Source organism: Streptomyces albicerus (genome assembly GCF_008905045.1).
Classification (GTDB): domain Bacteria; phylum Actinomycetota; class Actinomycetes; order Streptomycetales; family Streptomycetaceae; genus Streptomyces; species Streptomyces albicerus.
The window spans coordinates 1-57,671 of record NZ_VWMY01000038.1 but is presented as its reverse complement, the minus strand read 5'-3'; the positions used below and the strand labels follow the sequence as shown (position 1 = coordinate 57,671).

Below are 57,671 nucleotides of genomic sequence, written 5' to 3'. Positions count from 1 at the left end.
ACCTGGGACAACTTCACCGGCAAGCCCGTGGACGGATATCTGACAAATCGAATCGTCGGCACGAGGGCTTTGTGCACGGCTCTGGAAAGGGCGCAAGAAAAGGCCCAATCCCTCGGCTTCGGCCTGCTTCTCTGGGACGGTTATCGCCCTCAACGTGCCGTGGACTGCTTTCTGCGCTGGTCACAACAGCCGGAAGATGGCCGGACGAAGTCACGGCACTATCCGAATATCGACAGAGCCGCGATGTTCGACATGGGATACGTGGCCGCCAAGTCGGGCCACAGCCGGGGTAGCACCGTTGACTTGACGCTGTATCACCTGACTACCGGTGAACTTGCTCCCACGGGCGGCGGCCATGACCTGATGGATTCAATCTCACATCATGGAGCAAAAGGGATCACGCAAACCGAAGCGACAAACCGGCAACATCTGTGCTCCATCATGGAGGCCTGCGGTTTTGCCCCATACGATTGCGAGTGGTGGCATTACACACTGAAAGATGAACCTTATCCAGACACCTATTTTGATTTTCCCATCACATAGTTGAGCCGGGCGGCCGCAACGCCGAACTGTTGGGAATCCTGGGGAGTTTGACGGCATGCGCCGAGGACCGGAACCTCACCGGCTCCGACGACCACCAGGTCGTCGACGAACAGCGACGGCCGTCGCCTCAGCCCCGTGCAGGGCCTCGGCGACGGCCGGCTCAGCGGTCCTCGTACACGTCAGCTCCGCGCCCCGGGCGCGACGGCCTGCTGGTCCGTACGCGACGTGTCGTGGGCGGCGCGGGGTGCGCCGGGCATACGGCCCTTGCGCTGGACCGGGACGAGCAGCGCGGCCAGGGCCGCGGCGAGGCAGAGCAGGGCGAGCAGGGTGAATCCGTGGGTGTAGCCGGAGGCGTAGGGCAGGCCCGAGGGCTGTAGATGGCCGGTCACCAGGACGCTGGTCACCGCGGCCCCGATGGATCCGCCGATGGTGCGGATGTTGGCGTTCATGCCCGTCGCGGCGCCGGTCTGCTCGGCCGGGACGCTGCCCACGATCAGGTTGGCCATCGAGGCGAAGGCAAGACCGATACCGAGGCCGAAGACCCCTGCCACGAAGGCGATCTGCCACTGCTGGTCGTGCCAGACGGCGAGGAAGCCGCAGGCGATCGCACCCAGCGCGGCGCCGGTCGTGAGCAGTTTCTTGGCGCCCAGTACGGGCTCGAGACGGCCGCTCAGGATGCCCGAGAAGAACATCGCGATCAGCATCGGCAGCATGAGCAGCCCGGAGGCGGTGACGCTGGCGCCGAATCCGTAACCGGCCGAGCCGGGCGTCTGGACGAAGCCGGGCAGGAAGGACCAGATCGAGTACATGCCGGCGCCGAACAGCAGCGCGGCGGTGTTGGTGGTCCACACGGCGGGCAGTCGCATGACGCGCAGGTCGATCAGCGGGGAGCGGGACCGCGCCTCGGCGAGCAGCCACAGCGCGAAGAGCACCACGGCGGCGACGAACAGTCCGATCACCCGGGTCGAGCCCCAGCCCCAGTTGGTCGCCTGGCTGAGCGGTAGCAGCAGGGCCACCAGCCAGGCCGACAGCAGGATGGCGCCGAGCCAGTTGACGCGTCCCGCGGCCCTGCTGGGCGACTCGGGGACGTAGCGGAGGGCGATCAGCGTGGTGATCGCGACGATGCCGACGGGAAGCCAGAACAGCCAGCGGTAGCCGAGCGCGGTCACGACGGGACCGGCCGCGACCATGCCGACACCGCCACCGGCGGCGATCACCGCGGACAGGTTGCTGATGCTGGGGCTGACCCGGCCCGGGGCGAACTCGTCCCGGATGATGCCGAAGGACAGCGGGAACAGCGCGCCGCCGATGCCCTGGACGACCCGGGCGACGATCAGTACGCCGATGGTCGGCGCGAGCGCGGCGAGCAGACACCCGAGCAGCACCGCCACCAGGACGGCGACGAGGGTGCGTTTCTTGCCGATCAGGTCGCCGACCCGGCCGAGGATCGGCGTGAAGACCGAGGCGGACAGCAGGTACGCCGTCATCACCCAGGTCGCGGTGGACTGCGAGGTGTGCAGTGCGTGCTGAACGGTCGGCAGGGCCGGCGCGATCAACGACTGCAGCATGGAGAACACGCCCGCACCGGTCGCGAGGACCGCGAAGGTGAGGCGGGTGGACTTGCGGGGCATCAAGAGCCTCTCGGAACTGGTTGCGGCCGAAGGCCTCGGGCCGCGGTCGTACGGGCCCGGCGCATGCCGTAGGCAGCACAGGGCACACCGACGATCGCGAGCTGGGGGAGGTCGCGAAAGGTGTCAGGGGGACGGGCGGTGCCGGGCGGTGCGCTCGGCGCGGGGCCCGCACAGACGCGAGGGTGGCGTCGCGTCGCCATGCGTGCGGCCGCACGCATCCACGGCGAACGCACCCCGCACTGCTAAAGTGGAGGTACGCCTCCACTGTAGCGGAGGAATACCTCCGCTTCAACCTCGTCCCGCCCGGGAGGCAGCAGTGACCGCCCAGTCGTTCCCCGTCAGCGAGATCGTCGCGTCCCGGCGACCGCACCGGAAGGACGCGGCGCGCAACTACGACGCCCTGCTCGCGGCCGCCCGCGAGGCCTTCGCTGAGCACGGCGCGGAGGCCTCCCTGGAGGACGTCGCCCGTCGCGCGGGCGTCGGCATCGGCACCCTGTACCGGAACTTCCCCACCCGCAGGCACCTCTTCGAGAGCGTCTACGCGGACGAGGTCAACGCCCTGTGCCAGGTCGCCCAGGAGGTCGCCGAACTGGAACCGTGGGAGGCACTGACGGCCTGGCTGGACCGGTTCGCCGGCTACATGGTGACCAAGCGGGCCGTGCGCGAGGCGCTCAACGACGAGTCGGAGATCTTCGCCGCCTGCCGTGAATCGATGTACGCGGCCGGCGGCCCGCTGTTCGAACGGGCCCAGCAGGCCGGCGAGGCGCGCAAGGACATGGACTTCGTCGATCTGCTGCGCATGGTCGCGGGCATCACCGCGACGACCTTCGACGACGACGCCCAGCGCGACCGGGTCCTGTCCGTCGCCCTGGACGGCGTGCGCGCCACCCGCTGACCTGCCCGAAGGGAAAGGGACCGGCGTCCCGCCTGAAGAGATCCCGGCGGCTGGAGAGGTCCCGCCCACAGAGGCAGGCGTCGCGACGCCATCGCCATCGCCGCCGTCAACTCCCTACTCCTTCGCGCCGATCGCCTCGACCGGCCGGATCCTCAGCAGCACCCGCGTCGGCACCATCGTGCCCGCGGCCGCCAGCGTCGCCGTCGCGCCCGCGATCGCCAGATAGCCGAGTCCGGGCACGGCCGGCACCGGCGAGCCGCTCAGCGCCAGGGACACGAGGACCAGCGGGAACACGGACAGCAGCGTCCCGATGCCCACCCCGGCAGCGATGACGATGACGCTCTCCCGGCGCATCATGCCCACGACCTGGCCGCGGGCCGTACCGGACAGCCGCAGCAGCGCGAACTCCCGCCGCCGCGCTCCCGTACTCATCGCCAGCGTGTTGACGACGGTGATCGCCGTGTACGCGATGATCAGGCCGACCACGAGGTAGTTGACCCAGGCGTTGGCCCGCTGTTCCGTCAGCTGGTCGTCGACGGCGAGCCCGTCCCGGAGCACGGTGCCCGGATAGTCCGCCGCCAGGCCGGAGAGGGCCTCGGCGACACCGGATGCCGAGGGGTCGGAGCGTACGAGCACGGACTCGTCGGCCTTGCGCGTGGTGTGGGCCAGCAGCAGATCGTGGTCCAGGGTCACGTCGGCGAACCCGAAGCCGCGTTCGTAGACGGCGACGACCTCCCCGCGGAAGGGGGTGCCGTCGCCCAGGTACAGCCGGGCCGTGTCACCGACGCCGAGGCCGAGCCAGGACGCCGTGGTGGTGCTGATCGCCACGGTGGCGCCCGACAGCGCGGTCAGGTCGCCCTCACGCGGCCGCAGATCGAGGGCGCTGCCGAGGGCCCGCGGATCCACGCCCTGCGCGCTGAGGGACACGGACTCCTGCGCGCCTAGCAGCTTGCCCACCCCGATGACCTTGGACTTGACCAGTCCGGTGGCGGACCGCACCTGCTTCATGTCCCGTACCTTCTCGGCCAGTTCGGGTGACACCCCGCCCTGCGCCGTGAGGACGTGGTCGGCGACGAGGCCGGACCGCAGTTGGTCGGCCGACTCCCTGAGCCCGGTGGTCTGGGTGAAGACGACGGTCGACGCGAAGGACACGGCGAGCACGAGCGGCGTGATCGCGCCGGCCAGCCTGCCCACGTTGGCCCGCGTGTTGGCCGCCGCCAAGTAGCCCGTGACACCGGTCCTGTTGAGCAGCGGACCGAGGAGGCGTACGGCGGCACGTGAGACCAGCGGGCCGAGCACCGCGACGGCGATCACGAGAATGAGTACGAGGGAGTTGGCGAGCCCGACGAGGGTGAAGAAGTCGGCGTCCTGCGCGAGGCCGGTGGAGAAGATACCCGCCGACAGGACAAGCAGCACACCGCCGGTGATCCTGCGTCCGCGGCCGAGACCCGGGGACTCCAGCGCGGCCTCGCCGAGGGCCTCCGTCGGCCGGATCCTGTTCGCGCGGAAGGAGGCGGACAGGACGGCGACCAAGGCGGTCAGGACGGTCACGAGCACCGCCGCGAGGAACGGCAGCGGGCTGACGGCGAGCCCGAAGTCGGACGGCACGATGCCGTGTCCGGCGAACCGGTCGCGCAGCCAGTACACCAGGACCAGGCCGACCGGACAGCCCAGCACCCCGGCGGCCAGGCCCGTGACGGCGGCCTCCGCGGCCACCATGCGCCGGATCTGACCGGGTGTGGTGCCGATCGCGCGCAGCAGGGCGATCTCCCGGCGGCGGTGCCGGATGGACAGCGACGTCGTGGCGAACAGCACGAAGACGGCGATGAGCAGGACGTTGCCGCCGACCGCGGCCGCCAGCACCACGAGATTCGACCCGCTGACGGTGACGTCGAGGAACTCCGCTCGTCCGCGCCCCTCCCCCGTGTGCACGGCGAGCCGGTCGTCGTCGAGCGCGGCCTTGACGCCGTCTGCGATTCGCTGGAGTGAGGTGCCTGGGTCGGCGAGGACACCGAAGGCGTATACGGAGGGCGCCAGTTGGCGCATGGAGGTGTCGGACAGGAACGCCACCGACTGGCGGGGCGTGCGGCCGTCCTTCAGTGCGACGAGTCCGGCGACCTCGAAGGTGCGCGGAGTGGACGCGGTCATCAGACGGACCTGGTCCCCGGGGCGGAGACCCGCCTGCCCGGCGATCCCGGTGTCCAGGACGATCTCCTCCGCCGCGCGCGGTGCGTGGCCGGTGGTCAGGCGGAAGTCGCCGAGACGGAGGCTCGACCAGTTGTGCGCCTCCGGTGCCGCGCCGTGCCGGCCGGCCATCGGCTGCCCGTCCCCGGTCGTGAGCCGTACCGACGCGCCCATGTCCGGGATCACCGACTTCACGCCGTCGACGCCGGAGAGCCGGTCGGCCACCGATGCCCGCAGCGGTACGCGTTCGGGCAGCGGCTGCGACTGCTTGAGGGTCGAGCCGTCCAGGTCCTTCAGGGTCAGTTCCACCTCCTGCCGGCCCGCGACGAGGACGTCGGCCGCCGCGTACCGCTCGGGCGAGGACCCGGCCCGTATGCCCGACTCCAGAAGGACGCCGCAGGCACTGAAGACCGCGGCACCCAGCAGCAACGCGACGAACGTACCGACGAAACCGCCCTTGCGGGCCTTGAGTGTCAGCAGGGCGAGGCTCAGCATCAGGCGGCCCTCCGCAGGCCGGAGAGCACGCCCGCGACACCGTCCGCGCTCGGTGCGCCCATCTCGTCGACGATCCGGCCGGCGCTGAGGAACACCGCGCGGTCGGTGTGTGCGGCGGCCATCGGGTCGTGCGTGACCATGACCACCGTCTGGTGGAGGTCGGTGACCGCCTGCCGAAGCAGTCCGAGGATGTCCCGGGCGGTCTCCGGGTCGAGTGCTCCGGTCGGCTCGTCGGCGAAGATCACCTCGGGGCGGGTGACCAGGGCCCTCGCGATGGCCACCCGCTGCTGCTGGCCCCCGGAGAGCTGTGCGGGAAAGCGCGTGAGGCGGTCGCCCAGGCCGACGGCGGTCACGATGTGGTCGGACCAGCTCGCGTCGACCTCCCTGCCCGCCAGCCGCAGGGGCAGCGTGATGTTCTGCTCCACGGTGAGGGACGGGAGGAGGTTGAACGCCTGGAAGACGAAGCCGATACGGGTACGCCGCAGCTCCGTCAGCCGTCGCTCCTTGAGCGCCGACAGGTCCTGCGTGCCGAGACGGACCTGCCCCGAGGTGGGCCTGTCGAGGCCGGCCGCACAGTGCAGGAACGTGCTCTTGCCCGAGCCCGAAGGACCCATCACGGCCGTGAACGTGCCGGGTTCGATGCCCGCGTTGACCGTGTCAAGGGCCAGGACGGCTGTAGGTCCCTCCCCGAACTGCTTGGTCACGTCCGTCAGTTGCACCGCGTACCGGCGGGCGGCGGCGGACACGTCCGGTTGTTGGCCCCAGGACCGCACCATTGACTGCTCAACTCCTCAACTCCGTGGTGCCTCAAGTGCATCGGTGACAAGGGGCCGTGGCCTCGGCCACGCAGTCGAACCCTCGTGTCCCCCGGCCGGGCGAGATGCGGGGCGGTCTCCGTCGTACGAAGGAGGAGGCGGCGCGCGCGAGCCGCCGCGCCCGGCGGGCTCCTCCTCCCTGCGGAGGATGACTTCGGGGAGGAGCGGAGCGCCGGCTTTCAACCTCAAGTGAGATCAGGGCGCTTGGCGTTCCGTCTACCGTGGAGCCCATGGACCTCATGGACTCGTTCGCGGGGCGCCGCATGCCCCCGGCCGTCACCGACACGGGTCTGGCCCTGCTGATCACCGCCGGGTCGCTGTCCTTGCCCATGGGGATGCCGGCCGACGGACCCGAACTGCGGTCTCCGGGCGCCTGGTTCGTCGTACTCGTCCTGCTGTCCGCGCTGCCGCTGGCCGTCCATCGCCGGTTTCCGCTGTCCGTCCTGCTGGTGACGGCGGCGGCCGTGAGCGTGCTCCAGGGGCTCCACTACATCCCGCAGCTCTCGGGCCCCGACGGCACGTCCATCGGGCCCGCCTACCTGGGCGTGGCCACGGCCGTGTTCCTCACCGCTCTGCGCGGCGCTCCCAGGACGGCCACCCTGGTGGTGGCCGCGCTCATCCCGGCCGCGGCCGTCACCGAAGCGGTACTCGCCCCGGCCGGCCACCGCATCGCCGCGCTGCTGACCGAGACGGTACTGCTGGTCGCGGCGTGGGCGCTCGGCAGGCTCACCCGGGCGCGCGCCGCCATCCAGAACCAGGCGCTGGAACGGGCCGCGGCGCTCGAACGCGAGCAGGTCGCCAACGCGCGCACGGCCGTCATGGAGGAGCGGGCCCGGATCGCCCGCGAACTGCACGACATCGTCGCGCACAACGTCAGTCTCATGGTCGTCCAGACCATCGCCGCAGACCGGGTCCAGGAGCGCGACAGCGACAAGGCCCACGAACTGCACGGCACCATCGAGGAGACCGGCCGGGCCACCGTCACCGAGCTGCGCCGGCTTCTCGACGTCCTGCGTACGGACGAGGAGGCGGACAACGATCCGAGCAAGGAGCCGCCGCAGCCCACCATCGACGCGATACCGGCGCTGGTGGACTCGGTGCGCGCGGCGGGGCTCCAGGTCGACTTCAAGACCACCGGGTCCCCCGCCGAGTTGCCTGCGGGCTCACAGCTCACCGTCTACCGGGTCGTACAGGAGGCCCTCACGAACACGCTCAAGCACGCCGGCCGCACCCGCACCGACCTGACCGTCGCCTGGGAGCCGGAGCGCCACCGGCTCACCGTGAGGCTGTGCGACGACGGCCCACGGGCGGCCGACGGAACGGCACCGCGACCGCCCGCCCTGTCCAAGGGCTCGGGCCACGGCCTGGTCGGCATGCGGGAGCGCATCGGTGCCGTGGGCGGCTCCTTGCACACCGGCACGCGTCCCGGCGGTGGCTACTGCGTCCACGCCGTCATCCCCCTCACCGCGTCCGCCGATCCGCGGCACGACCGGCACGACGGTCCCCGGCACGACGAACCGCGACACGACGAACCCCGGCACGAAGGGCCCTCCCCGTATGCAAGCCATCCGCGTCCTGCTGGTCGATGACCAGCCCATGATCCGGACGGGATTCCGGCTCATCCTCGAAGCCGAACCGGACATCACGGTCGTCGGCGAGGCATCGGACGGCGTCACCGCCGTCGAGAGCGCCCGGGCACTGCGGCCCGACATCGTCCTGATGGACATCCGCATGCCGAACATGGACGGCGTCGAAGCCACCCGCCGGATCGCGGAGACGGGCTCACCGAGCCGGATCGTCATCCTGACCACGTTCGACCTGGACGCGCACGTGGTGGACGCCCTGCGCGCCGGAGCCAGCGGCTTCCTCGTCAAGGACGGTCCCGCCGACTCCCTCGTGGACGCGATCCGTACGGTGGCCGCCGGTGACGCCGTGCTCTCGCCCCGCGTCACCCACCGCCTGCTGGACCGCTTCGCCCACCTTGCCGCACCCGATACGCCGGACGTGCCCTCCCGCCTCGACGCCCTCACCGGCCGCGAACTCGACGTCCTGCGCGCCCTCACCCGCGGCCTGTCCAACGCGGAGATCGCGCTGGAACTGGGCGTGGGCGAGACCACGGTCAAGACGCACATCGCGCACATCCTCGAGAAGTACGGGCTCCGCGACCGGGTGCAGGCCGTGATCCTGGCGTACGACAGCGGCCTGGTGGTGCCGCGCGGCATCCGCTGAACGAACGGCACGAGCGGCATCCAGTGAACGGCACGAACGGTGTCAGAGGAGAGGCACGAACGGTGTCAGGAGAGAGGCACGAACGGTGGAGTGATCAGTACTCCAGCTCGGGGCGCAGGCGCAGCGGCCCGGCGACGTCGTGGAGGTGCCTCAGCACCTGGGCGTAGGAGTCGAGGAGGCCGGTCTCGTGGTAGGCGATGCCGTGCCGGGCGCAGAACGAGCGCACGATTTCCTGGGCGTGGCGCAGGCTGGGCCGCGGCATGGAGGGGAACAGGTGGTGCTCGATCTGGTAGTTGAGCCCGCCGAGCGCGAAGTCGGTGATCCGGTGGCCGCGGATGTTGCGTGAGGTCAGTACCTGGCGGCGCAGGAAGTCGACCTTGTCGTCCTTGGCGAACATGGCCATGCCCTTGTGGTTCGGAGCGAACGAGCACCCCATGTACAGCCCGAACAGCCCTTGGTGCACGAGGAGGAAGACCACGGCCTGGAGGGGAGTCAGGACCAGGAACAGTGCGGCGAGGTAGCCGACGATATGCGCCGTCAGCAGTCCCGCCTCGCCCAGCTTGGTCGCCCGCGAGGTCGCGGTGCCGGTGCGCTCGAGCATCGCCTTCACGCCGGCGACGTGCAGGGCGAGTCCTTCAAGCAACAGCATCGGGAAGAACAGCCAGGCCTGGTGGCGGGCCAGCCAGGCGTACGCCCCGCTGCGGACGCGGGCGTGGTCCTCGGTGAAGGCGATCGCGCCGTCGGCGATGTCGGGGTCGCGGTCGACGTAGTTGGGGTGGGCGTGGTGCCGGTTGTGCTTGGAGATCCACCAGCCGTAGCTGAGGCCGATCAGCAGGTCGGCGTGCACGCGGCCGAGCAGGTTGTTCACGCGCTTGGAGCCGGAGATCTGGTGGTGTCCCGCGTCGTGCCCGATGAACCCGGTCTGGGTGAACATCACCGCGAGGAAGGCGGCGGTCACCAGCTGCCACCACGACTGCCCGATCATGGCGAACGCGGTCCAGCCGGCGGCCAGCAGGAGCAGGTTCGCCCCGACCTTGACGGAGTAGTAGCCCGGTCGCCGCTTCAGCAGCCCGCGCTGTTTCACCTCGCGGGACAGCGCGGCGTAATCGCTGCCCCGGGTACCGGGCGGGGGTTTCGTCGTCTCGGCGTTGTACGCCGGACCGGTGCCCCGGTTGATGATTTCAGTGGTCACGATTTTCCTTTCGGGATGCGCGGGCCGAAGCCGTCGGCGCGGGGGCAGGGCGCCGGATGCTGGAAGCCCGTACGGAAGCAGCGCGAGGCAGACCCGCGGCGCGGGCCTGCCTCGCAAATGGGGTATCGAACGGGGGTCCTCAGAGTGCGCGGACCTGGTCGGCCTGCATGCCCTTGGGACCCTGGCTGGCGGTGAACTCCACCCGCTGGTTCTCCTCAAGGGAGCGGAAGCCGCCCGTGTCGATCGCCGAGTGATGGACGAAGATGTCGGCGCCGCCCCCATCAGGGGCGATGAAGCCGAAACCCTTCTCCGCGTTGAACCACTTCACGGTTCCTTGAGTCATGTGATGTCTCCTTCGAGATGGCGAGTCGTGCGGGAAACGCGCACTCGCGCGATCCCGGGCTGCTGGTCGCCAGGCGTCGAAGAAAACCCCCGCAACGACGAAAGGCCCACTGTCAGAACTCCGCGGGCGCTCACACGTTCGCAAACTTCAACTACAACCACTCCCTACAACGTCCGGAGCGACAGAAACGTTCCCGGCGGGGCGGTGGCGACGTCGGCGACCTGCTGGGCCCGAGAGTTCGGCAGGGTGGCCGTCCGGGCGGGGAAGGGCCCGGTGACGCCCTGACGGGTCGGCTCCAGGGCCCGGAGGGAGTACGGTTGCGGTACCGAGCGCCTTTCGTATGCCGTCATCCGTTTCGGCGTCGCCCTCGGGGAACGGCAAAGGCCGGAGCACAGCGGGTTCGGCCGGAAAAGAGCCGCACCATGACTCCTGGCTCGTACTGTCGCGCTGTCTTCTGTCGCCCCTTCCGTACCCCGTTCCGCGCTCCCCGGTAGCGGATTTCCTGGCTCCCGGGGTGCCCTGGAGGTATTCCGGCACCTCGCGTACGCCCTGAACCGACCAGGAGGATGCAGGACGCATGTATTCACAGAACTCGATCTCCAGCCACCGTCGTGGCCGCCCCGAACCGACCGCCCAGATGCTCTCCGGGCTGGCCTGCCTGATCTGCGGCACCGACTACCGGAACGCGCCGGACCCGGAGGCGGTGGTGGTCTCCCACCGCGACGACAAGCAGCTGCTCGCCTGCCACGGGACGTGCGCACGCATCGCGAGCGGGTCGGTCAACGGTCTGGACGAGACGCCCCTCCCCCTGGCCGAGCGCGTGCGCAGGCACCAGGCCGACGGCTCGTGACGCCCCGACCGCTCCTGACGGCGACGAGAAGCACGACAAGCACCACAAGAAGCAAACGATGAGGAAGCGCATGAGCCTGTTGAGTCTCGGAGTACTCGCCTCCTCCCGCAAGGAGAACGAGTTCCGACTGCCGTTGCACCCCGCCCACCTCGACCGGATCGCCCCGGACATACGCAGGAGAATCTTCCTCGAACAGGGCTACGGCGAACGGTTCGGCGTCGCCGACGACTCGCTGCGACCGCTCGTGGCGGGCCTGCGCTCCCGCGAGCAGCTCCTCGCCGAGTGCGACGTGCTGCTGCTGCCCAAGCCCATGCACGAGGACGTGGCCGCGCTGCGCGAGGGCCAGGTGCTGTGGGGATGGCCGCACTGCGTGCAGGACGAGAAGATGACCCAGCTCGCCATCGACCGGCGGCTGACCCTCGTCGCCTGGGAAGCCATGAACCACTGGACGTCCACGGGCGCCTTCAGTGTCCATGTGTTCCACAAGAACAACGAGCTCGCCGGCTACTGCTCGGTGCTGCACGCCCTGCAGCTCGGCGGGCTGACCGGCAGCTACGGGCGCCGTATGCGCGCGGTGGTCATCAGCTTCGGCGCCACGGCGCGCGGGGCGGTCACGGGCCTGGGTGCCATGGGCGTCTCCGACGTCACGGTGCTCACCCAGCGCGCCGCGGCGGCGGTGGCATCGCCGATGCCGTCGGTCGTGATGGGCCACTTCGAGGAGCAGGAGGACGATCCGTCGCGCCTGCGGGCAGTCACCGCGGCCGGTTCCGTGCCGATGGCGGAGTACCTGGCCGGGTTCGACATCATCGTCAACTGCGTCCTGCAGGACACCGACGCGCCGCTGACGTTCGTCACCGACAAGGAGCTCGCCCTGTTCCGACCGGGGACCTTCTTCATCGACGTCTCCTGCGACGAGGGCATGGGCTTCGAATGGGCCCGTCCGAGCACCTTCGGCGAGCCTATGTCCACGGTCGGGCCGGGCTGTCACTACTACGCGGTGGATCACAGCCCGTCCCACCTGTGGAACTCGGCCACGTGGGAGATCAGCGAGGCGCTCCTCCCCTACCTGCGCAAGGTGATGAGCGGCCCCGCGGCATGGGACTCCGACGCCACGATCAGCAAAGCCATCGAGATCCGCGACGGCGTCATCCAGAACCCGAAGATCCTTTCCTTCCAGCACCGGCCGGCCGCCTATCCCCACGCCCTCGAGATCCCGGCCCCCGCCCCGGCCTCGGCCCCGGCGCTGCACTCCTCCGCACAGCGGGCCTGACGAACCGCGGACCGCGCCGTGGTCACTTCTCCTGCGGAAGGTGGTCACTTCTCCTGAGGGAGAGTGACCGGGCGGTCGTCCCTCAGTTCCGCGAAGAGTTTCCGGGCCCGGCGGTCGTCCCACTTCACGGCGCTGCCTTTGGACGTGGCGAAACCGGGGTCGGAGACCGGGACGTTGATCTGTCTGCCGCCGCCCGACGTGACGCTCTGCATCGCCTGGAACAGCGACATGAGGTCCTGTAAGCCGGTGTCCTTGTCCACGACGAGCGTGTCGAGGCCCGCGCTGAGGGTCGGAAAGGACTTGGCGGGGTTGAGGAGCGTGCCCGGCGTGGCCGCCTTCTTGGCGAGTGCGGACAGGAACTTCTGCTGGTTGCGGGTGCGTCCCAGGTCGCCCTGGGCCTCCTGCTTGCGCTGGCGGACGAATGCCAGCGCCTTGGTGCCGTCGAGGGTCTGGCAGCCCTTCGGCAGGTCCGCGCCCGACTTCTCGTCCTTGACGGCCCGCTCCAGGCACATGTCCACGCCACCGACCGCGTCCACCACCCCCACGAAGCCCGCGAAACCGATCTCCGCGTAGTGGTCGATGCGCAACCCGGTGTTGCGCTCCACGGCCCGTACGAGCAGATCGGGGCCGCCGAACGAGAACGCGGCGTTCAGCTTGTCCGGCTCGGCGGCGAAGCTCCGGCCGGTCTCGGGACGGACGTACGGCGGGATGGTCACCCACGAGTCGCGCGGCAGGCTCATCATCGTGGTGCCGTTCGCGCCGGTGTGCAGCAGGATCATCGAGTCGGTGCGGCGGCCCTCGGCCGAGCCGGTGCGCAGGTCCTTCCTGGCCTGCTCGGACAGGCCGGCGCGGCTGTCGGAGCCGACGATCAGGTAGTTGGTTCCCTTTCCGGCCGGTGGGCGGTCGGGCAGCGCGCCGAGGTCGATCTCCTGGTCGAGCCTGGTGTCGGCCCACACGTACGTGCCGATGGAGCCGATGACCAGCGCGGAGACCAGGAGGATCGCCAGCCGTGTGACCTTGCGGCGTCGGGTGGGGCGCGGCTTGGGGTGCCTGCCGCCGCCCGTGTCTCCAGGGGGCCGGCGTCCGTGCCCCGTGCGCCCCGGAGTGGCGGGCGAGGGCATGCCCGGCAGTGGTGCCGTACGCGTCGTGGGCGGGGCCGCGCTCCCGCGCGCCGCCCGCCCCGGGACGACACGCGGCGGCTCCGCCACACCACCGCTCGGGTCGTAGTAGCCCGCCGGTCGGTCGGTCCCGTCACTCATCGGCCTGTCCAGTCCCTCAACGCATAGGTGTCATCTCATCTGGGATCACCTCGTCGGCAGGCTCTTATACGGGGCCGGGCCGCCGATCTGTTCAGCGGCCGTGCCGGATCGCTTCATGCGGTGCCATTTCAGCCGACTGCCCAGCAGGGCGGCGACCACGGACTGGATGACGACCAGGTACATCAACTGCCGGTACACGAACAGCTGGAACGGCATCGACCACAGGGCTCCCACGCGCTCACCGTCGAGCTTCAACGCGTAACCGGCGCACACCAGTTGGACGCCCAGGAAGCCGAACCACACCAGGGCCGAACTCAGTGGATCGAGGAACAGCACTCCGTACAGGGCGAAGACGTCGATGACTGGCGCGAGCAGCGGCAGGGCGACCTGGAAGAGCGCGAGGTAGGTGAGTCCGCGCCGGCCGAAGCGTCCGGCCACGCCTCCTTCCACGACGGCACGGCGGTGCTTCCACATGGCCTGGATCGTGCCGTAGCACCAGCGGTAGCGCTGCCGCCACAACTGCCGTAGTGACGTGGGTACTTCGGTCCAGGCGACGGCGCACTCCTCGTAGAGCACCCGCCAGCCCGACCTCCACAGCGCCATGGTGAGGTCGGTGTCCTCGGCGAGGGTGTCGTCGCTGACCCCGCCGACGCCCATCAGCGCGTCCCGGCGGAACGCCCCGATGGCCCCGGGGACGGTGGTCATGCACTCCAGGACCTCGAACATCCGCCGGTCGAGGTTGAAGCCGAAGCAGTACTCCAGGTGCTGCCACTTGGCCAGCAGGCCCCGCCGGTTGCCGACTTTGGTGTTGCCGCTGACCGCGCCGACGGCCGGGTGCGCGAGCGGCTGGACGAGGTGGTGGATGGCGTCGGGTTCGAAGACGGTGTCGGCGTCGACCATCACCAGGATGTCGTGACTCGCGTACTCCAGACCGGTGTTGAGGGCGGCGGCCTTGCCTCCGTTGGGCTTGCGGATCACCAGTACGCGCGGATCGCCGATGCCCTCGGCGAGGTCCGCCGTCCGGTCCGCCGAACCGTCGTCGACCACGACGATCTGCAGCTGGGGGTAGTCGGAGGCGAGCAGCGAGCGGACGGTGGACTCGATCCCGGCCTCTTCGTTGTAGGCGGGCACGAGCACCGTCACCGGTTCCGTCACCTCCCGCAGCCAGGGCGCGCCGGGCCGGGAGCGCTCGAGCCGCCGGACATGGGCCCGCGCGAAGACGGCGAGCAGCACCAGGCGCAGCACCCCGAGGGCGCCCGCGATGCCGAGCGTCCACGTCATGGCGTTCGAGAAGGCACGGCCGACAGTGGTGGCCCAGACCAGGGCGGTACCGCGCCATCTCTCGACGGCCGACACCGGCTCGTACGGGGTGAGTCGCAGCCCGGCCGAGACGGTGGTGAAGCGGTCGACGCTGCGGTTCTTGAGCAGCTTCGCCGTCTCCCGGTAGGCGGTCGGCGTCTGGCTGAGCTGCCGGACCAGGCCCTGTGCCGGTTTCCGGGTCGCCTTGTCGGCGGCGACCAGCACGTAGCCCTCGTCGGTGGCGCGCCGCGCCGCCTTCCACTCGCGGCCGCACAGGGTGTCCGGCGAGGTGGTGCGCGGCATCCGCAGCAGATTGGTGCGCAGGCCCGCTGTACTCGCCAACGCGCTCTGAGTCAGGTCGAGTTCGGCGGAGAAGCGGACGGACGACGCCTCGCCGAGGGCGGCGCCGGTGTAGGTGTTCGAGCCGATCTCGTGGCCCTCGGCGCGGATCCGCCGCACCAGGTCCGGATGGCGGGCCGCCTGGGAGCCGAAGAGGAAGAAGGTGGCGCGCGCCCGATGCTGTCGCAGGAGGTCGAGCAGGCGCGGGGTCCACACGGGGTCGGGGCCGCCGTCGAAGGTGAGCGCGACGGTGCGGGCGGGCATCGAGCCGGTCTGGATCCCGTTGCGGTTGATCCCCACCACGGGGCCGCCGGCCGCGACGGCATCGGGTGCGGGTGAGGTGCACGCGGACCGTGTCTTCGCGGCGTCGACCTCGTGGTTGGTCCAGCCCTCGAAGAGCAGGGCCCCGAACATCGCGGGGAGGACGAGTATCAGTAACAGCCAGTGTCCGCGCGGGTCGCGGGACTGCTTGTGCCGGGCCTTCACGGGATGTCGTCCCCCTTCCCGCCGGATGTGCCGCGCGGCTCGGAAGTCCCATGTGTCACGAGGGAGTTGAGGCGCGTCCGGACGCCCCGGGGGATCCCGCTCAGGGGCGTTCTTCTCCAGCCATGTGCGTGGGTGCGCGATGCGCGAGGGGATGTCTTCTTCCGCTGATTGACGGGGCTGGAGTTACGCATGGGGCGCGAGTCTAGCCACAGGTTTTCGATTGCATGGCCATAACACCGAGCCTCACAGAAAACGCGGCGGACCTTGTCACGGAGCTGAGTACGCGGTGCGTGGTTTTCGCCAACGGACCAGCGCGGCAAGCGTTTTCGGGAGTCGCTGAGAGGCCGGTTCCTCTCCTCTAGGGTGTGGCGCACGGGTCGAACAGACGTTGGTGGGGGAGCTGGGACTGGTGCCGTTAAGTGATTCGGACGCGGCGACGATGGGTGGCCGGATGAGACTGGTCGAACGCGCGGAAGCCGGCGACATCGCGGGAGTGGTCCGGGAACTGGGTGCGCTGACTCCGGATCGGCGCGCGGCGAGCACCGCGGCTCTGGCGGCCCGCCGCGAAGCCATGAAGCCCGACTGGCACAGGCGTACCGAGGAGGAGCGAGTCGCCCAGCTCGCCGCCGAACTGGGGTGCCGGGTCACTCCCGAGGACGCCGCGGACTGGCTCCTGCGGCACGAGAACGGGGGGCGGCACAACGATCTGCCCCTGGGCGGCGCCTGGTTGGTGGACGTCCTGAATCTGCACCCCGTCGTCTGGCGGGCCGAACTGGTCGCGCGGCTCGACGAACGGACGACGTCCGGGGCCAACTCCAGATACAGCGTTCTCGAACACCTCGTCCGCGACACGGGCTGTCCGCTGCCGACCTCCGACGCGTTCATCCGCGACTGGCTCAACAGCCGCGGCACCTACGCTCAGCGGTCCGAACACCTCCTGGGCGGGGCGCCGGGCGCCAACCTCCTGGAGCGGTTGCGCGCCGACGACTTCACACCGAAACTCCTGCCGTCGGCCGTGACGCGACCGGGGATGCACCTCGGCATGGGCGGGTTCCGCTTCACGCGGTCCAAGACGAGCTGGTCGTACATGATGGAGAACTTCCGAGTGGGAGTGCTCATCAGCCTCGCCTCCGAAGGCGTGATCGACCGTGACACACTGGTCCGTCGCATCTTCGCGGATCTGGTCAGCGATCCGCCGTTGGGGACGGACGCCGCGGACGTACTGGAGGCGCTCGCCCTCACTCCGGCCGAACACGCCTCCATGGCCCCCGATCGCGTCGTACTCGTCGACTCCCTGCTCGGGCGCCTGCTCCAGGACGGCACACGCAGCGAGACCGCGCCGCCGCTCGCGTTCCTGCGTGCCCTGGCGCCGACACCGGCCGAGAACGCGGCCGTCGTCAGGGGGTACGTGGCGCTGCTCGACGGATCGTTGCCGGTGGCCTCCTACGCCCAGGAGGTCCTGACCGGGGTGGACGAAGCGGGACTGCTCGAGCCCGACGTACTCACCGAGGTGTGCGAACGGGTCCTGCTCCGCCCGGAGAAGAAACTGGTCCGTGCCCAGCTCACCTGGCTCGACCGCGCGGTCCGGCGAGAGCCGACGCGCACGGGCCGGATCCTGGTCGACATGGCGATGGCCTTCAACCACCCGGACCTGGCGTTGCAGGAGCGCGCTCTCGATGTGGTCGCCCGTCATCTCGAGGCGGCGGGGGACGCGGTCCTGCCGGAGCTGCGGACGGCCGCCGAACGGCTCAGCCCGGGACTTGCTGCGCGAGCCACCGAGTTGCTCGGCACACCACAGGTCGCTGTCACATCGCAGGACCATGTCACCCCACAGGTCGCTGTCACCGAGCCGTACGCCGACGACGTACTGCCCGTCGTGCCCGAACCCCGCCCGGTGCCGGGCCCCATCGCGACGGCCATTGAGGTCGCGCACGAGGTCGCGGCGGTCGTCGCGAACGACCAGGACGTGGTGGCGTTCGAGCGTGCCCTGGACGGGCTGGTCCGGCACGCCCACCTCGACCGGACAGCTCTGGCCCTGGAGTTGAAGCCGGTCATGCGCAGGGAACCGCGCGAGAGGATCGACTGCACACAGGCCGACCTGTACGACGTGGCGACGGTGGTCCGGGGCGACGAGCCGAGGGAACGGGCCGTCCACCTCGGCCGGTACTACCCCTTCTCGCTGGCCGGGGCGATGCTCGCGGCGCGCCTGGCCGAGGCCATGGACGTCATCGAGTCCGGCGCGCAGCCGTTCCTGCTGGCCGTGCCGACCCTGGCCACCGGGGCGCTGGACGCCGCCGTGCTTGTGGAACGGATCTCGGCGCTCGACGAACTCGGCGTCACCCCCGCGCCGGTCGACCTGGCTCAGGCCCTGCTGCGCGTCACCCCGACACAGGACGAGCAGGTGCTGCGGGCGGCCGAAGCACTCGGTTCCGACGCCGGACGACGGTTGGCGCGCTGGCTGCGCGAGGGCGGCCTGCCGCGCCAGGAATCGGAGCCGAAGGGGTGGCCCGAGCATGAACGGGCCACCCCTTGGGTGTCGTTGTGGATACCCGCACGCCCCGGAGTGGTCCTCGATCCCCCGCTCCCGCCGGCCGCCGCGGCCCTGGTCGGGCCGTACGAGGGTGTGGGCCTGTACGAGCCGTTGGCACCCTTCTGGGTGGCGCAGCTGCCGCACCACCGCGAGGAGGTGATGGCACGTGACTACTTCGGGAACCGCGCCTCCCAGCGAGGGTGGACACGTGCCCTGCCGTGCGTCGCGGAGTCCGGCGGTCCGGCGGGTTTCGCGGTGCACATGGCGCTGGCCTTCGGCGTGACGTTCGACCGGCAGGCGGAACGCGACGCGGCGGTGGACGCCCTGCTGGTGCTCGCCGCGCGGGGGCAGCTGGACAGCGGGCTGCTCGGACGGCAGCTGGAGACGCTGCTGCGCGGCAAGTGGATCGAGGCGAACCGGGTGAGTGACTCGCTGCGCGCCGCGGCCGAGACCGGCGCGTACGGCACCGTCTGGTCCGTACTCGAAGTCGCCCTGCCCGGGCTGCTGCGCGACACGCCGATCCGGGGCGCGGCGCCGCTCCTCGCCCTCGCCACCGAGTGCGCGTCTCGCTGCGCGACCAAGGGGGAGATAGCCGAGGTCACGGCGCTGGCCGCGCGCACCGGATCGAGCCAGGCGGTGAAGAACGCCAGGTTGCTGCGTGACGTGTTGCGCTGAGGTGTGCTGCGGCTGAAGGTGTCGTGGAGCGACCCCGGTACGTCGCCCGCCGAGGACAGCCCCGCCCGTGTACGGGCGGGACCGCCGTTCGCCGTTGCGGCCAAGCGCTCCGCGGGAGGTCCGGTGTGTCGTCTGCGGGGCCGTCGTGGCTGGTCGCGCAGTTCCCCGCGCCCCTTTGGGGCGCGGCCGGACCCGCTTAGCCGGCGGGTGCCCTGTCGGGCGCCGCACTCGGTGCCGGGGCATACCCGACGGGCCGGGTGGTGAAGACACCCCGGCCCTGCGTGCGGCTGCGCAACCGGGTCGCGTAGCCGAACAGTTCGGCCAGCGGCACGGTGGCGGTGACCACCACCGCTCCCGATCGCACGGTCGAGCCGGAGACCCGGCCGCGGCGCGCCGCCAGATCGCCGAGCACTCCGCCCACGGCGTCCTCGGGCGCGGTGACCGTGACCTCGACCACCGGTTCCAGGAGGACCATCGCGCAGGCACGCAACGCCTCCCGGAGCGCGAGTCGCCCGGCCGTACGGAACGCCATCTCCGAGGAGTCCTTCGAATGGATCACCCCGTCGGTCAGGACAACACGCAGCCCCGTCACCGGGTGACCGCCGACCGGACCCTCGGCCAGAGCATCCCGGCAGCCGGCCTCCACGGCACGGACGTACTCCTGCGGAACCCGTCCGCCGACGACGACCGACCGGAACTCGAAGCCCGTGGCGCTGCCGTCACCGTCATCGACGGCAGCCTGCAGCGGCTCCACGTCGAGGACGACATGGGCGAACTGACCGGCGCCGCCGTCCTGTTTGACGTGTCGGTAGACCAGCCCGGCGACTCCGCGTACGACGGTCTCCCGGTACGCCACCTTCGGCCGGCCGACCCGGACGTCCAGCCCGTGGGCGCGCCGGATCTTCTCCACCGCCACCTCCAGATGCAGTTCGCCCATGCCCGACAGCACTGTCTGGCCGGTCTCGGGGTCGGTCCGGACGACCAGCGAGGGATCTTCCTCGACCAGGCGCGTCAGCGCCGACACCAACCGGTCCGTATCCGTGCTGGCACGCGCCTCGACCGCGACGGAGACGACCGGTTCGGCCGTGCTCGGCGGTTCGAGAACCAACGGAGCCCCGGGTGCGCACAAGGTCGCCCCTGCCCGGGCGGACTTCAGCCCGACGACCGCGACGATGTCCCCGGCCAGCGCCCGGTCCAACTGGGCGTGACGGTCGGCCTGGACGCGCAGGATCCGGCCGATGCGCTCGGTGCGCGGCGCGCCCGCGTCCCACACAGTCACGGTCTCTCCCTTCCGGATCGTTCCCGAGTACACCCGCAGGTAGGTCAGCCGCCCGGTGGCGGTCGCGTTCACCTTGAACGCCAGCGCCGCGAACGGAGCCGCCGGATCGGCGGCCCGCTCTTCTTCCGTACCGTCGTGGATGCCCCGTACCGCGGGCACGTCCAACGGCGAGGGCAGGTACGCCACGACGGCGTCCAGCAGTGGCTCGATCCCGCGGTTGCGGTAGGCCGAGCCGCACAGCACGACCACGCCGTCGCCGGTACGGGTCAGGTCGCGCAGCGCGGCTGTCAGGGTCGACGCGGAGACGGTCGACTCCGCGCAGAACTCCTCCAGCGCACCGGGGTGCAGTTCCGCCACGGCTTCCGCCAGCAACCGGCGGCGCCGCAGCGCCTCGTCGAGCAGGGCCTCGGGCACGGGCCCTTCCTGGACCGTGCCGTGCTCATCGGCCCACACCAACGACCGCATGCACACCAGATCGACCACTCCCCTGAACCCGTCCTCCGCGCCGATCGGCAACTGCACGACCAGCGGGGCCGGATGCAGTCGCTCCCGAATCGACTCGACGGCCGCATCGAGATCGGCGCCGGCACGGTCCAGCTTGTTGACGAAGGCGATCCGGGGCACCCCGTACCGATCCGCCTGCCGCCACACCGACTCGCTCTGCGGCTCGACCCCCGCGACGGCGTCGAACACCGCCACCGCCCCGTCGAGCACGCGCAGCGAACGCGCCACCTCGTCGGAGAAGTCGACATGGCCAGGGGTGTCGATCAGGTTGATCCGGTGGGAGTCCCAGGCACAACTCACCGCCGCCGCGAAGATCGTGATCCCCCGATCGCGCTCCTGCGGATCGAAGTCGGTGACAGTCGTACCGTCATGAACCTCGCCTCGCTTGTGGGTGGTCCCGGTGATGTAGAGGATCCGCTCGGTGACGGTGGTCTTCCCGGCGTCGACGTGGGCGAGGATGCCCAGATTGCGGACGGCGGAAAGCGGGTTGACGGGATTTCGGTGCAGGTCGGTACGCACGGCCCATGGCCTTTCAGGTGATCCAGAACGGGTCGGCGCGATTCCCGGGCGAACAGCACGGCACGGCGGCGCACCCGACCGGTTCATCCGGTACGGGGGCGTGCGCGGGTCAGGTGTTCGTCACGGGCATCCGGTTCCGGCCGCGCAGCCGGCACCGGACACCCGGAGACACGAGGATCACCTCGTACCGTGACGGGGGAACAACAACAGCGGTGCGGTAACGCACGGCCGGGCTCCCCTCACTCGTCACGGGGCGCGCCGCGATGTTGTGGCGGCGCGCGATGTGTGGCGAGTGTAGGGAACCGGGGGCGGACGGGGCACCGGATTTTCCGGCCCGCGCTTCGGCGGTGGTCGGCAGAAGCGCAGTCCGGAGTCACCGGACAGCACCTCGCGATCCCCATGCCGACCTTGGCGGTTTGCCATTGTGTACGGCCGTGCGACGACCTCTCCGCCGACCACGGGCGAACCGTCCTCCCAACTTCCGCCTCATGCAGCACTCTTGACGCGCCCACGCCCGCCGGTATGGTCTAGTCCAAGTAGCGCGTCCCGTCCGGACGGGCGTACCTCGTCGCGTCTGCACACGGGATTCGCGCTGCCGCCCTTCGCACTCCTGGTCCCCCACCCACGAGAAGCCGACCCGCCGTACCGGGTTCCCCACAACCCTGCACATCCGCGGGACGGCCTCCAGTGAAGGAGAGAACATGCACGCAAGGAAGAGGACAGCCGTGCTCGTCGGCGCGGCGCTCGCCCCGGTAATCGCCGTGAGCCTGCCCGCGTCCTCCGCGAGCGCACACGGCTACATCTCCAACCCGCCGAGCAGGCAGGCACAGTGTGCCGCCGGGACAGTCAGCTGTGGCGACATCACGTACGAACCGCAGAGCGTCGAGGGCCCGAAGGGGCTGACCAGCTGCAGCGGCGGCAACTCCCGCTTCGCCGAGCTCGACGACGACGGCAAGGGCTGGAAGGTCACTCCGGTGAGCAGCAGCACGGAGTTCCAGTGGAGTCTGACGGCCCGTCACTCCACCAGCACCTGGCAGTACTTCGCCGGCGGTCAGAAGATCGCCGAGTTCAACGACAACGGCGCCCAGCCCGGCGCGACGGTCACCCACCAGGTGAACTTCGGTGGCCTCAGCGGCCGACAGAAGGTGCTCGCCGTCTGGAACATCGCCGACACCTCCAACGCCTTCTACGCCTGCATCGACGTCAACGTCAGCAGCTGAAGCGGCAGTTCACGGAGCGTGGGTGAACCGCCGGTTCGCCTGTGCGGGCGATGACACCCGCGCACGCTCACGGACACCCCCCACCCCCACCCTCCACCGTTCCCCTTCGAGGGGAACCGTGCGCTCTCTCGCGCGCCCTGATCCATGGAGTGATTCCCCATGCGTCGACGTACGCTCGGGCTGCTCACCGCCACCGGTGCGGCAACCCTGCTCTCCTTCGCGACCCTCGCCCCGCAGGCCCTGGCACAGAAGACGACGGCAGCCGCCGATTTCGTCGTCAGTGAAAGCCAGTTCAACCAGATGTTCCCGAACCGGAACTCCTTCTACACGTACGGCGGTCTCACGGCCGCACTGAGCGCCTACCCCGGTTTCACCACGACCGGCAGCGACACCGTGCGCAAGCAAGAGGCCGCGGCCTTCCTGGCGAACGTCAGCCATGAGACGGGCGGCCTGGTCCACATCGTCGAGCAGAACACGGCCAACTACCCGCACTACTGCGACAGGAGCCAGCCGTACGGCTGCCCCGCGGGCCACGACAAGTACTACGGCCGTGGTCCGATCCAGCTGAGCTGGAACTTCAACTACAAGGCGGCGGGCGACGCCCTGGGCATCGATCTGCTCAACAACCCCGACCTGGTGCAGAACGACTCCGCCGTGTCCTGGAAAACCGGGCTCTGGTACTGGAACACGCAGACCGGGCCCGGGACCATGACACCGCACAACGCCATGGTCAACAGTGCCGGATTCGGCGAGACCATCCGCAGCATCAACGGCAGCCTGGAGTGCAACGGCGGAAATCCGTCGCAGGTACAGAGCCGCATCGACAAGTACCAGCAGTTCACGCAGATCCTGGGCGTGGCCCCGGGCGGCAACCTCAGCTGCTGACGCGCCCCCGCTCTCCCCGTCAGGGATCGCGCCCCGCCGTGCGGCGGGGCGCGATCCCTCAGCCCTTCACCGCGCCGGCGGTGAGCCCCTGGACGATGTGGCGGCTGGCGAAGGCGAACAGCACCATCGTGGGCAGGATGGTGAGGACCGCCGCCGCGGACATCGATCCCCAGTCGATGTTGAAGCTGGAGATGAACCCGTTCAGAGCCGTGGGGACGGTCTTGTTGCTGTCGCTGTTCATCAGCGTCACCGACAGGAACAGCTCGTTCCAGCAGTTGACGAAGTTGAAGATGAACGCGGCCACGATCCCGGGACGCATCACCGGCAGCAGCACCCGGAACAGCGCACCGAACCGGGAGAGGCCGTCGATCATGGCGGCCTCCTCCAGCGCGTCCGGGATGTTCTCGAAGAAGCCGCGGAGCATCACCGTGCAGAACGGGATGCAGACGGCGATGTAGACGAGGATGAGCCCGAGCCGGTTGTCGACCAGCTTGAGGTCGGTCATGAGCAGGTACAGCGGCCCCAGCGCGATGAAGGTCGGGATCATCTGGGTGACCAGGGCGGCCATCAGCAGCGCGGACTTGGTACGGAACTCGAAGCGGGCCAGCACGTACGCCGACAACATCGAGATCACCGTGGCCACCGCGCCCGCGACGGTCGCGACGAGGAGGCTGTTGGTGAGGTAGACGCCGAAGTCGGCCTTGCCGAACAGCCCGCTGTAGTTCTCCAGCGAGAAGTGTTCGGGCCAGTAGGCGATCGGGAAGGCGAAGATGTCGCCGGGCGCCTTCAGCGACGTAATGGTGATCCAGTAGAGCGGGAAGACGGTGAAGACCAGCCACAGCCCCAGGAAGGTGAACTTGGTGGCCCGGCCTGCCGTGGACTCCTTGCCGATCAAGGCTTCACCTCTCGCTTGTCGACCCGCTTCTCGCGCGTGGCCAGGAGGAAGAAGACCGCGAACACCAGCAGCGTGGCGACCACGATGAGGCCGAGCGCGGAGGCTCTGCCGTAGTCGCCCTGCTGGGTGATCTTGATCATCCAGGTGGTCACGATGTGCGTCTCGTTGTTGGGTCCGCCGCCGGTCATCCCGAAGATCAGGTCGGGGAAGTTGAAGATCCAGATGACCCGCAGCAGCACGGTCAGCGCGAGCGTGATCCTGATGTACGGGATCGTGATCTGGAACAGTGTGCGCGCCTTGCCGGCGCCATCGAGCGCCGCCGCCTCGTACAGCTCCTCGGGGATGGACTGCAGCGCGGCCAGGATCATGATCGTGAAGAAGGTGACCCCGTACCAGACGTTGGCGACCACGACGGCGAACATCGCCGTCTTCGGGTCGGCCAGCCAGGCGACCGGCTCGTCGATCAGCCCCGCCTTCTGCAGCAGGTCGTTGACGACACCGAACTCGCTGTTGAACAGCCAGCGGAACAGGATGCCGATGAGGAACCCGGAGATCGCCCAGGGGAAGAAGACCAGCGCCTGGTAGAGGCCCCGGAAGCGGAACTTCCGGCGCAGCCACAGGGCGAGGGCGAAACCGATCACCAACTGGGGCACGATCGACCCGAACACCCAGACAGCGGTGTTGCCGAGCACGGTGCCCCAGGCGGGGTCGGCGAAGACGTCGCGGAAGTTCTTCAGGCCCACCCAGGAGGTGTCGCTCAGGTCCGTCAGATTCCAGTGGCGGAAGGCCATCTGACTGCCGGCGATCATCGGGTAGTACGTGAAGACCGCCACGAAGATCGCGGCCGGGGCCATGAAGGCGGCGATGAGGAAGCCGCGCCGGGCGGTGAACTCCGGCCTGCGGCGGCCTCGTTCCACGCCGCGGGTGGGCGGGGCGCCCCCCTTCCGGTTCCGGGAGGAGCGCGCCGACGCCGTCTTCGTCGTTTCCGTCGTTTCGGACGCGGTGGGCATGCCTACTGCTCCTGCTGCCGCTTCTCGGTCCAGTACGTGTCCCAGCCGGCCAGCAGTTCCTTGGGCGTCGTCTTGCCGAGCACCATCTTCTGCACGTCGGCGTCGGCCTTCTGCTGCCACTCGGTCCACCAGGCGACGCCGCGCGGCTGGCTGACGTTGAGGTACTTCTCCGGGTGCTCCGTCATGGTGACGTAGCTGGACCAGGGGCCGGTCTTGTAGAACGGGTCCTCGGTCGCCGACTTGAGGATCGGCACCAGGCTGTTCTTCTTGGTGAAGGTCGTCGACGCCTCGCCCTCGGAGAGGAACTCGACCAGCTTGACGGCCTCGGCCTTGTGCTTGCTGCCGTCCGCGACGCCCCATCCGGCGGTGGCCAGCGGCTGAACGGTCTTGCCGCTGGGGCCCGCCACCAGCGGGGCGGTGTCCCACTGGTCCTTCGCGATGGCCTTGGACTCCGAGACGGTGGCGATCACTTCGGGATCCTGCAGGAGGAAGGCGGTGGAGCCGTTGGAGAAGCCCTCGACCATCTCCGGGTAGCCCCAGGACACTGACGACTTCGGGGACGCCTGCTTGAAGAGCTTGAGATAGGTCTCCATGGCGTCGAGGGCCTCGGGCGCGGAGAAGATCGTGCTGCCGTCCTTCAGCTTGAAGCCGTCGGCGGGGTCGATCTCGTCGGCGACGTACGCCTCGATGACGGCGGTGGCGTTGCCGTTGGCGTTGGCCCCGCCGCGGAAGGCGTACCCGTACCGGCGCTTGGCCGGGTCGTGGATGGCGGAGGCCTGCTTCAGCAGTTCTTCCCAGGTGGCCGGCGGCTTGCTGAAGCCTGCCTCCTTGATCAGGTCGGTGCGGTAGAAGACGCTCAGGCCGTAGAAGCCGTACGGGACGAAGTACGTCTTGCCGTCGGCGTTCTCGGATGCCTTGACGGCGTTCTCCGTCATGGCCTGCCAGCCCTTCCAGGGCTCCAGGTCCTTCTTCATGTCGTAGAGCCAGCCGTTGTTCGACCACGGGCCCACGGTGGTGTCCCGCACCTCGAGGGTGTCCACGCCGCTGTCGGACTGGAGCATCTGCTGGATCTTCTGGTCGGCCTGCTCGGTGGGCGGCGAGATCAGATTGACCTTGATCTTGGGGTTCTGCTGTTCGAAGTCCGCTATGAGGTCCTTCAGCAGGTCCGTACGGGCGGGGTTCGTCAGGCTCTCGACCATGTTGAGGGTGACGGTTCCGCCGCCCCCACCACCGCTCATGGCGGAGCAGCCGGACAGGACCAACGCGCTGGCTGCGCCGAGGGCGAGAGCTGCCGTCCTTCTTCTCATCATGCCGACCTCTTCCTTGGATACGGCCGCGCTGGCAGCGGCTTCGGGGACGGGGGTTGGAGGGGTCGCGCCGCCTACGACGCGCCGGGCTGTTCGCGGGCCGCGCGGGCCCACTCGCCGAGGACGGGGACGCAGACCTCGGCGAAGTACTCGTAGTCGGCTGCCGTGTTGTAGACGTGGGCGGACAGCCGTAGGTAGCCGACGCCGCCGAAGCTGGTGAAGGCCGTCTCCACCCCCAGTTCCCGGGCCGCTCGGTCGCGCAGCGCATCGGCCTCGACGCGGCTGCCGGCCAGCCCCGCGGGCAGCCGCACCAGCCGCATGCCGGGAACCGGCATGCCCACGTCGACGGCACCGGAGACGCCGGTCAGCTCGGCGAAGGCGGCGCCGACGACGCGCTCGCCGTAGCCGACCAGGTCGTCCATGTACCGGCGGGCGGTACCCCAGCCCCAGGTGCGTTCGATGAAGTCCAGTGCCGTGGGCGCCGCCAGATAGCCGGTGACGTCGACCGTGCCCTGTTGGTCGAAGCGGTCGGGATACGGATCGGCGCCGCCCCACGAGTCGATCAGTGGGTAGAGCTGTTCGCGCAGCGCTCCGCGAGCGACCAGCGCGGCGGTGCCGCGCGGTGCGCAGCCCCACTTGTGCAGGTTGCCGACCCAGAAGTCGCACGTCACGCCGTCGAGGGGGGCGGCGATCAGACCGGGGGCGTGCGCGCCGTCCACGAGCAGCGGGATGCCGCGCCGGCGGGCCTCCGCGCCGATGCGTTCCACCGGCATCCGGCGTGCGGTCGCCGAGGTGATGTGGTCGAGGACGACGAGGTCGGTGGCCTCGCCCAACTCGGCGGCGACGGCTTCGTACGCCTGCTCCTCGTCCGCGTCCAGCGGCACCCGGGCGGTGCGCACCCGGCCGCCCCAACGGCGGGCCAGCCGTTCCGCGCCCATGGTCACGGCCCCGTAGCCGTGATCGGTGACGACGATCTCGCCACCGCGGCGGCGGGAGAGGCCGGCGTACACGACGCTGACACCGGCACTCGCGTTGGGTACGAGGGCGAGGTCCTCGGGAGCGACCCGCAGGAAGGCGGCGAGCTCGACCCGGGTGGCGGCGATCCGCTGCGGCAACGCCGGGAACCACACCACCGGGGAGCGGTCCATCTCCGCACGCAGCTGGTTCTGCCACTCCTGCGCCACCAGGGGGACAGCCCCGAACGAGCCGTGGTTCAGGTGCTTCATCGCGGGGTCCAGCGACCAGGCCCCGGCGGCGGGCCGGCCGCCGGCCAGCAGCAGCGGGCGCGGGGCTGTGGTGACCTCGGTCTCGCTCACTTGACTCCACATCTGCCGGACGGACGCCGTGGCAGGACATCGGACACCCGCCAGGACACATATGATGAGTCGGCATCCTGACAGGCGATTTTCCGACAATCAAGGGGTCGAACAGCGATAGTCATCAGATGACTCAGGCTCGATACGTACAAGACATCTGATGACTCACGATCCGGCGACTCGGTACAGTTCCCGGAGGGTCCGGACGCCGCCGCCGACCCGTCAGGGTCACGGGAGGAGTCGGATGTCCGCAGTCGACAAGGCGTTCCACGGCCTACGGCACATGATCGCCACGGGGCGTCTCGGCGCGGGTGAGCGCATGCCGCCCGAAGGGGAGCTCTGCGAGGAACTCGGCGTCTCCCGGGGGTCGTTGCGCGAGGCCGTACGGATGCTCGCGGCCCTGGGAGTGGTCGAACCGCGGCACGGCTCCGGCACCTACGTCTCCCAGCTCAGGCCGGAGGACGTCATCGGCAGCCTCTCGCTGACCCTCGAACTCCTGCCGCTGACCGGCCTGTTGGAGGTGTACGAGATCCGGCGGGTACTGGAGGCCCACGTCGCGGCCCAGGCCGCGGCGCGCTGCACCCCGGAGTCCGTGGGGACGCTCTTCTCCCTCATCGAGGCCATGGAGGCCACCGCCGACCCCACCAAGGCCTCCGAGCTCGACCACCGCTTCCACGCCGAGATCGCCCGGATCGGCGGCAACCCCACCCTGGCCTCCCTGCTGTCCGTCTTCCGCGCCCGCTCCCGCAAGTACCAGGTCTTCACCCTCCCCGAGGGCCCGGAGCTGCGCCGCAAGAGCGACGCCGACCACCGCAACCTGGCCACCGCCATCGCCGACCGCGACCCCGTCGCAGCGGCCGGCGCCGCACAGGCCCACGTCGCACAGACGGAGCGGTGGCTGCGGGCGTTCATGCCTCCGGTCGAGGAGGTTCCTCCCGTGCGGGAGGGCTCCGCGGACTGACGGTGCGGAGGTGGGTGCCGACACCGTCATGCGGCCGCCGCTGCGGGGGAAGGCGAGAGATGTCGGTTCGGTTCCGCTGCGCTGCGGGGCTTCAGCGCTTTCGGGTGCGGGGGTGGGAGTGCGGGTGCGGGTGCGGGTGCGGGATGTGGTGCGGTTCGTGGAGGTACCAGTAGCGGCCGACGAGGGCGCCGCCGAAGACGACGAAGCCGACGCCGACGAGCCAGGACGTCACGATCAGGACGGTGCCGACCGAACCGTACGAGTCCGCGTTGCTCACGATGAGCGGGGAGAAGACCAGGGAGGAGAACAGGCGCAGGCCGCTCAGGCCCGCCATCGTGGCGATGGCGCCCGGCAGGAGGCCGCGCCAGCGGATCCGGCCGCCCAGCAGGAAACGCTGCCCCCACCAGAAGAAGAGCACCCCGAGCAGCGTGCTCAGCGCGATCCGGGTCCATGACCGCAGGGTTCCCGAGCCCAGGGCGGCCCCGCTCTGGGCTTCGGCGAAGAGGTAGGCCGTCAGAACGACAAGCCACACCACGCGTCGCCATACGGTGTGCCAGCGCCCGGCCGGCAGGTCCCACACCTTTTCGTAACCGGTCTGGACGCTGCCCGCGAACGGCACGCCGAAGAGCGCGAGCAGCACCACACTCAGGACGCTGATCGTGCTCAGGACCTTGCGGGGTGCGGCGAAGAGGTCCTGCACGGCCTCGGCGGAGCGCCCGGACAGCCCCATGCCGTCCACGACCCACAGGGCGAACCCTCGTTCCTGGATCGGAGCGGCCGCCGCGACCACGATCAGCAGAGGGGCGATCGTCACCAGTCCCAGGGCCGCGAAGCCCATGGCCCGGTGCATCAACTCCACTTCCCTGCCGCGCCGCCATACGCGCGTACCCCTGACGTGGAGGGAGCGGCCCACTTCCCTCGACTGGTGGCCGCGGGTGCGGGTTCGGGGGTGACTCGTGTCGGTGTCGGGCCGGTCGTGGGCCGGGGAACCCGGAGACTCAGGCGCCCCGGAGGAATCCCGGGCATCCAGTGAGCCGGACGACTGAGACGGACCCGATGGACCGACCGGTTCCACGGGTCCGCCGGACGGGTCATGCCCGCCGCCGCTCCGCCCCTGGCCGAGGGAGCCGCGACAAGCCTGCTGGAGTGGCGACACGACCGCGTGGCGCATGCGTGGTCACCTCGTCCTGTTCCCGTGCACCGGCGTGCTCGTCCCGCACCGGACGGGCCCGTGCATCGCGAGCGGCTGCTTCCAGCGTGCCCCGCCGGCTCCGAATGTGCGACCGACTCAGCGGCTCGACCGACTGAACGGCTCGGCCGACTCAACGGCTCGGCCGACTCAACGGCTCGGCCGGGGTCCGGCCGACGGCCCACCGGTCCGGCGGCCGCCGGATGAGCGTGAGCCTGCCGCATCGCCCGCCCGGCGGCTCCGGGCGGGCGATGCCCCGAGTTACAGGCCGTCACGAACCATGGCGGCGACGATCTGGACGTGGCGATCGGCCGCCGTGTTCGAGAACTCGTTCTCGTAGTTCAGGCCGTAGGGCCAGAAGTGGCCACCACCGGTGGACAGCGTGGCACCCGAACCGTCGAACTGTTTGACGAGCGCCGTGGCCTGCGCACCGCGCCAGGTACCGCTGCCTCCCAGGGAGGACCAGCGGGAGCTCGTGCCCACGCCGATGGTGTGGGCGATCTCGTGCAGAGCGGTCCGCTGGGTCATGTAGCTGCGGTTGCCGAAGCGGATGGTTCCGTTGATGTTGCCGTCGGCGGTGGGCACGCCCGGGTCGTAGCGGACGGTGATGTTCTTGCCCAGGTCGCTCAGGTTGTTGTAACGGGCCACCGCGGCGTTCATGGCCGACGTGATGAGGTTGTACGCCGTCTGCTGGTCCTGGGTGGGGTTGCTCGCCCGTTCGAGGGTCCAGGTGATGCTGGCCGCGGCCACCCGTTCCTGGGGTGCCGGTGCGGCCTGCGGGGCAGCCTGCGGTGCGGCCTGTGCGATGCCGGGCCCGGCCAGTACGGCGGCCGCCAGCGCGGCTATGACCGCCGCCTTCCTGCGCCAGGGCATGGTCGGTCGCTCAGTGGGCTCCAGGGCCCGTCGTTGACTCATAGAGGTGTCCTCCTGTGGGGGGTGGGGGGAGGCCGGCGGGTGCGGGGACGACGGCCTGGTCAGTCCGTCCGTCGAGGACGCGGAGCGGATCGATGCTGGTCTCGCTGTGCGTGGGAGTGGCCGCCTCGATCGACACCTCAGACATCGTTCGAGATATCGATCAGACGTCGTGGTGCTGGTGGCGTGGCGCCGGTGGAGAAATAGCTGGTGTGCACTTCCCGAATGCCCGCGACAGGGCAGGGTTCCATTTCGGCGAAATCTGCGGCTCCGGAAACCCGGTGTCCGTAAGTATCCAGCCGCGAAGTGTGGCGTCAAGAGGTACGGCGCGGGTAACGCCGAACGGCCGGGCCGGTTTATTGCCGCATCCCCTCATCTACCGCCCGCAGTCCGGCAGTTGTGGAATACGGCCGGGCCGGTCGGCCACGTGGTCGCAGGTGTTCCGGCAATGGCCGAAAATTGCATTGCCGTCGGGCCGGGAAACGGCCCCGATATACACCGGCGTCCTCGACCCACCCTGAATTTTCCCAGTTGCGGTAGTGAGCACGCCATTGAGGGCGATTCGGCTCACTATGGCCAATGGCATGCCGAAGCTGTCGCGCCGACAGGAAGGATGAGAAACGCTCAGCCATGCCGAGCTCAGCCATGCCGACCGACCCCAGTGATGAGTTTTCGCGCCCGCACCCGTCACACCTACGACGGGACACGACGAGGCGGAAGGATGACGTGATGAATGCGGACACGCGGCTGGAGGAGCTGGGCGTGAGCGGTCTTGGCGAGGTCGATGAATCGACGTTCTCGGGGCTGGCGGAGCGGCACCGGCGGGAGCTGCACGTGCACTGCTACCGGATGCTCGGGTCGTTCGAGGACGCCGAGGACACCGTGCAGGAGACGTTCCTCCGTGCCTGGCGGCGGCGGGAGACCTTCGAGGGGCGGTCGACGTTCCGGGCCTGGCTGTATCGGATCGCCACCAACGCCTGCCTGGATCTGCTCGCCAAGTGCCGCCCGGAGCCTGCGACCGGCGGCGAGGTGCTGTGGCTGCAGCCCTACCCGGACCGGCTGCTCGACGAGCTGCCCGCGGGCGACGCGGACGAGCCGGAGACCGTCGCCGTCGCGCGGGAGACGATCGAGCTGGCCTACGTGGTCGCAGTCCAGCACCTCGCGCCGCGCCCGCGGGCCGTGCTGATCCTGCGGGACGTGCTCGGCTGGCCGGCGAAGGACGTCGCGTCGCTCCTCGGGGACTCCGTCAACTCCGTGAACAGCGCGCTGCAGCGGGCCCGCGCCGGCATGCGGGAGCACCTGCCCGCCGAGCGGCAGGACTGGACCGGCGGCGAACAGGACGCCGGGATGCGCGAGCTGGTGCGCCGCTTCACCGACGCCAGCGTGGCCACGGACATCCCGGCGCTCGCCGCGATGCTGCGGGACGACGTCCGCTGCTCGATGCCGCCCACGCCGGGCCTGTACGTCGGCCGCGACGCGGTGGTGAACGACTGGGTCGAGGACGGCTTCGAGGGCATGAAGGGCCTGCGCGGCGTCCCCACCGCCGTGAACCGGCAGCCCGCCGTCGCCTTCTACCTCTGGCAGGAGCGGGAGGGCGCGTACCTGCCGCTGACGATCGACGTCCTGCGCGTCACCGGCGGGGCGATCACCGAGATCGTCACGTTCCACGACGACCAGTTCCCGCGGCTCGGGCTGCCGGAGCGCCTGCCGGCGGACGGCACGGAGTAGTCCCGGTGTGGACGCTCGTGCTGCGCGGTGGTGCGCGTGTCGTGGTGGTCGCGGCCGAGTGGTACGACGCGTTCGGCGTCGTCACCCGCGGGCGGGTGCAGCTGGAGCTGCGCGACGGCGAGCCCGGGCCGGTCCTCGGACGCGACGCCGGGTTCTGGCTCCGCGGCACCGGCGTCCGCGCCCTGCGCAACCCCGGCCGTCGTACGGCGAGGGTGCGCATCGTCACCCGGCCAGGACCGTCACATGCCGGTCAACGCCCCGTACGCCAGTTACCGAATGATGGAGGAACGACGTGAACAGCATGAATGACATCGGGGTCGTCGCAGGCCCGGCATCGGGCCGGACCAGCCGCACCCACCGACTCCGCGGGCTCGCCGGCACCGGTTTTATTGCCACGCTCGCAGCGACGGTGGCCACCACCCTCGCCGCGGCGCTTGCCCAGGCCGTTGGCGTCGCCTTCGAGGTCCCCGATGGTGGCGAGACGATCCCGTTGTCCGGGTTCGCCGTGGTGACCGGCTTCTTCTCGGTCGTGGGCATCGTCATTGCCGTCGCTCTTCTTCGTTGGAGCGCTCGCCCCGCCGAGCGATTCGTGTGGACGGCAGTGACGCTGACCGCGATCTCGTTGGTCCCGCCCCTCCTCTCCGGGGCGAACACCGCCACCATCACCGCCCTGCTCGGGCTACACCTCGTCCCTGCGACGGTGATGATCCCCACCCTGGCGCGGAGCCTCCGCACCCGGACCGGTTGACGATCCCGCAACCGGACGATGAGCGGCGCAAGGGCGTGCGCGAGCGCACCGACCGACGTGGCCCCCGGTGGGCTCTCTGGAACGCGGTGCGTTGCGCATCTCCGGACCGGCTCACTAGGAGCGGCGGGGCACGGGGATGACGTAGCGGCTGAAGAGCAGGTCGCGCAGGACGTCGTCGCCGCCTTCCACGATGGAGACGTACCGCATGTCGCGCATCAGCTTGCCGATGTGCAGTTCGTTGGTGTAGCCGAGCCCGCCGAACATCTCGGAGCCCACGCTTGCCGCGTCCCAGCCGGCCTGGCCGCAGAACATCTTGGCGGTCAGGGCCGACTTGAGGGTGCCCTGCCTGTGGAAGAGGGGCGCGGCGTTGGGTTCCGCCATGATCGCGTCGTAGTCGCGGGCGGCCCGCAGACAGTGGCTCTTCATCACGTCGATCTGCATCTCCATCTGCCCGAGCCGCTGCGCGAACACGGGGCTCTCCACGAGCACGCCGTCGCGGAACGGCTTGCTCTTGGCGTAGGTCATGCAGTGGTCGCGAATGCGGCGGGCGATGCCGATCGCGGTGGCGGCGATCAGGATGCGGCTCGCGTTGAGGCCGATCTCCAGCAGCCGCAGCCCCGAGCCGTCGAGACGGTTCGCGACGGGGACCCGGCAGCCCTTCAGGCTGACCTGGTAGGTGTACGAGGCGCGCAGGCCGATGACGTCCCAGCGCTTCACGATCTCGACGCCGGGGGTGTCGCGCGGGATCAGCACCGCGTGGTACGCCTCGGGATCCTCGGCCGAGCGGGCGACGACGACGAGGAAGTCGGCGAAGTCGGTGTTGGTGGAGAAGAACTTCTCACCGGTGACGACGAGTTCGTCCCCGTCGGCCGCCACCACCGTCTCGATCTTGGCTAGTTCGCTGCCCGCGGTCCGTTCGCTGCCCAGCGTCGCGCAGAACGAGCCGCCCTCGGCCATGGGCGCGAGGTAGCGGGACTTGAGCTCGTCGGAGCCGTACAGCTGCACGATGCTGGTGCCCAGCACCGAGATGAACAGCGTGAACGCCACGCCGGCGTCGCCGTACGCGATCTCGTTGACGATCTCGACGCTGTCCTCGAGGCTCAGGCCGCGGCCGCCGAGTTCCTCGGGCAGCCACCAGTTGGCCAGTCCGGTCTCCCGGAACCGCTCGTAGACCTCCGAGGGCTTGTCGTCGAAGGTGTCCAGCTCCGCGTGACGGTCGCCGAGGTGTTCCTTCACGAACGAGCGAACGGCCTTCAGGTCTTCCGGTTTCATCTCTCCACCATTTCCGGGTCGGGCACACGGTCGGGCGCGCCGGGGCACACGGTCGTCATTCGCGTCATTCGGAGGTCGCCCGCTGTACGAGTGCCTCGATGTCGAGGTCGTCGATCTCGTCCAGTCCGTCGGCCTCGTCGGCTCCGTCTTCCAGGAGGCGGGCGGTCTCGTCCTCGGCGTCCGGCTCGGGGAACAGCAGTTCCCGCACCCGCACCGCCAGTGCGGCGGGCGTCGGGTAGTTGTAGATCACCGTTGCCGGGACGTGCACTCCCGTGTCCTGCTTGACCTGGTTGCGGAACTCGACGCCGCTGAGCGAGTCGAAGCCGATCTCCTGGAACGTCATGTCGGCGTCGATGTCGTCGGCGGACGGGTAGCCCAGTACCACGGCGGCGGTCTCCAGCAGCAGGGCCACCAGTTCCTCGCGCTGTTCCTCCGGCGGGAGGCCGGCCAGCCTGCGCGCCATGGGGGACGGCCCGCTCTCCTCGGCGGCGGGCCGCTCGGCGGGCGCGGACGCGGGCCGGACCAGGGTGCGCAGCAGCGCGGGCACGGTGTCGTGCTGCCACAGGGCGCCCCGGTCGACCTGCACGGGCAGTTGCAGCGTCTCGTCCGAGGCCAGCGCGGCGTCGAACAGGGCGGTGCCCCGCTCTGCCGTCAGGGGCGCCATGCCGTGGCGGCGGAAGCGTGCCAGGTCGGCCTGTCCGAGGGTGCTCGCCATGCCGGTCTCCCACGGGCCCCAGGCCAGCGAGAGCGCGGGCAGTCCCGCGTCGGCGCGGTGTTCGGCCAGGGCGTCGAGGAAGGCGTTGGCCGCCGCGTAGTTGGCCTGGCCGGCGTTGCCGATCACGCCCACGACCGAGGAGTACAGCACGAAGGCCGACAGCTCCATGTCCTTGGTGAGCTCGTGCAGATGCCATGCGGCGTCGGCCTTGGGCGCGAACACGCGGTCGATCCGCTCCGGCGTCATCAACTCCACGGTGGTGTCGTCGAGTACGCCGGCCAAGTGCACGACCGCGGTGAGCGGGGCGTCCTGCGGGATCGCCGCGAGCTGCCGGGCCAGGGCGTCCCTGTCGGAGACATCGCAGGCGGCGTGGGTGACGTTCGCGCCGAGTTCGGTCAGCTCGGCGGCCGGTCCCGCGGCACCCGAGCGGCTGAGCAGCAGCAGATTGCGTACGCCGTGCTCGACGACGAGGTGCCGGGCGAGCAGGGCGCCCAGGCCGCCGGTGGCGCCGGTGAGCAGCACCGTGCCGTCGGGGTCCCAGGCCGGCCGGCCCCCGGTGGGCGAGGCCTGCACCGGGATCAGGCGCGGCACGTAGGTCCGGCCGTCGCGGATGGCGAGCTGGGGCGCGTCGGTGTGGTCCAGGGACTCCAGGGCGCGCAGCGACGGTTCGCTGCCGTCGGTGTCGACGAGCACGAACTGGCCGCCGTGCTCGGTCTGCGCGGAGCGCACCAGGCCCCACACGGGTGCGAGCGCCGGGTCGGGCGTCTCGCCGGGCAGGGCGGCCACGGCGTTCCGGGTCACGACGACCAGCGGGCGGTCGAAGTGGTCGGACAGCCGCCGCTGCACCAGGTCGAGTGCCTGGCGGGCGTTGGCCCTGGCCGCCGCCGGGGCGTCGCCGCTCGTGTCCGCGTCGATGTACACGATGTCGGCCGGAGGCGCCGGCCGCCGCGTGCCCTGCTCGGTCGGCGCCCAGCGCACGGCGAACAGCGAGTCGGCGAGGGAGTGACGGGCCAGCTGGTCCGCCGAGGCGGGCATCAGGGCCAGGGAGTCGACGGTCAGCACGGGAGCGCCGTCGGCGTCGGTGACCGTGACCGTCACCTCGGTGCCGCTGACCCGGGCGGCGCGGACCCGCAGCGGGCCGCCGACTGGCGCGTGTTGGGCGACGCCGGCCCAGGAGTAGGGCAGCACGGCCTGCGTCGGGTCGTCCGACACCATGAGCGACAGGACCGGGTGCAGCGCCGCGTCGAAGAGCGCCGGGTGGACGGCGAATCCGCTCTTGGCGTGCGGCACCTGCTCGGGCAGCCGGACCTCGCCGTAGACCTCGTCGTCGCCGAGCCGCCACAGCGCGCGCAGGCCCTGGAAGGCCGTGCCGTAGCCGTAGCCCCGCTCGGCCAGCTCCGGGTAGAAGCCGGTCAGGTCCACCGGTTCGGCGTCCTGCGGGGGCCAGGTCTCCAGGGCGGCGGCGCGGGCGGGGGCCTTCGGGAACGCGTGCCCGTCGGCTACGGGGGCCTTCGGGACCACGTGCCCGTCGGCGTGCCGGGTCCAGGGGACCGAACCGCCGGAGACCGGGCGGGAGTAGACGCCGACGGGACGCCTGCCCGACTGCTCGGCCTCACCGACGACGACCTGCACCTGTACGGCGCCGTCGGCGAAGGTCAGCGGCGCGTGCAGGGTGAGTTCCTCGACGGCGCGGCAGCCTGTGTCCTCGATCGCCCGCAGCGCCATCTCCACGACGGCCGCGCCGGGGAACACCGTGGTGCCGAAGATGGTGTGATCGGACAGCCAGCTCTCGGCGGCGGGGTCGATCCGTCCGCTGAACGCCACCTGGCCGCCCACGGCGAGTTCGGTGGCGGCGGCCAGGAACGGATGCCCGACGGCATCGAGACCGGCGCTCGCGACATCGCCCCGCGGCGTCTCCTGCCGCTCCCAGTAGCGCTGGTGGTCGAAGGCGTAGGAGGGCAGGTCGACGGGCCGGCCGGCGGCGCCGACCGCGTCCAGGTAGGCGGACCAGTCGACGGGGACGCCGAGGACGTGCAGCCGGGCCAGGGCCTCGGCCGCCGCGCGCTTCTCGGAACGGCCCTTGCGGGCCAGGGGAATCGCCGTCACGTTCTCCTCGGTGAGGGTCTCCCCCGCCATGGCGGACAGGACGCCGTCGGGGCCGGCCTCGACCAGCGCCTCGGCGCCGGCCTTCACGGCGGCGGCGACGCCGTCGGCGAAGCGCACGGCGTCCCGCACGTGCCGCACCCAGTACTCGGGCCGCTCCAGCTCGCCGGGTTCGGCGACGGAGCCGGTCACGTTGGACACGACGGCGATGCGGGCGGGCTCGTAGGCGACGGACTCGGCGACGGCCCGGAACTCGTCGAGCATCGGGTCCATGAGCGGCGAGTGGAAGGCGTGCGAGACGCGCAGCCGGGTCGTCTTGCGGCCGTCGGCGGCCAGCGCCGCCGCGACCTCGGTGACGACGTCCTCCACACCGGAGATCACCACGGAGTCGGGTCCGTTGACGGCGGCTACGGAGGCGGCCTCCTCGTGTCCGGTGAGGGCGGCGCGGACCTCGTCCTCGCTCGCCTGCACGGCCACCATGGCGCCGCCGCGCGGCAGCGCGCCCATCAGGCGTCCGCGTGCGGTGACCAGGCGGGCGGCGTCGGCCAGCGAGAACACGCCGGCGACGTGCGCGGCGGCCAGTTCGCCGATGGAGTGCCCGACGAGGACCGCGGGTTCGACGCCGAGAGACGTGAGCAGCCGGTAGGCGGCCACCTCGAACGCGAACAGCGCGGGCTGGGTCGTCGCGGTCTCGTCGAGCAGCTTGGCCGTCGCCGAGCCGGGCTCGGCCGACACGACGTCGTCGATGCGGTGCTCCAGCAGCGGGTCGAGCGCGGCGCACACCTCGCGCCATGCCTCGGCGAACACCGGGAACGCGTCGATCAGTTCGCGGCTCATGCCGAGGCGCTGGCTGCCCTGCCCGGAGAACAGGACGCCGACGGCGGGCGGCGCCGACGCGTGGCCGGTGACCACGCCGCGCTGTCCCTCGGCGAGGGCGTCGAGGCCGGCGAGCAGTTCCTCGCGGTCCGCGCCGACGATCACGGCACGGTGGTCGAGGGTGGCGCGCCGGGTGGTCAGGGACACGGCCACGTCGGCGGGGTCGGGCGCGGGGTCGGAGGCGAGGGCGGCGCCCAGCTTGCGGGCCTGCCCGGCCAGCGCCTTGGCGCTGTGCGCCGACACGGGCCACACCAGCTCGCCCCGTGGCGGCACGGCGGCGGGTTCGGCGGGGTCGACGGGGTCGACGGGGTCGACGGGGTCGCCCTGCTCGATGATCACGTGGGCGTTGGTGCCGCTGATGCCGAACGAGGACACGCCCGCGCGCCGGGGCCGGTCGGCCGTCGGCCAGTCGCGCTCCTCGGCCAGCAGCCGTACGGCCCCGGAGGACCAGTCGACCCGGCTGGAGGGCTGCTCGGCGTGCAGGGTCCTGGGCAGCACGCCCGCCCGCATCGCCATGATCATCTTCATGACGCCGGCGACACCCGCGGCGGCCTGTGTGTGACCCACATTGGACTTCAGCGAGCCCAGCCACAGCGGCTCCTCGCGGTCGCCGCCGCCGTACGTGGCCAGCAGCGCCTGCGCCTCGATCGGGTCGCCGAGGCTGGTGCCGGTGCCGTGCGCCTCCACCGCGTCCACGTCGGCCGTGGACAGCCCGGCCGTGGCGAGGGCCTGGCGGATCACCCGTTCCTGGGAGGGGCCGTTGGGGGCGGTGAGCCCGTTGCTCTCGCCGTCCTGGTTGATCGCGCTGCCGCGCAGCACGGCCAGCACGCGGCGGCCGTTCCGGCGCGCGTCGGACAGCCGCTCCAGGACCAGCACGCCGACGCCCTCGGACCAGCCGGTGCCGTCGGCGTCGTCGGAGAACGCCTTGCAGCGGCCGTCCGCGGCGAGCCCGCCCTGCCGGGCGAACTCGACGAACATGCCCGGCGTCGACATCACGGTGACGCCGCCCGCGAGGGCGAGGGAGCAGTCGCCCGACCGCAGCGACTGGGCGGCCAGGTGCAGGGCGACCAGGGAGGACGAGCAGGCGGTGTCGACGGTGACGGCCGGCCCCTCCAGGCCGAGCGAGTAGGCGATCCGGCCGGACACCACGCTGCCGGAGCCGCCGGTGAGGGCGTGGCCCGCGAGGTTGCCGGTCACGTCCTGAAGGCGCGGCAGATAGTCCTGGGCCATGGCGCCCATGAACACGGCGGTGGCGCTGCGGCGCAACCGCGCCGGGTCCTGGCCGGCGTTCTCCAGCGCCTCCCACACGGCTTCCAGGGCGAGCCGCTGCTGCGGGTCCATGGCGAGGGCCTCGCGCGGGCTGATCCGGAAGAAGCCCGCGTCGAAGTCGGCCGCGCCGTCGAGGAAGCCGCCTGCGGGGACGAAGTCCGCGTCGCCTTCGACCTGCCAGCCGCGGTCCTCGGGGAAGCCGGTGATGGCGTCGACGCCGCCGGCGACCAGGCGCCACAGGTCCTCGGGGGTGTCCACGCCGCCGGGCAGCCGACAGCTCATGCCGACGATCGCGATCGGCTCGTCGGCGGACGCGGCAACGGCCGCCGTGCCGGACCGGTCCTCGCCCGGCCCGGTGAGCCGTGCACGCAGGTGCCGTACGACGGCGGCGGGCGTCGGGTGGTCGTAGGCCAGTGAAGCGGGCATCTCCAAGCCGGTCGCGGCGTTGAGCCGGTCGCGCAACTGCACCGCGGTCACCGAGTCGAAGCCGAGTTCCTTGAAGGTGTTGTCGGCGCCGATCCGCGCGGTGTCCGAGTGCCCGAGCAACACGGCCGCCTCGCCGCGCACCAGCGTCCACAGGTCCTGCTCGGACAGGCCTGCGTCGGCGGGTTCACGGGCCGCGGCGGTCTCGGCGGGCGAGGCGGCTGCGGGGGCGGGCCGGGCGGCGGGCGCCTGGGCGGCGGCCCCGTCGATCCAGTACGTCTCGCGCTGGAAGGCGTACGTCGGCAGCGGCACGCGCCGCGCGCCGGTGAACAGGCCCCGCCAGTCCAGGTCGACGCCCCGGCTGTGCAGTTCGGCCATGGACAGCAGCAGGCGCTTCGTCTCGTCCTGGTTGCGGCGCAGCGTGGGCTGTACGACGGCGGAGCCGGCCGTGGCCGCGATGTGCACGGTCAGCACGGGATGCGGGCTGGCCTCGACGAACACGCCGTATCCGTCGCCGTCCAGCGCCTTGACGGTGTCGGCGAAGCGCACGGGCTCGCGCAGGTTGCGGTACCAGTACTCGGCGTCCAGGGCGGCCGGGTCGAGGCGGCCCGCGACGACGGTGGAGTAGAACGCCACGCCGGTGTCGGTGGTCGCGGCGCCCGCGACGCCGCTGAGCACCTCGTCGCGGATGGACTCCACGTGGTGGCTGTGGGAGGCGTAGTCGACGGGCACGATCCGGGCACGCAGGCCCCTGGCCTCGCAGTCGGCGACGGCGGCGCGGACGTCGTCGGGGTCGCCGGAGATCACCACGGTGCCGGGCGAGTTGACCGCGGCGATCGAGACGCGGGACTGGTCGACCTGGTCGGCGGGCAGGTCCAGGACGGCCATCAGGCCGCGCCCGGACAGCTTCTCGGTGATGACGCGTGCGCGGGCGACGATCAGCCGCACGCCGTCGGCGAGGGAGAGGATGCCCGCGGCGGTCGCGGCGGCGATCTCGCCCTGGGAGTGGCCGATGACCGCGTCGGGCTCCAGGCCGGCGGAACGCCACACCTCGGCTAGGGAGACCATGACGGCGAACAGCGCGGGCTGGACGACGTCCATCCGCTTCAGGGCCGTCTCGTCGCCGAGCACGTCCCGCAGGGTCCAGCCGGCGAACTCCCGGAGCAGGTGCTCGCATTCGTCCATGCGGGCGGCGAACACCTCGTTCGTCTCCCACAGGCCCTTGGCCATGCCGACCCAGTGCGCGCCCTGCCCGGAGAACACCCACACCACGCGGCCGTCCTCGGCTGCGGTGCCTGTGACGACGTTCGCCGCCGGAGTGCCCTCGGCCAGCGCGGTCAGGCCGTCCAGGAGTTCGGCCCGGTCGGCGGCGAGGACGACGCCCCGGTTCTTCAGCGCGGACCGGGTGGTCGTCGTGGAGTGGCCGACGTCCAGCGGGTGCAGGCCGGTGTCGTCGCGCACCCAGTCGTGCAGCCGGCGGGCCTGGGCGCGCAGGGCCTGCGGCGAGCGGGCGGACACGAACACCGGGACGGGCGTGCCGGTCGCGGGCTCGGCGTCGGGCCGTCGCGGTTCGGGCCGGGGTTCGGGGGCGCCGACGACGAGGTGGCAGTTGGTGCCGCCGATGCCGAAGGAGCTGACGCCGGCCAGCCGGGGGCCCTCGGGCCACGGCGCGGCGGCGGCGTTGACCCGCAGCTTCCACTCGTCGAGCGGGATGTCCGGGTTCGGCGTCTCGTAGTTGAGGCTGGCGGGCAGCAGGCCGTGCCGCACCGACAGGGCGGTCTTGATCAGGCCGACGACGCCCGCCGCGGCGTCGAGGTGGCCGATGTTGGTCTTCACCGAGCCGACCAGCAGCGGCTGTCCGGCGTCGCGGCCGTCGCCGTAGACCTCGGCCAGGGCGCTCGCCTCCACGGGGTCGCCGGCGCGGGTGCCGGTGCCGTGCAGTTCGACGTACCGCACTTCGGCCGGGGCCACCCCGGCGGCGCGGCAGGCATCGCGCAGCAGCGCGCTCTGCGCCTCGGCACTGGGCACGGTGAGCGCACCGGGGCCGTCGTGGTTGACGGCGCCGCCGAGCAGCACGCAGTACACGTCGTCGCCGTCGGCGACCGCGTCGGCCAGGCGCTTGAGGACGACGATGCCGGCGCCCTCGCCGCGTACGAAGCCGTTGGCGCGGGCGTCGAAGGTGTGGCTGCGGCAGTCCGGGGACAGCGCACCGGAGCGGGCGAACGCGATGGTGCTCTCGGGCGCCAGGTTGAGGTGGACGCCGCCGGCCAGGGCCAGGCGCGCCGCGCCGGAGCGCAGGCTCTCGCAGGCCATGTGCACAGCGACGAGGGAGGAGGACTGCGCGGTGTCCACGGTCAGGCTCGGCCCGTGCAGGCCGAGTTGGTGGGAGACCCGGTTGGCGATCAGGCCGCGGCTCAGGCCGGCGATCGAGTGGTGGGACAGCGCGTCGGCGCCGGCCCGGTGTGCCAGGGAGGCGTAGTCGTCGCCGGTGGCGCCCAGGAACACGGAGGTGGCGCTGGAGCGCAGGCTCTCCGGCGGCAGGAAGGCGTCCTCCAGGGCCGCCCAGCTGAGTTCGAGCACCATGCGCTGGCGCGGGTCCATCACCGCGGCCTCACGCGGGGAGATACCGAAGAATCCGGCGTCGAAGTCGGCGACGCCGTCGACGAATCCGCCCCGCGGGTGGCTCGCCAGTTCGGCTATGTCCGGCGGCCACCGGTCGGCGGGCGCGTCGGCTGTCGCGTCCCCGCTCTCCCTCAGCAGCTCCCAGAGGGAGCGCACGTCCTCGGCGCCCGGCACCCGGCACGACATTCCGATGACGGCGACGGCGTTCTGGCCCACGCCGGTGAGCCCTTGCGCGCGCTCGTTCACGTTCATAGAGCTCCAGCCCTTTCTACGCCTTTGGCTGCACGATCCGTGAACGGCCCCCGCAGATACATTTCCGCGGCCTCGAATCGGGCGGTGCCGGAAACCGGTGACTCGTCCGCTCCGCGGCGACCCGGCCGGTCCGCGGGCATGACTGATCTGTGCGGCTGCCCTCGGCGGCGGCCGCACCGGCCGTGCTCGACATCAGTCGTGATCAGTTGTGGGGCCCTGGGTCACGGCCCGTGAATGGTGACGCCTGGCTCAGGCGGCCGGCCGCGCCTTCCACTTGCGGCCGATCGCCTTCACCAGGGACGGCGTCACGAAGACGCGCCGGAAGGGCAGGATGACGGGCATGTAGACCTTGCCCAGGGTGCCCTTCTTCTTGACCAGCACGGCCATCTGCGCGTGGTGCCTGCCGTTGCCGTCGTCCACCCAGCCGATGTGCATCACGGCGTGGACGGTCTTGTTGACGACCTCGGTCGCCCACTCGTCGTGGGCCTGGTACACCGACTTCATCGGCACGGTCCGCAGGTCGGGGCCGCGTGACCCATCGCGCAGGTCGTCCGGCAGCCGGTCCCGCAGGGAGGGGTTGCGCGGCCCGACGCCGTGCTTCTCCTCGTCCCACTTGAGGAGGGCGCCGAGCTTCCAGCGGATCGCGAACAGCGCCTTGTAGGCGGGCGACGGGTTGAAGTCGGTGCCGTCGCTGCTGAACTGCTTGACCAGGAGGGCCAGGTCGTCGGGGCCACCCGGGGTGTCCAGGTCCCAGACGTCCTCGATCTCGAAGTCCTTGATGAACTCGTGGATCCTCCACGGCCGCTCGGTGAACGCCGTGTTCGGCAGCCTCATGCAAACTCCATCTCTCGGGTACGGACGGTACGGACACGGTTACTGACGCGGCCAAACTATCCGGGTGGCCGTCGGCCGCGGAGAGCCTGCTCCGGCTCCCGCGGCCGGCGCACCGGTGCGGCGGTGTTGTGGTGTGACTGTGTTGCGGTGTGCCCGTGTTGCGGGCCTCAGGCCTGTGCCCGTGTTGCGGGCCTCAGGCCGTGGTCGCCGCGGCCGTCACCTTGCGCGGGCGGAACACCATGCGGGCACCGTCGCGCGGGATGTTCACGACCGTGCGGCTGTGCGCGGACACCGGCTCCGCCTCGACGCGTTCGACGTCGCAGGTCGTCAGAATCTCGGTGAGCGTGGCCTTCAGTTCCATGAGCGCGATCCGGTCGCCGAGGCAGCGGGTGTGGCCGCCGCCGAACGGGATCCAGGTGTGCGAGGCCGGCTTGACCCCGAGGAAGCGCTCCGGCTTGAACTCGTCGGGCTCCGGGTAGTTGTGCTCGTCCCGGTTCAGCAGGTAGGCGCTGGCCCACAGGCGGTCGCCGGGCTGGTAGCGCACGCCGCCCAGTTCGACCGGCTTGACGACCTCGCGGGGGACGATCTGCTGGATGGGCGGGCCGAGCCGCAGCACCTCGTGGACCACGGCCGTGAGGTACTTGTCGCTGGTGCCCTCCTCGATCTCCTCGCGCAGCCGGTCGATCACGCGGGGGGTGCGGGTGAGGAACTCCAACGCCCAGCAGATGGCGGAGGCGGTGGTCTCCGTGCCGGCCAGGAACTGCGTCATGATCTCGTCGCGCATCTCGGTGCGGCTCGGCGTGGAGCCGTCCTTCTCGACGATGCCGAGCATCACGCCCAGCAGGTCGTCGCCGGTGGCGCCGGACTTCTCGCGCTCCTCGATGGCCGCGTCCACCATGGCGTGGACGCGTTCGCGGCGGGTGAGGAACTCGTTGACGCCGTTGGGCCGGAACAGCCGCGACATCCGCAGCTTCCAGGCGGGCAGCATGTGGAGCGGCCGCATCGTCGCCGGGCGGGAGTTGAACTCCAGCATCTTCGTCACCTCGGCGAACATCGCGTCCTCGTTGGAGGGCCGGTGCTCGCCGAAGAGGACTTCGAGGATGACCTTGGTGGTGTAGCGGTGCGCGAAGGGGTGGACGGTCACGGTCTCGTTGCGCGGCCAGGAGGCGACCTCGTGCTTGGCGAGCCGGATGACCTCCTTCTCGACCCGCTTCAGCGCCTCGCCGCGGAAGCTCGGCATGACGCTGCGCCGCCGGGAGGTGTGCTCCTCCTCGTCCAGCCAGGCGAGACCGTTCTGGCCTGTCCACTTCTCGATGGGGGTGTTGCTGGAACCGGTGTGCAGGACGTCCCGCGGCGCGAGGAACATCTGCTTCACGTCCTCCGGCGCGGATATCACGTACAGCGGCACGCCGGGGATGATCGTCACTCGGAAGCGGCTGCCGTAGGTGGCGCGGCACTTCTTCAGGTAGGGCTCCGGGCGGGCCCAGATGCTCAGCACCTGCTTCAGCCGGGCCATGTCCACCACGGGCAGCGCGGTGGAGGGGATGACCTCCCGCGGGGCTGCCGCGGTGTGGTCGACCGGGCACGTGCCCCCGGACGTGGCCGCCGCGTCGTGAGCGTTGCTGGAGTGGTCCATTGTGTCCTTGCTTCCTTGTCTCGTTGCCGCTTGGGTCACGTGCTCTGCTGTGCTGTCCGTGCGCGCCGGGCCGTCGGCTGCGGGCGCGCCGCTCATTCCTCGATCCACCTTTCGATGGCGTCGGCGGTGTCGGGGGCGGCGGCCTCGATCAGGGCGAAGTGGTCGGCCGCGACCTCCACGTGGTCATCGGTGTCCTCCCACCGCCGGTCGTCGGGCGCCGTGCCGCCTAGGGGTTCGGACGCCCGGATCATGAGGGTCCGGGCGGCGACGGGCGCCGTCCGCGCGCCGGTGAACAGGCGCAGGTAGGCGCCCATGGACAGCCAGCTCGCGTCGTCGATGGAGATCTCGCGCCGCTCCTGGGTGAGGATCCCGGCGAGCAGTCCGGCGAACGCGTCACCGGCCCCGTCCTCGTCGTCGAAGTCGCCGTCGAGTGCCAGCGTGTCGATCATCGCGACGCCGGCGAGCGCCGCACCGGAGGCCTCCAGGCGTTCGGCGAGCGAACGGGCCACGGCGCCGCCCATGGAGTAGCCGACCAGTACGAACGGCGCGTCGCCGACGGCCGCGCGGATCGCGTCGCCGAGGAGCTCCAGGGCGATGTCCCGGGACTGCGGGGCCTGTTCGGTACCGAAGCCCGGCAGGGTGCACACGTGCACGTCCCGCACGCCGTCGAAGCGGTCGGCCAGCCGCATGAACTGCTCCTGGCCGGAGCCGACGACGTACACGTACGACGGCACGCAGACGATCTTCACGCGGCCGGGTCCGGAGGCCAGTTGCGCGAGCCGCCCGTCGGTGTCGGGCAGTTCGGCGGCCGACGAGAACACCGGCCGCTCGCCGGCGGCGTCCACCAGGTGCCGCAGCGCCTGCGGCATCGTGCCGGACTCGGCGGCCTGCCGCAGCCGCAGGCTGATCGTCTCGGCGGCGGGTGCGGGCGCCCCGGCGTCCGGCGCGCCCGAGCCGACCTGCTTGAGCAGCTGCCGGGCGATCTCCGCCGGGGTGGGGTGCTCGAACACGAACGAGACGGGCAGCCGCAGGCCGGTGGCCTGCGAGAGCCGGTTGCGCAGTCCGACGGCACTCATCGAGTCCATGCCTAGTTCCTTGAACTTGCGCTCGGCGTCGATCTGTTCGTCGGGGCTGTGGCCGAGTACGGCCGAGACGTGCGCCTTGACCAGGTCGAGCACGACGCGTTCGCGGTCCGCGTCCGAGACGCCGGTGAGGCGCTGCGCGAGCGAACCGCCGCCGGTCTCGGGCTTGGCGGGCAGCCGGACCAGGCCGCGCAGCAGCGCCGGCAGGGTCCGTTCGCGGGCCTGCGTGCGCAGGGCCGCCGAGTCGAGCTGCACCGGCGCGAGCAGCGGGGCGTACGCGGCGAGGGCCTGGTCGAACAGCTCCAGGGCGCGCTCGACGGGCAGATGGGCCGTGCCGGGAGACACGGTCTCGCCCGCCCACGGGCCCCAGGCCAGCGCGCTGCCGGTGAGTCCGGCGGCGCGGCGGGCCCGCACCAGCGCCTGGCCGGCGGCGTCGACGGCCGGGTGCTCGGCCCGGCCGCCGCCGAGGGAGGCGAAGGAGGAGAACACGACGAACGCGGCGAGACCGGCCTGTTCGGTCAGCGTGTGCAGCCGCCGGGCCAGTTCGAGCCCGTCGTACCCGCCGCCCGTGTGGACGACGGCGGTGAGCGGCCGGTCCAGGGACCCGACCAGGGCGGCCAGTCCGTCCGGGTCGCAGTCCTCGACGCGGGCACGGGCGCCCAGGTCGGCCAGTTCCGCGACGAGTTCGTCCGCCGCGGTGCCGGGCTCGGCGAGCAGCAGCAGATCGCGGACGCCGTGGCGGGCGGCCAGGTGCCGGGCCAGGGCCGCGCCCCGAGGAGTCGCGCCGCCGGTGATCAGCACCGTGCCGTCGGCGTCCAGTGCCGTCGGCCGGCCGGCGGAACCGGCCGGGACCAGGGCGAGCCGGGGTGCGCGGACCTGTCCGGGGCGGACGGCGAGCTGCGGCTCGTCGAGTCCGAGCAGCGCGCCCCACTCCGGTTCGGTGTCGTCGGCCACGTCCACGACGAGGAACCGGCCCGGGTGTTCGGCCTGCGCGGCGAGCATGACGCCCCGCACGGCCGCCTGCGCCGGGTCGGGGACCTCTGCGCCGTCGACGGCCACGGCGCGGCGGGTCGCCACGACGAGGACGGCCTCGCCGGACGGACCGTCGTCCAGCCAGCGCCGTACGAGGGCGGAGGCCTCGTCGGCCGCCGCGCGCACCGCCGCCGGATCGTCCCCGGCGGGCGAGCCGAGCAGGGTGAGGACGGCCTGGGGTGCCGCGGCGCCGGCGGCCACGGCCCCGGTGAGGGCGGCCAGGTCGGCGTACCGGTCCGCCGCGTCCGCGGGGATGTCGCCCAGCGCGGCCAGCCGCACCGGGTTGGCCGCGCCGGCCGGTACCGGGGTCCACTCCACGCGGTACAGCGAGCTCTGGCCGCGCCGCAGTTCCTCCAGGTGAGCCGGATCGGCCTCCTGGAAGGCGACGCGGTCCACGCCGAGCACGAGGGAGCCGTCCTCGGCGTAGACGTCCAGCCGCAGCGTGTCGCCGTCGACGGCGACCCGTGCCCGGCCGTGCCCGGCGCCCGGCGTGGCAAGCCGTACCCCGGACCAGGAGACGGGCAGCTTCGGCGCTCCCTGCTCGGCGAAGCCCAACAGCCCGGTGTGCAGGGCGGCTTCGAACAGCGCCGGGTGGATGCCGAAGCCGGCGGCGCCGACGTCCTCGGGCACGGCGAGTTCGGCGTACACCTCGTTTCCGGAGCGCCAGGCCGCCCGCACGCCTCGCAGCGCGGGGCCGCAGTCGAGGCCGAGGTCGGCCAGCGTGGCGTACAGGCCGTCCACCGGCACCGGCTCGGCGCCGACGGGCGGCCAGGCGCCGGCCAGGCCGACGGCGGGCTCGGTGTCCGGCGCGAGCCGGCCCGTGCAGTGCCGGGTCGACTCGGCGTAGTGGTCGCCGTCCGGGCGCGAGTGGATGGACACCGTGCGGGTGCCGTCCGCGCCGGGGGCGCCGACGATCGCCTGGATCTGCAGGGCCGCGCCGTCGGACAGCAGCAGCGGCGCCTCGAACATCATCTCGTCGAGCAGCGGCGTGCCGAGGCCGCGGCCTGCGGCCAACGCCAGTTCGGCCAGCGTCGAGTTGGGGGCGACGGGCAGGCCGAAGGCGGCATGGTCGCGCAGCCAGGGCTGCGTCTCGTGGGACAGCCGGCCGGTGAGCACCCACTCGTCCCGGTCGGCGAGTTGCATGCCCGCCGTGAGCACCGGGTGCTCAACGCGGCCGAGACCGGAGGCGCCGGGGTCGCCGGCGGCGGGGCGCGCGCTCGGCCAGTACCGCTTGCGCTGGAAGGCGTACGTCGGCAGCGGGACCTGCCGGGCGCCGGTGTCGGCGAAGCAGGCGGCCCAGTCGACCCGCACGCCCGCGACGTGCGCCTCGGCGAGGGACAGCAGGAACCGCTTCGTACCGCCCTGCTCGCGCCGCAGCGAGCCGACGACGCCGATCCGGCCGGCGCCGACGGCGGCGACGGTCTCCTCCATCGCGACGCCCAGCACCGGGTGCGGGGACATCTCCAGGAAGCAGCCCGTGCCGTTCTCGACGAGCGCGCGGATCGCGGGCTCGAAGCCGACCGGGTTGCGCAGGTTGGCGTACCAGTAGGCGGCGTCCATGGTCGCGGTGTCGATGAACTCGCCGAGCGCCGTGGAGTACAGCGGGACGTTCCCGGTGCGCGGCTCGACCGGGGCGAACGCCTCCAGCATCTCGTCGCGGGCCACTTCGACGTGCGGCGAGTGCGAGGCGAAGGTGGCCGGGACCTTCTTGGCCCGGATGTCCTCGCGCTCGCAGTGCTCGACCAGCGCGTCGATCGACGCCAGGTCACCGGCGACGATCACCGCGGCGGGTCCGTTCACGGCGGCCACGGTGACGTTCTCCCCGTACGGCGCGATCAGTTGCTCGACCCGTTCCAGCGGCAGGGCGAGCGAGGCGAGGCAGCTGCCGCCCATGAGCCGGTCGCGGGCGATGCGGCTGCGCAGGGCGATGATCCGGGCCGCGTCCCGCAGCGGAAGACCGCCGGCGACGTACGCCGCGGCGACCTCGCCCTGCGAGTGCCCGACGACGGCGGACGGCTCGACGCCGTACGACCGCCAGAGCGCGGCCAGGCTCACCATGACGGCGAACAGGACGGGCTGTACGACGTCGACGCGGTCCAGGGACGGCGCGCCGGGAGCCCCGCGCAGCACGTCCTCCAGACGCCAGTCGACGAACTCGGCCAGCGCCGCTCCGCAGGTGGCGAGTTCGGCGGCGAACACCGGGGAGGAGTCAAGGAGTTCGACCGCCATACCTTCCCACTGGGCGCCCTGGCCGGGGAACACGAACACGGGCTTCGCGGTGCCGGCGGGGCGGCCGAGGGCCGTCTGCTCGGTGACGTCGCCGACGGCGAACGCGGCGAGTTCGGCGATCAGTTCGTCCCGGCCGGCGGTCACGAGCACCGCGTGGTGGTCGAGCCGGGCCCGGGTGGTCAGCTGGGAGTACCCGAGGTCGGGCACGGACAGCTCCGGGGTCTGAAGCAGGTGCCGGCGCAGGCGCTCGGCCTGGGCGCGCAGGGCGGTCTCGGTGCGCGCGGACAGCAGCACCGGCGTGGCGGGGGACGGGGCCACGGTGTTGTCGCGGTCCGCGGCCGGGGTGTCTGCGGGTGAGGTGTCGACGGGTGAGGTTTCGGTGGCGGGGGCCTCGGCGGGCGAGGTGTCGGCGGGCGCCTCCTCGACGATGATGTGCGCGTTGGTGCCGCTCACACCGAACGAGGAGACACCGGCCCGGCGGGGCCGGCCATGGCTGGTCCACTCCCGCGCCTCTGTCAGCAGCTCGACCTCGCCGGACCGCCAGTCGATGTGCGGGGACGGGGCGTCCACGTGCAGGGTCTTCGGAAGCACCCCGTTGCGCATCGCCATCACCATCTTGATGACGCCCGCGACGCCGGAGGCACCCGAGGTGTGGCCGATGTTGGACTTGACCGAGCCGAGCCACAGCGGCTCGCTCTCCCGCTCCTGGCCGTACGTCGCGAGCACGGCCTGCGCCTCGATGGGGTCGCCGAGGACGGTGCCGGTGCCGTGCCCCTCGACGGCGTCCACCTCGGCCGGCGAGAGACCGGCGTTGGCGAGCGCCTGACGGATCACGCGTTCCTGCGCCGGACCGCTGGGCGCGGTCAGGCCGTTGCTGGCGCCGTCCTGGTTGATGGCGGTGCCACGGACCAGTCCCAGGATGCGCCGCCCGTTGCGCCGGGCGTCGGACAGCCGCTCCAGGACGACCAGGCCGAGGCCGTCGGCGAAGCCCGTGCCGTCGGCGGATGCCGCGTAGGCGCGGCAGCGGCCGTCCGGGGAGTTGGCGCCCTGCCGGCTGAACTCGGTCATGGTGACCGGTGTCGTCATGAAGGTGACGCCGCCGGCCAGCGCGAGCGAGCACTCGCCGCTGCGCAGGGCCTGCGCCGCGAGGTGCATGGCGACGCCGGAGGACGAGCAGGCCGTCTCCACGGACACCGCGGGGCCCTCCAGGCCGAGGGTGTAGGCGATGCGGCCGGAGGCGACGCTCGACATGGTGCCGGTGACGCGGTAGCCCTCGTACTCGGTGGGCACGATGTGGCTGTAGTCGGAGCCGGTGATGCCGACGAAGACGCCGGCGTCGGTGCCGCGCAGGGACGTCGGGTCGATCCCGGCGTGCTCCAGGGTCTCCCAGGACGTCTCCAGCAGCAGGCGCTGCTGCGGGTCCATGGCCATGGCCTCGCGCGGGCTGATGCCGAAGAACTCGGCGTCGAAGTCGCCCATGCCGGGGATGAATCCGCCGCCGCGCGCGTAGGTCGTGCCGGTCTGCTCGCGGTCCTCGCTGTAGAGGTTTTCCAGGTCCCAGCCGCGGTCGGTGGGCATGGGGCCGATCACGTCGCGGCCGTCGGCCACGAGCTGCCACAGGTCCTCGGCGGAGGTGACGCCGCCGGGGTAGCGGCAGCCGATGCCGACGATGGCGAGCGGCTCGTCCACGGCGCCGCGCCGCTTCCGCGCGGCGGGCAGGGCGGCGTCGGCGGTGCCGTCGACCTGTGACAGCAGCAGCCGCGCGACGGCCAGCGGGGTGGGGTGGTCGAACACGACGGTGGCGGGCAGCGGCACGCCGGTGCCGCGCGAGAGCCGGTTGCGCAGTTCGACGGCGCTGACGGAGTCGAAGCCGAGTTCCTTGAAGGCGCGTTCGCCGTCCACCTCGTCGGCGGAGTCGTGGCCGAGCACGGACGCGATCTGCGCCCGCACCAGTTCGAGGACCACACTCTCCCGCTCGGCCTCCGGCACCTCGGCGAGCCGCCGGGCGAGGGAGCCTCCGGACGCGGCGCGCCGGGCGGGCACGCGGACCAGGCCGCGCAGTACGGCGGGCAGCAGTCCGGCCCTGGCCTGCTCGCGCAGGACGGCCGGGTCCAGGTCGACCGGGGCGAGCAGCGCCTCGCCGGCGGCGACGGCACGGTCGAACAGGTCGAGGGCGGACTCGGTGGCCAGCGGGACGATGCCGGTCTGCGCGACGAGTTCGGGGTCGGCCGCGGCGGCGCTGCCGTCGCCGTCCGCCCAGAAGCCCCAGGCGAGCGCGGCGCCGGGGAGCCCGGCCGCGCGGCGTTCGCCCGCGATCGCCGCCAGGGCCGCGTCGGCGGCGGAGGCGGCGGCCTGGCCGGGGATGCCGACGAGGCCGGCGAAGGAGGAGAACATCACGAACGCGGCGAGGTCCGCGTCGGCGGTCAGCTCGTGCAGATGCCGGGCCGTGTCGGCCGTGTCCCTCAGCACCGTCTCCAGGCGCTCGTCGGACAGCGTCTCGATCAGGCCCGCGTCGGACACGCCGGCGGCGTGCACGACCGCGGTCGGCGGATGCTCCAAGGAGCCGAGCAGCGTGGCCAGTTGGTCCCGGTCGGTGACGTCGCACGGCGCGACGAGGACCTCCGCGGGGAGGGAGCCGGGGGCTGCCGCGTCGCGGGGCAGGGCCAGGACGACGTGGCGGGCGCCGTGCCGGGTGGCGAGGTGCTCGGCGAACCGGGCGCCGAGGGCGCCGGTGACGAGCACGGTGCCGTCGGGATCGAGGGGCTTCGCCCCGTCCGGCGCCCCGCCGGTCGCCCGGGCCAGCCGGGGAGCGAACACCTTGCCGTCTCGCACGGCGAGCTGCGGCTCGTCCAGGCCGAGCAGCGCACCCCACTCGGGGCTGCCGTTGGCATCCGCGTCCAGGTCGATGAGGAGGAAACGGCCCGGGCGTTCGGCCTGCGCGGCGCGTACGACGCCCCACACGGCGGCCTGCGCGGAGTCGGGAGCCTTGTCCCCGACGGCCACCGCGCGGCGCGTGACGACGACGAGCGTGGCCTCGCCCAGGGGGCCGCCGGCCGGCCACTGCCGTACCAGCGACACAGCCCGCGCGGCGGCCTCGCGCACCGCCTCGGGTGTCTCCCCGTCGGATGTGTCGAGCGCGGCGAGTACCGCCTGCGGTACGGGCGCGCCGTCCGCGACGGCCCGCTCCAGTGCGGCCGGGTCGGTGTGCCGTTCGGCCACCCCGGCGAACTCGCCGAGCGCCGCCGTCCGCACCGGCCTGGCCGCGCCGACGGTGAGCGGTGTCCAGTCCAGCCGGAGCAGCGCGTTCTGCCCGCTCCGCCGCTGTCCGAGCCGGGCCTGGTCGGCGGCGCGTACCACGATCTGGTCGGCGTGCGCGACGGGCACGCCCTCGGCGTCGAAGACGTCCAGCCGCAGGACGCCCTCGCCGACGGTGGTGATGCGGACGCGGGCCTGGGCGACCTTGTCGCCGGCCACGCTCACGCCCGACCAGGACGCAGCCGCCGGTGCCGCGACGGCGCCCGGCCGGTGGGCGGTGTGCAGCACGGACTCCAGCAGGGCGGGGTGGATCGCGTAGCCGCCGGGTTCCATGCCGTCGGGCAGGGCGAGTTCGGCGTACACCTCGCCGCCGAAGGTCCACGCCGACTGGGCGCACTGGAGGAGCGCGCCGCAGTCGAGGCTGAGTTCGGAGAGCGCGGTGTAGAGGGCGTCCACCGAGACGGGTTCGGCGCCGGCGGGCGGCCACTCGGCGAGGCGGCCGGACGGGGGTTCGGCGCCCGGGGCGATGCGTCCGCGCGCGTGGCGGACGGCGTCGGCGGACCGCTCCTCGCCGAGGTCGGACCGGGAGTAGACCGCCACCTCGCGGCGGCCCTCGGCGTCGGCCTCGCCGATCGTGACCTGCACCCGCAGGGCGGTGTCGTCGTCCAGGACCGGCGGGGCTTCGAGGTTCAGCTCCTCGACGAGGTCGCAGCCCACGTGCCGGCCCGCGGACAGCACCAGTTCCAGCAGCGCGGCGCCGGGAAGGGCGACCGTGCCGAACAGGGCGTGGTCGCGGGTCCAGGGCTGGCTCTGGTGGGAGACGCGACCGGTGAAGAGCCATTCGTCGCGGTCGCCGACCTGCACGGCCGCGGCCAGGACGGGGTGCTCGACGCGGCCCAGGCCGACCGCGGAGGCGTCGGCGAGTCCGGTGGCGTCGAGCCAGTAGTGCTTGTGCTGGAAGGCGTAGGTGGGCAGCGGGACGCGCCGCGCGCCGGTGTCGGCGTAGCAGGCGGCCCAGTCGACCTTCACGCCTGCGGCGTGTGCCTCGCCCAGCGAGAGCATGAAGCGGGCGAGGCCGCCCTCGTCGCGGCGCAGGGAGCCAACGACGCCGACGCGGTGGTCGGTGCCGTGGCCTGCGACGGTCTCCTCCACGGCCATGGCGAGCACCGGGTGCGGGGACATCTCCAGGAAGCAGCCGGCGCCGTTGTCGACGAGCGCGCGGATGGCGGGCTCGAACCCGACGGGGCTGCGCAGGTTGGTGTACCAGTACCCGGCGTCCATCGAGGCGGTGTCGATGAAACCACCCGTGACCGTGGAGTAGAACGGCACACGCCCGCTCATCGGCTCCACCGGCCCGAGTGCCTCCAGCAGACCGGCCTCGATCACCTCGACCTGCGCGGAATGCGACGCGTAGTCCACCTTGACACGCCGCGCCCGGACACCGTCCCGCTCACAGACGGCCAACACCTCATCCAGCGCACCCGGATCACCGGCGATGATCACCGCCGCCGGACCGTTCACCGCGGCGACCGACACCCGGCCCGCATACGGGGAGAGCAGTGCCTCGACCCGGTCCACCGGCAGCGCGACGGACATCATGCCGCCCCGCCCGGCCAGCCGGTCACGCACCAACCGGCTGCGCACGGCCACGACCCGGGCCGCATCCCGCAGCGACAGACCGCCCGCGACATACGCGGCAGCTATCTCACCCTGCGAGTGCCCGACCACGGCAGACGGCTCGACACCGTACGACCGCCACAGCGCCGCCAGACTCACCATCACCGCGAACAACGCGGGCTGCACGACGTCCACCCGCTCGAAGGTCGGCGCGTCCGGCGCGCCACGCAGCACGTCCTCCAGCTTCCAGTCCACAAACTCGCCCAGTGCCTCACCGCACGCGGCGATCTCCGCCGCGAACACCGGCGAGGAGTCGAGCAGTTCGACCGCCATGCCCACCCACTGCGCCCCCTGGCCCGGGAACACGAACACCGGCTTGGCGCCGGGTGCGGCGCGGCCCTCGACGACCACCGGCGACGGCTCGCCTACGGCCAGGGCGGCGAGCCCGTCGAGCAGTTCGTCGCGGTCGGCCGCGGCCACGACGCCGCGGTGCTCCAGGTGGGCGCGCGTGGTGGCCGCGGCGAATCCGAGGTCGGCCAGGGGCAGTCCGGGGTGGGCGAGGGCGTGGCCGCGGAGCCGGTCGGCCTGGGCCCGCATCGCCGCCGCCGTACGGCCGGACACCGTCACGGGGACCGCCGGCATGGGGCGCGCGTCGGAGGGCTCGGCGGGCTCCTCGGCAGGGGCCTCCTCGACGATGATGTGCGCGTTGGTGCCGCTCACGCCGAACGACGACACGGCGGCGCGACGGGGTTTGTCCCCCGCGCGCCACTCCCGCGCCTCGGTCAGCAGCCGGACCTCGCCGGACTCCCAGTCGATGTGCGGGGACGGCTCGTCCACGTGCAGGGTCGGCGGCAGCGTCTCGTGGCGCAGCGCCATCACCATCTTGATGACGCCGGCCACGCCCGCGGCCAGGGAGGTGTGGCCGATGTTCGACTTGATCGACCCGAGCCACAGCGGATCGCCGTCGCGCTCCCGGCCGTACGTCGCGAGCAGGGCCTGTGCCTCGATGGGGTCGCCGAGGACGGTGCCGGTGCCGTGGCCCTCGACGGCGTCGACGTCGGCCGGGGTCAGGCCTGCGTTGGTGAGCGCCTGCCGGATGACCCGCTCCTGGGAGGGGCCGTTGGGGGCGGTGAGGCCGTTGCTGGCGCCGTCCTGGTTGACGGCGGTGCCGCGGATCAAGCCGAGGATGCGGCGTCCGTTGCGCTTGGCGTCGGACAGCCGCTCCAGGACGACCAGGCCTAGGCCGTCGGAGAAGCCGGTGCCGTTGGCGGAGGCCGCGTAGGCACGGCAGCGGCCGTCGGGCGACACGGCCTGCTGGCGGCTGAACTCGGCCAGCAGGAACGGTCCTGACATGACGGTCACACCGCCGACGAGGGCCATGGAGCACTCGCCGGCGCGCAGCGCCTGCGTGGCCATGTGCAGGGCGACCGCGGAGGAGGAGCAGGCGGTGTCGACGGACACCGCGGGCCCCTCCAGGCCGAACAGGTAGGAGATGCGGCCCGAGGACACGCTGGCCGCTCCGCCGGTCAGCTGGAAGCCCTCGATCTGCGGCAGGCTGCCCGCGGGCACCGTGCAGTAGTCGCTGGTGCCGACGCCGCAGAAGACGCCGGTGTCGCTGCCGCGAAGTGTCGTCGGGTCGATGCCGGCGTCCTCGAAGGCCTCCCAGGACGCCTCAAGGAGCAGCCGCTGCTGCGGGTCCATGGCGAGGGCCTCGCGCGGGCTGATGCCGAAGAACTCGGCGTCGAACTCGGCGATGCGGTCCAGGAAGCCGCCGCCGCTGGTGGACACGGCGCCGGGCCGGCGCAGGCTCGGGTCGTAGAGCCGCTCCAGGTCCCAGCCGCGGTCGGCGGGGAGCCCGGAGATGGCGTCGCGCCCGGACGCGACGAGCTCCCACAGCTCGTCGGGCGAGGTGACGCCGCCGGGGTAGCGGCAGCTCATGCCGACGATCGCCAGGGGTTCGCCGGCCTGCGCGAGCAGCCGCTTGTTGAGCTGACGGAGCCGGTCGGTCTCCTTGAGGGATTTCCTGAGCGCCTCGACGAGCTGATTCTGATCGGTGGCCATGTCTATTCCTTCGTCTCCGGGCTCAGTGCGACGAGCGGCTCGGGGCTCAGTGCGACGAGCGTCCGAGGGCTCAGGGCGGCGAGGGCGTTCTCGGCCGGGGTCATGCGAGGTCCTCCTGGGCCATCCGGATCAGGGCGTCGGCGTCCATGTCGTCGAACGAGGCGGTGTCGCCCTCGTCGGTCTCCGGCTCCGGCGGGTCGTTGTCGGCCAGCTCGCGCAGGGTGTCGAGCAGTCCGGCCTTGCGGAGCCGGTCAATGGGGATCGACGTGAGCAGCGCGCGGATCTCGTCCTGCTCGGACCGCGGCCGGCCTGCGGAGTCCGGTACGAGTTCCGGCAGCAGGTAGCGGGCGACGGCCGCCGGGCTGGGGTGGTCGAAGACGACGGTGGCGGCCAGGCGCACTCCGGTGACCTGGCTGAGCCGGTTGCGCAGTTCGACGGCGCTCAGCGAGTCGAAGCCGAGGTCCTTGAAGGCGCGTTCGGGGTCCACGGACGCCGCCGAGGCATGTCCGAGCACGCCCGCGACCTGCGCCTGGACCAGTTCGAGCACGATCCGCTCGCGCTCCGCCTCCGGCGCCCCGGCCAGCCGCTGGGCCAGCGCCGCCGCGCCCGGGTCGGCGGCCCGCGCCGGGGTGCGCACCAGGCCGCGCAGCAGCGGCGGGAGCAGCCCGGAGCGTGCCTGGGCGCGCAGGGCCGCCGTCTCCAGCAGCACGGGGGCCACCACGGCGGCGTCCACGTCCAGCGCCTGGTCGAACAGGGCGAGTCCGGTCTCGGCGGTGAGCGCGCTCATGCCCATCCGTTCCAGGCGGGCCAGTTCGGCCTCGCCCAGCTGGGCGGCCATGCCCGCGGCCTCCGACCACAGGCCCCAGGCCAGCGAGGTCGCGGGCA

33 protein-coding genes (1 of these 33 running past the window's edge) are annotated in these 57,671 nt (G+C 71.7%); 13 read left to right on the top strand and 20 right to left on the bottom strand.

Features of this window, described 5'->3' with window-relative positions; all coding sequences use genetic code 11:
- Positions 1 to 543, top strand: the 3' portion of a protein-coding gene (vanX, locus tag GAS53_RS31660) for a D-Ala-D-Ala dipeptidase VanX (RefSeq protein WP_151481163.1). 66 nt of this gene lie to the left of the window's left edge; only the last 543 of its 609 coding nucleotides appear in the window; its start codon lies off the left edge, out of view; its stop codon occupies positions 541 to 543.
- Between the two features lie 179 nt (positions 544 to 722).
- Here vanX and GAS53_RS31655 read toward each other — a convergent pair whose 3' ends face one another.
- Positions 723 to 2,174, bottom strand: coding sequence for an MFS transporter (locus GAS53_RS31655; protein ID WP_151481162.1), 1,452 nt, complete (start codon positions 2,172 to 2,174; stop codon positions 723 to 725).
- Between the two features lie 316 nt (positions 2,175 to 2,490).
- On the opposite strand from GAS53_RS31655, the gene GAS53_RS31650 reads away from it, so the two are divergent.
- Complete coding sequence (locus GAS53_RS31650) at positions 2,491 to 3,069, top strand: TetR/AcrR family transcriptional regulator (RefSeq protein WP_151481161.1); 579 nt, start codon at positions 2,491 to 2,493, stop codon at positions 3,067 to 3,069.
- A gap of 114 nt (positions 3,070 to 3,183) precedes the next feature.
- Here GAS53_RS31650 and GAS53_RS31645 read toward each other — a convergent pair whose 3' ends face one another.
- Positions 3,184 to 5,748 carry an FtsX-like permease family protein gene (locus tag GAS53_RS31645; RefSeq protein ID WP_151481160.1) on the bottom strand — a complete coding sequence of 855 codons (2,565 nt, stop codon included), beginning with the start codon at positions 5,746 to 5,748 and terminating at the stop codon, positions 3,184 to 3,186.
- The gene (locus GAS53_RS31640) at positions 5,748 to 6,524 is read right to left on the bottom strand and encodes an ABC transporter ATP-binding protein (RefSeq protein WP_151481159.1); all 777 of its coding nucleotides are present in this window, start codon (positions 6,522 to 6,524) and stop codon (positions 5,748 to 5,750) included. Before GAS53_RS31640 ends, GAS53_RS31645 begins: the two co-directional genes overlap by 1 nt.
- Positions 6,525 to 6,793: 269 nt before the next feature.
- Here GAS53_RS31640 and GAS53_RS31635 point away from each other — a divergent pair, with 269 nt between their 5' ends.
- Both GAS53_RS31635 and GAS53_RS31630 read left to right on the top strand, forming a co-directional pair.
- Positions 6,794 to 8,152 carry a sensor histidine kinase gene (locus GAS53_RS31635; protein ID WP_151481158.1) on the top strand — a complete coding sequence of 453 codons (1,359 nt, stop codon included), beginning with the start codon at positions 6,794 to 6,796 and terminating at the stop codon, positions 8,150 to 8,152.
- A complete protein-coding gene (locus GAS53_RS31630) occupies positions 8,121 to 8,792 on the top strand; it encodes a response regulator (protein WP_151481157.1) in 672 nt (223 codons plus the stop codon). The genes GAS53_RS31635 and GAS53_RS31630 overlap by 32 nt, the downstream gene beginning before the upstream one ends.
- A gap of 94 nt (positions 8,793 to 8,886) precedes the next feature.
- On the opposite strand, the gene GAS53_RS31625 is transcribed toward GAS53_RS31630, so the two are convergent.
- Positions 8,887 to 9,984 (bottom strand): fatty acid desaturase family protein, encoded by a 1,098-nt coding sequence (locus GAS53_RS31625; RefSeq protein WP_151481156.1) that lies wholly within the window; start codon positions 9,982 to 9,984, stop codon positions 8,887 to 8,889.
- Positions 9,985 to 10,123: 139 nt separating this feature from the next.
- Positions 10,124 to 10,327, bottom strand: a complete 204-nt coding sequence (locus GAS53_RS31620) for a cold-shock protein (RefSeq protein ID WP_151481155.1) — start codon at positions 10,325 to 10,327, stop codon at positions 10,124 to 10,126.
- Positions 10,328 to 10,904: 577 nt separating this feature from the next.
- Between GAS53_RS31620 and GAS53_RS31615 the strand changes: the two genes are divergently transcribed.
- Entirely contained in the window at positions 10,905 to 11,177 is a 273-nt protein-coding gene (locus tag GAS53_RS31615; RefSeq protein WP_151481154.1) for a hypothetical protein, read from the top strand.
- Positions 11,178 to 11,247: 70 nt separating this feature from the next.
- Positions 11,248 to 12,447, top strand: a complete 1,200-nt coding sequence (locus tag GAS53_RS31610; RefSeq protein ID WP_151481214.1) for a N(5)-(carboxyethyl)ornithine synthase — start codon at positions 11,248 to 11,250, stop codon at positions 12,445 to 12,447.
- Between the two features lie 44 nt (positions 12,448 to 12,491).
- Here the strand turns inward: GAS53_RS31610 and GAS53_RS31605 are convergent, their stop codons facing one another.
- Positions 12,492 to 13,706 carry an LCP family protein gene (locus tag GAS53_RS31605; protein WP_151481153.1) on the bottom strand — a complete coding sequence of 405 codons (1,215 nt, stop codon included), beginning with the start codon at positions 13,704 to 13,706 and terminating at the stop codon, positions 12,492 to 12,494.
- 45 nt (positions 13,707 to 13,751) lie between these two features.
- Positions 13,752 to 15,758 (bottom strand): glycosyltransferase, encoded by a 2,007-nt coding sequence (locus GAS53_RS31600; protein ID WP_151481213.1) that lies wholly within the window; start codon positions 15,756 to 15,758, stop codon positions 13,752 to 13,754.
- A gap of 523 nt (positions 15,759 to 16,281) precedes the next feature.
- On the opposite strand from GAS53_RS31600, the gene GAS53_RS31595 reads away from it, so the two are divergent.
- The gene (locus GAS53_RS31595) at positions 16,282 to 19,035 is read left to right on the top strand and encodes a DUF6493 family protein (protein WP_151481152.1); all 2,754 of its coding nucleotides are present in this window, start codon (positions 16,282 to 16,284) and stop codon (positions 19,033 to 19,035) included.
- A 196-nt stretch (positions 19,036 to 19,231) separates the two neighbouring features.
- On the opposite strand, the gene fusA is transcribed toward GAS53_RS31595, so the two are convergent.
- The gene (gene fusA / locus GAS53_RS31590; protein ID WP_225859206.1) at positions 19,232 to 21,337 is read right to left on the bottom strand and encodes an elongation factor G; all 2,106 of its coding nucleotides are present in this window, start codon (positions 21,335 to 21,337) and stop codon (positions 19,232 to 19,234) included.
- Positions 21,338 to 22,038: 701 nt separating this feature from the next.
- On the opposite strand from fusA, the gene GAS53_RS31585 reads away from it, so the two are divergent.
- Positions 22,039 to 22,557, top strand: a complete 519-nt coding sequence (locus tag GAS53_RS31585) for a lytic polysaccharide monooxygenase auxiliary activity family 9 protein (RefSeq protein ID WP_151481150.1) — start codon at positions 22,039 to 22,041, stop codon at positions 22,555 to 22,557.
- Between the two features lie 159 nt (positions 22,558 to 22,716).
- A complete protein-coding gene (locus GAS53_RS31580; RefSeq protein WP_151481149.1) occupies positions 22,717 to 23,442 on the top strand; it encodes a chitinase in 726 nt (241 codons plus the stop codon).
- Positions 23,443 to 23,500: 58 nt separating this feature from the next.
- Here the strand turns inward: GAS53_RS31580 and GAS53_RS31575 are convergent, their stop codons facing one another.
- The 4 genes from GAS53_RS31575 to GAS53_RS31560 form a co-directional block, all read right to left on the bottom strand.
- Positions 23,501 to 24,337 (bottom strand): carbohydrate ABC transporter permease, encoded by an 837-nt coding sequence (locus GAS53_RS31575; RefSeq protein ID WP_151481148.1) that lies wholly within the window; start codon positions 24,335 to 24,337, stop codon positions 23,501 to 23,503.
- Positions 24,334 to 25,347 carry a carbohydrate ABC transporter permease gene (locus GAS53_RS31570; RefSeq protein ID WP_151481147.1) on the bottom strand — a complete coding sequence of 338 codons (1,014 nt, stop codon included), beginning with the start codon at positions 25,345 to 25,347 and terminating at the stop codon, positions 24,334 to 24,336. The genes GAS53_RS31575 and GAS53_RS31570 overlap by 4 nt, the downstream gene beginning before the upstream one ends.
- Positions 25,348 to 25,349: 2 nt before the next feature.
- The gene (locus GAS53_RS31565) at positions 25,350 to 26,654 is read right to left on the bottom strand and encodes an ABC transporter substrate-binding protein (RefSeq protein ID WP_151481212.1); all 1,305 of its coding nucleotides are present in this window, start codon (positions 26,652 to 26,654) and stop codon (positions 25,350 to 25,352) included.
- A gap of 74 nt (positions 26,655 to 26,728) precedes the next feature.
- Entirely contained in the window at positions 26,729 to 27,970 is a 1,242-nt protein-coding gene (locus tag GAS53_RS31560; RefSeq protein WP_151481146.1) for an aminotransferase class V-fold PLP-dependent enzyme, read from the bottom strand.
- 244 nt (positions 27,971 to 28,214) lie between these two features.
- Here GAS53_RS31560 and GAS53_RS31555 point away from each other — a divergent pair, with 244 nt between their 5' ends.
- Positions 28,215 to 28,931: a FadR/GntR family transcriptional regulator gene (locus GAS53_RS31555; protein WP_151481145.1), complete on the top strand. Its 717-nt coding sequence runs from the start codon at positions 28,215 to 28,217 to the stop codon at positions 28,929 to 28,931.
- A gap of 91 nt (positions 28,932 to 29,022) precedes the next feature.
- On the opposite strand, the gene GAS53_RS31550 is transcribed toward GAS53_RS31555, so the two are convergent.
- Together GAS53_RS31550 and GAS53_RS31545 are read right to left on the bottom strand one after the other, a co-directional pair.
- Entirely contained in the window at positions 29,023 to 29,781 is a 759-nt protein-coding gene (locus tag GAS53_RS31550) for a YhjD/YihY/BrkB family envelope integrity protein (RefSeq protein WP_151481144.1), read from the bottom strand.
- A 600-nt stretch (positions 29,782 to 30,381) separates the two neighbouring features.
- Positions 30,382 to 30,993: a hypothetical protein gene (locus tag GAS53_RS31545; RefSeq protein ID WP_151481211.1), complete on the bottom strand. Its 612-nt coding sequence runs from the start codon at positions 30,991 to 30,993 to the stop codon at positions 30,382 to 30,384.
- A 768-nt stretch (positions 30,994 to 31,761) separates the two neighbouring features.
- On the opposite strand from GAS53_RS31545, the gene GAS53_RS31540 reads away from it, so the two are divergent.
- The 3 genes from GAS53_RS31540 to GAS53_RS56670 are packed head-to-tail and all read left to right on the top strand — an operon-like array spanning position 31,762 to position 33,508.
- Positions 31,762 to 32,760, top strand: a complete 999-nt coding sequence (locus GAS53_RS31540) for an RNA polymerase subunit sigma-70 (RefSeq protein WP_151481143.1) — start codon at positions 31,762 to 31,764, stop codon at positions 32,758 to 32,760.
- A gap of 5 nt (positions 32,761 to 32,765) precedes the next feature.
- On the top strand, positions 32,766 to 33,056 hold the full coding sequence (locus GAS53_RS56675) for a hypothetical protein (RefSeq protein WP_225859203.1): 291 nt from the start codon (positions 32,766 to 32,768) through the stop codon (positions 33,054 to 33,056).
- 5 nt (positions 33,057 to 33,061) lie between these two features.
- On the top strand, positions 33,062 to 33,508 hold the full coding sequence (locus tag GAS53_RS56670; RefSeq protein WP_225859213.1) for a DUF6069 family protein: 447 nt from the start codon (positions 33,062 to 33,064) through the stop codon (positions 33,506 to 33,508).
- A 114-nt stretch (positions 33,509 to 33,622) separates the two neighbouring features.
- Here the strand turns inward: GAS53_RS56670 and GAS53_RS31530 are convergent, their stop codons facing one another.
- The 6 genes from GAS53_RS31530 to GAS53_RS31470 form a co-directional block, all read right to left on the bottom strand.
- Positions 33,623 to 34,780, bottom strand: a complete 1,158-nt coding sequence (locus GAS53_RS31530) for an acyl-CoA dehydrogenase family protein (RefSeq protein WP_151481142.1) — start codon at positions 34,778 to 34,780, stop codon at positions 33,623 to 33,625.
- Positions 34,781 to 34,844: 64 nt separating this feature from the next.
- Positions 34,845 to 43,040 (bottom strand): type I polyketide synthase, encoded by an 8,196-nt coding sequence (locus GAS53_RS31525; protein ID WP_151481141.1) that lies wholly within the window; start codon positions 43,038 to 43,040, stop codon positions 34,845 to 34,847.
- A gap of 249 nt (positions 43,041 to 43,289) precedes the next feature.
- Positions 43,290 to 43,874, bottom strand: coding sequence for a DUF2867 domain-containing protein (locus GAS53_RS31520; RefSeq protein ID WP_151481140.1), 585 nt, complete (start codon positions 43,872 to 43,874; stop codon positions 43,290 to 43,292).
- 193 nt (positions 43,875 to 44,067) lie between these two features.
- Positions 44,068 to 45,510, bottom strand: a complete 1,443-nt coding sequence (locus GAS53_RS31515) for a cytochrome P450 (RefSeq protein ID WP_192583357.1) — start codon at positions 45,508 to 45,510, stop codon at positions 44,068 to 44,070.
- A gap of 92 nt (positions 45,511 to 45,602) precedes the next feature.
- Positions 45,603 to 56,786 carry a type I polyketide synthase gene (locus GAS53_RS56665; protein ID WP_225859202.1) on the bottom strand — a complete coding sequence of 3,728 codons (11,184 nt, stop codon included), beginning with the start codon at positions 56,784 to 56,786 and terminating at the stop codon, positions 45,603 to 45,605.
- A 100-nt stretch (positions 56,787 to 56,886) separates the two neighbouring features.
- Positions 56,887 to 57,671 (bottom strand): acyl carrier protein (locus GAS53_RS31470; RefSeq protein ID WP_225859201.1); only part of this gene is annotated, 785 nt, incomplete at its 5' end.

Coding starts and splice junctions, on each gene's coding strand:
- GAS53_RS31635 (WP_151481158.1), top strand. CDS start 6,794: ATGGACCTCATGGACTCGTTCGCGGGGCGCCGCATGCCCCCGGCCGTC.
- GAS53_RS31570 (WP_151481147.1), bottom strand. CDS start 25,347: ATGCCCACCGCGTCCGAAACGACGGAAACGACGAAGACGGCGTCGGCG.
- GAS53_RS31540 (WP_151481143.1), top strand. CDS start 31,762: ATGAATGCGGACACGCGGCTGGAGGAGCTGGGCGTGAGCGGTCTTGGC.
- GAS53_RS31595 (WP_151481152.1), top strand. CDS start 16,282: ATGAGACTGGTCGAACGCGCGGAAGCCGGCGACATCGCGGGAGTGGTC.
- GAS53_RS31525 (WP_151481141.1), bottom strand. CDS start 43,040: ATGAACGTGAACGAGCGCGCGCAAGGGCTCACCGGCGTGGGCCAGAAC.
- GAS53_RS31565 (WP_151481212.1), bottom strand. CDS start 26,654: ATGAGAAGAAGGACGGCAGCTCTCGCCCTCGGCGCAGCCAGCGCGTTG.
- GAS53_RS31605 (WP_151481153.1), bottom strand. CDS start 13,706: ATGAGTGACGGGACCGACCGACCGGCGGGCTACTACGACCCGAGCGGT.
- GAS53_RS31580 (WP_151481149.1), top strand. CDS start 22,717: ATGCGTCGACGTACGCTCGGGCTGCTCACCGCCACCGGTGCGGCAACC.
- GAS53_RS31610 (WP_151481214.1), top strand. CDS start 11,248: ATGAGCCTGTTGAGTCTCGGAGTACTCGCCTCCTCCCGCAAGGAGAAC.
- GAS53_RS31520 (WP_151481140.1), bottom strand. CDS start 43,874: ATGAGGCTGCCGAACACGGCGTTCACCGAGCGGCCGTGGAGGATCCAC.
- GAS53_RS31555 (WP_151481145.1), top strand. CDS start 28,215: ATGTCCGCAGTCGACAAGGCGTTCCACGGCCTACGGCACATGATCGCC.
- GAS53_RS31620 (WP_151481155.1), bottom strand. CDS start 10,327: ATGACTCAAGGAACCGTGAAGTGGTTCAACGCGGAGAAGGGTTTCGGC.
- GAS53_RS31645 (WP_151481160.1), bottom strand. CDS start 5,748: ATGCTGAGCCTCGCCCTGCTGACACTCAAGGCCCGCAAGGGCGGTTTC.
- GAS53_RS31545 (WP_151481211.1), bottom strand. CDS start 30,993: ATGCCCTGGCGCAGGAAGGCGGCGGTCATAGCCGCGCTGGCGGCCGCC.
- GAS53_RS31585 (WP_151481150.1), top strand. CDS start 22,039: ATGCACGCAAGGAAGAGGACAGCCGTGCTCGTCGGCGCGGCGCTCGCC.
- GAS53_RS31600 (WP_151481213.1), bottom strand. CDS start 15,758: ATGTTCGGGGCCCTGCTCTTCGAGGGCTGGACCAACCACGAGGTCGAC.
- GAS53_RS31530 (WP_151481142.1), bottom strand. CDS start 34,780: ATGAAACCGGAAGACCTGAAGGCCGTTCGCTCGTTCGTGAAGGAACAC.
- GAS53_RS56665 (WP_225859202.1), bottom strand. CDS start 56,786: ATGGCCACCGATCAGAATCAGCTCGTCGAGGCGCTCAGGAAATCCCTC.
- GAS53_RS31515 (WP_192583357.1), bottom strand. CDS start 45,510: ATGGACCACTCCAGCAACGCTCACGACGCGGCGGCCACGTCCGGGGGC.
- GAS53_RS31655 (WP_151481162.1), bottom strand. CDS start 2,174: ATGCCCCGCAAGTCCACCCGCCTCACCTTCGCGGTCCTCGCGACCGGT.
- GAS53_RS31615 (WP_151481154.1), top strand. CDS start 10,905: ATGTATTCACAGAACTCGATCTCCAGCCACCGTCGTGGCCGCCCCGAA.
- GAS53_RS31640 (WP_151481159.1), bottom strand. CDS start 6,524: ATGGTGCGGTCCTGGGGCCAACAACCGGACGTGTCCGCCGCCGCCCGC.
- GAS53_RS56670 (WP_225859213.1), top strand. CDS start 33,062: ATGAATGACATCGGGGTCGTCGCAGGCCCGGCATCGGGCCGGACCAGC.
- GAS53_RS31630 (WP_151481157.1), top strand. CDS start 8,121: ATGCAAGCCATCCGCGTCCTGCTGGTCGATGACCAGCCCATGATCCGG.
- GAS53_RS31550 (WP_151481144.1), bottom strand. CDS start 29,781: ATGCACCGGGCCATGGGCTTCGCGGCCCTGGGACTGGTGACGATCGCC.